Genomic DNA, 56,373 nt, shown 5'->3' with positions numbered 1-56,373 from the left:
CGAGAAGCTGGCCGACCCGGCCGGGGCTCGACTGCTCCTGATGGAGAACGATCAGGATCGGGCGCTTGTCGCGATTGACCGGCCGCTCAATCTGCATCGTCTTGCACCACGACCGCATCCGTCACGCGCGCAGCCGCTTCCTGGCGCTTTTGGATACGCTCGCGCGAGGAGACGCCGAGCAGATCAGCGATGCGCCAGATGACGTGGTCTTCCATCTCGCTGCGCTCGCCATCGGCATAGACGATGTCCCAGAGAATGCCGATCAGCTCCAGCCGCTGCTCGGTATTCAGGTGGCGCTTGAGATCCGACGTGAAGCGGTAGTAATCGACGGCGCTGCTTTCGGCTTCGAGACCGGCGGCGATGACCGCATCCAGCTGTTTGCCGTCGAGGCCATACTGCTCCTTGAGAAGCTTGCGCAGCCGCTTCTTCTCACTGTCCTTGATCTGGCCGTCGGCCTCCATGACCTGCATGCAGAGAGCGGCCACGGCGATGCGCGGGTCATCGGGGCTGAAACCCTTCCTGCCATCGTCTGCGGTGAGATTGTGGAAGAATGCCTGAAAGCGTTCGAACATACGGTTGTCGTTCCATCTCAGAAAAGGCGGAGCCGCGTCTTGGGTTCCGGGGCCGCCTTGTTGTCGCGAACGCCTGGGTCGTCAGGCATTCCATAATATGGTTTGGGTTCAAGCTGTCTGACAGGGGTAATTGCTTCCGCCGGTTTTGGAGCCGAGGCGGGCGTTGGTGCAGAAACCGGAGCCGGAGCCGGGCGCACGGCTTCGGCGATGGTTGCGGCGCGTTCCAGTTCGATGATGCGGTGGTCGTTGGCAGGTGCTTCGGCTCGCTGCTGGCGTACCGGTGGCAATGTCTTCAGGGCGGCATCGATCGACGTCACGGTGCCTTCCTCGACCGGGCCCTCAAGCTGCCCAAAGGGCGCCTTCCATTCGAAAGCATCGAGACGGCCGGTGACGGGCGAGACCGGCAGCCATTTGTCGGAGACGAAGCCGTCTGCGACCCAGGCCGGATCGCGCGGCGCCTTCAGCGCCTGGGCAAGCCAGTGGCGGACACGGCCCTGATCGCCGGTCTCGGACTCTTCGATATCGGCAAGCAGCAAGAATGCTGCCTCACGCGACTGCATGCGGGCGGCAGCCTCCGCCTTGGCTCTCGCCTTGGCAAAATCCTGAGCGGCAAGGGCGGCCTGGGCGACGACGAGAAGCGACTCGACGTTGTTCGGGCGAAGAGCCTCCAGCTTTTCGGCGCGCTTCAATCTGTCGGTGACGGAATCGCCGCTGCGTGCTTGCACATAGATGCGGCCGACATCCGGATGTGGCCGGGCCCTCCACGCCTGTTCGAGAATGGCGGCAGCCTTGCGCAGCTTATCTTCGCGAAACAGCGCCTTTGCTGCGATGGTTGCGGCAGGCTCGAAATCGGGGATCAGCTTCAGCGCCTGGAGGGCGTCGTCGCGGGCACCTGCAGGGTCTTTCTCCAGCTTGTCGTCGGCGCGCGCCGTCAGCAGTACGCCACGCAGACGCTCGCCGTCCTGCTTGTCGACGACACGGGCTGCCTTCTGCTGATCGAGCAGGCGGATGGCGTCGTCCCAGCGTCCAGCCTGGCTGCGATATTCCAGTGTTGCCTGTGCGGCCCAGGGAAGATAGGGCGCGTTATCGGCAGCCTTCTCGGCATATTGGCGGGCTGCCTCGTTGGCGCCGAGGCGCTTGGCCTCCAGGTACAGCCCCCGCAGACCGAGTTCGCGGGTCTCCGGATCGTTGGCCATGGCCTCGAACTTCGCGCGTGCCTCATCGTGGCGGCCTTCGATCAGCGCGGCCTGAGCTTCCAGAAGATTGATCAGCGGTTCTTGGTCGGCGCGGATCAGGCCGCGCGAGCGGGCAGCCATCTTACGGGCGAGAAGCGCGTTGCCGGCGCCGGCGGCGATCAGGCCGGTCGAGAGCGCCTGATAACCACGATCGCGCTTGCGGGCGCGGAAATAGCGGGTGACGGAATGCGGCGAGGTCCAGATCATCCGGACCAGCCACCAGGCGATCATGACGAGGGCGATCAAGGCGATCAGGCCGCTGGCGGCGACGATCAGCTTGGTCTGATAGAGCTGGCCTTCCCAAATGAGCGACAGGTCACCGGGCCGGTCGGCGAGCCAGGAGAAACCGTAGCCGAGAACGAGAACCACGAGCGCAAAAATGACGAGCTTGACCATCGGTTCAGCCCTCCTTGCCGGTGCCGGAGACGGCTTTGGACAGGGCTCCGCTGACAAGATCCTCGACCCGGATACGGGCCTCAAGAGATTGCTTGAAGGCTGCCGACGCCTGCTTGGCTGCCGGGGGCAGATCGTTCCATTCGTTGGCGGCGCCCGGAAGGTCGCCGTTTCGAACCTTGTTTTCCATGCGGGCAGCGATCGCCTCTACGCTTTCACCCTCGATATTGCCGACCGGACGGACGCTGACCAGCGACTTGGCGCTGTTCATCAACCGGTCCGACCAGCTCTGATCAGGGCTCGGCTGGTTCGCGGATTCGACGGCGGCGCTTGCCACATCGGAAACCTGATTGATCAGTTCGGCACGCGAGGGCACGCCGGTTTGGGCAAAGCTTCTGAGATCCTTGGCCGCCGGATCGTCAGGTGAAACGCCTGCGAATGTATCGAGTTCGGCCGTAAACGGGCCACCGCGGTCGATCGCTGCCTTCAGCGCAGCGGCGGCGATCGCCTTGGCGACGGCCACGTCCTGGCGCGGCTCGTTGAGCTTTTTCTCGGCTTCGTCGAGACGCTTGGTCAGATCGGCGCCGCTGGAGGCCTGCTGCTCGGATGTCTGTGTCATCGACGCGCGGAGCTGTTCCAGCTGTGCGGTGAGATCGGCGACCTTCTCGTTTAGGGCTTCGACTGCTGCCGGGTCGCCCGCTACGGTTTGCGACGGTGCTTTTGCCGCTGTTTCCAGGGCGGCAATCCGCTTGTCGAGGGCGTCGTCATCCGGGTTCGGCGCGGCCGCCAGATTGGCGATCGACTGCTTCAGGCCATCAAGTTCGGCAGAAAATTCCGCGCTCTGATCGGACTGGGCCTGCTGCGGCGCAGAGCCGGGGAGATATCCGGCATATTGGATGGCACCGGCACCCACGAGCGCCACAAGACCACCGAAAATGCCTGCGGCGATGAGACCCGAGGTCGAGCCGCCGCGCTGCTGCGGCGGCGGTGCGGTAAAGACCGGTTCCTCAGCGCGGTAGGGCGCTTCATCGGGCTGTGTTTCCGCGGCCGCGGGCTCTTCCTTGACGGGGATTTCGGCCGTTGCATTCAGGTCTTCGGCGGCTTGCTCCTTTGCCGCCTGAAGCGAGGCGTTCAGATCGCTGGTTGCCTGGTCGTCAGGGCTCTCAGCCGCCTGCGCAGGCTTGTCTGCTGCATCCTCCTGCTTGGCAAATTCCTGCGCCTCCAGATCGATGGTGACCGGCTGTTCGGTTCTCTTCGAATGGCGTGGCGGGTTTCCCGAAACCATGAGGTCCTCTTTTTTCCTGCATTGCAACGAAACTAGTCAGTGATGCCAGTTAAGGAAAGAGGTTAGATCAAATTTGGGCGGAGCATGCCTTCAAAGGAGCGACAAAAGGCTTTGCTCATCCGGCATCGCGGCTGTCCGGATATTTTTCCTGAGGCCGCTGGGGATAGCAGTTGCCACGGCTTCGCTAAGGCAAAGCAGCTTGGCATCTCTGATCCAGACAGATGTGGATTCGGCTGTGAAGAGCTCAAAGAATGCCAGCGCCGCCTCGCGGGAATAGAAGAGGGCGGCGTCTGCCGGCGTCCTCGCCAGCCGTTCGATCTGAGCTGGATCGATGGTGACCGGCTGCATACGATAGCAGACGGCAACATCGATCTGTAATTCGAGTTCGGCCGCCCGCTTTTCGAATGTTTCGGCGCGCGGGACGCCAGCCAGATAGGTGATGACGCCGTTTGCCTCACCAGCAATCAGAGCTGCCAGATCCCTGCCATCGCCAGTACTTGCGGAGACCGAGGTGAAGCCTGCCGCGTCTGCCGCCTCGGCGCTCGCCGCGCCAACGCAGAATACCGGCCGGGTGAGGTGGCGCGCCAGTTCGCCGGATCTTGCGGTCAGGGACCGAACGGCCTCTGCGCTGGTGATCGCGATCGGGCCATGATGGACATTCAATGCCTTGATCGCAGCATCACTGTCGTGACGCGGTTCAGAAAGAGGCAGAAGCAAGGGCTCATGGCCCATGCTGCGCAATCGCTGTGCCGTTCGCTCCCCCTGACGCTGCGGGCGGGTGACGAGCACGCGCATCTGATGTCAGTTCCAGTCGTCGAAAAATGTGGTTCCCGCACGGTCGCGGACATCCTGCCCGGCGCGGGTTCCGAGCGCCGCGGCATCACGGCGGTTGCCGTCAATGGTGATCGCGTGCTGGTGGCGTCCGTCCGGGGTGATGATCAGGCCGGAGAACTTGATCTGATCGCCCTCGCAGATCGCGTACCCGCCGATCGGCGTGCGACAGGAGCCGTCGAGGGCTCCGAGAAAGGCGCGCTCGCAGGAAACCGCATCGAAGGTCGCCGGATCGTTGATGGCGGCGAGCAAATTGTCCATCCGCTCGTCGCCGATGCGGCTTTCGATGGCGATTGCGCCCTGTGCGGGGGCTGGCGGGAACGTATCGGGGTCGAGGATATCCGTCAGCACATCGACCTTGCCGAGGCGCTTCAGACCAGCCAGAGCCAGCAGCGTCGCATCGGCCTGACCTTCGGCCAGCTTGCGCAGGCGGGTATCGACGAGGCCGCGGAAGGTGATGACATTGATATCCGGGCGCATGCGGCGGATCAGGGCCTGACGGCGCAGCGACGAGGAACCGACGGTCGCGCCGTGCGGCAGATCGATCAGCTTTGCAGCCGTGCGGCCGATCACTGCGTCGCGGATGTCTTCGCGCGGCATGAAGGCGGAGAGATAGAGCCCCTCCGGCAGCGTGGTTGCCATGTCCTTCGCCGAATGCACGGCGAAATCGAGCTCGCCGATCGCCAGCTTTTCTTCGAGTTCCTGGGTGAAAAGGCCCTTGCCGCCGATCTCGGACAGAGAACGGTCGGTGATGCGGTCGCCGGTCGTGGTCAGCACCACGATCTCGAACATTTCCTCCGGCAGGCCATGCGCGGCCATCAGCCTGTCCCGGGCTTCGTGTGCCTGGGCGAGCGCCAGCGGGCTGCCCCGCGTACCGATCCGGAAAGGTTTTGTTTGCATCCGCTTTGATCCGTTGTTACCGGAAGTCTCGTATCCGGGTTTCCGCCCCATCGCAATCAACGATCAGGTTTCATGGCTCCCTTTCTACGCATCCTCGGCATCGAAACAAGCTGCGACGAGACCGCGGCTGCGGTCGTCGAACGCGATGCGGAAGGCCGCTCGAATGTGCTTTCTGACGTCGTGCTGAGCCAGCTGGACGAACATAGCGCCTATGGCGGCGTTGTGCCGGAGATCGCGGCGCGCGCTCACGTCGAGGCGCTCGACACGCTGATCGAAGAGGCGCTGCAGCGCGCCAATGTGTCGCTGGCGGATGTCGATGCCATTGCTGCGACGTCGGGTCCGGGGCTTATCGGCGGGCTTCTGGTTGGGCTGATGACCGGCAAGGCAATCGCACGGGCGGCGGGAAAGCCGCTCTATGCCGTCAACCATCTCGAGGGGCATGCGCTGACGGCGCGGCTGACCGATGGGCTTTCCTTCCCCTATCTGATGCTGCTGGTTTCCGGCGGCCACACGCAGCTCATCCTGGTGCGCGGCATCGGCCAATACGAGCGTTGGGGCACGACGATCGACGACGCGCTCGGCGAAGCGTTCGACAAGACGGCGAAGCTCTTGGGGCTGCCCTATCCTGGCGGTCCCGAAGTGGAGAAGGCGGCGAAATCGGGCAATCCCGATCGCTTCTCGTTTCCGCGCCCGCTGGTCGGCGAAGCGCGGCTCGACTTTTCCTTTTCCGGCCTGAAGACCGCCGTTCGCCAGGCGGCAACCGAGATTGCGCCCGTCTCGACGCAGGATATTGCCGATATCTGTGCTTCCTTCCAGAAAGCGATTTCGCGCACGCTGAAGGACAGGATCGGGCGCGGCCTCCAGCGTTTCAAAACCGAGTTTCCCGACATCGAGGACCAGCAGGCGCTAGTGGTTGCGGGCGGTGTCGCGGCCAATCAGGACGTTCGCGGCACGCTCCAGGCGCTCTGCGGCACGCATGGCTTCCGCTTCATCGCGCCGCCGCTCCGGCTTTGCACCGATAATGCCGTGATGATCGCCTGGGCCGGACTGGAGCGCATGGCGATCGGCGTGGCGCCCGATGATCTCGACGTCCAGCCGCGGTCGCGCTGGCCGCTCGATTCCAACGCCGAGGCATTGGTCAATTATGGCAAACGCGGAGCCAAGGCATGAGCGAGCGGATTGCTGTCATCGGTGCCGGTGCGTTCGGAACTGCGCTTGCCGCGGTCATCGCGCTCACCGGCCGCAGCGCCGTGACGCTTGTCGGCCGGGATCCGGCACTCATGGCTGATCTGGCGGCCGAGCGGCTGCATGACGCGGCACTGCCGGGAATTGCGCTGCCGGAAGCGCTGGAGTTTTCCGCAGAGGCGGATGCCATCCGCGATGCGTCGATCGTCCTCTTCGCCATGCCCTCGCAAGCGCAGGCCGATGCCGCGCGCCAGTATGGTCCTTATCTGGCTAAGGATGCTGTCGTCGTCACCTGCGCCAAGGGCATCGAACGCGCGACCGGAGCGTTGCTGACCGACATGCTGGAACGGGAGCTTCCGGCTCATCGTGTCGCCGTGCTCTCTGGTCCCGGTTTTGCGGCCGATATCGCCAAGGGCCTGCCGACAGCGATGGCGATCGCGGCCGCGGATATGGACGTTGCCGAACGGCTGGCGCAGGCGATTTCAGGTCGCACCTTTCGGCTCTATGCGTCGGACGACCGCACCGGCGTCCAGCTCGGCGGTGCGCTGAAGAATGTTCTCGCCATTGCCTGTGGCATCGTCGAGGGCCGCGGCATCGGCGATTCCGCCCGCGCGGCGCTGATTGCCCGCGGGCTTGCGGAAATGTCGCGGCTGGTTGCCGCCAAGGGCGGACAGGCGGGCACGGTTCGCGGGCTCTCGGGGCTCGGCGATCTGGTTCTGACAGCCACCAGCCATCAATCGCGCAACCTGCGCTTCGGGATCGCGCTCGGGCGCGGCGAACAGGCCGATCCAGCGCATGGACAGCTGGTCGAGGGCGCTTTCGCCGCTGCCGTTGCCGCGCGGCTGGCCGGCGAGCTTGGCGTTGACATGCCGATTACCGACGCCGTCTCGGCGATCATCGAGGGCAAGCTCGGGATTGCCGAGGCCATTGAACAATTGATGACACGTCCGATTACCACCGAATAGGAGACTGACATGCTTTTCGCCCTTCTCTGCAAGGACAAGCCAGGCCATCTGAACGTGCGCATGGAAACGCGTCCTGTTCATGTCGAGTATCTCAACAAGCTGAATTCTGAAGGCAAGCTGGCGATTGCCGGTCCATTCCTCGATGCTGATGGCAAGCCGAACGGCAGCCTGGTCATCGTCAAGGCCGACAGCCTGGAAGCCGCCAAGGCGCTTGGCGAAGCAGACCCTTATGCCAAGGCTGGCCTTTTCGAGAGCGTCGAGGTGAAGCCCTATAACTGGGTCTTTAACAATCCGGAGGCTTGAGATGGCGCACTGGCTTTACAAGTCCGAGCCGGCTGCCTGGTCCTGGGAGCAGCAGAAGGCTGCCGGGGAGAAGGGAACGGAGTGGACGGGTGTCCGCAACTACCTCGCCCGAAACAACATGCGGGCCATGCAGATCGGCGACAAGGGCTTCTTCTACCATTCCAATGATGGGCTGGAGATCGTCGGGATCGTCGAGGTCTGCGCCCTCTCGCATCCGGATTCGTCGGCGAAGGGCGATCCCAAATGGGATTGCGTCGATATCCGCGCCGTCATGGACGTTCCGAAGCCGGTGACGCTGAAGGATGTAAAGGCAAGCGAGAAGTTGTCGAAGATGTCGCTGGTGACCTCCATGCGCCTTTCTGTGCAGCCGGTGACCGACGAAGAGTGGCTCGAAGTCTGCCGCATGGGCGGGCTCGACAATCCGCCGCGCTGATTGCCTTTGAAGACCGATCCCGAACTCTTTGTCCGCGCCAATACCAGCCTCATGGCGCCGCCGCATGTGCCGGAAATCCGGCTGCATCTGGCGAGCGAGGCCCATGAGCTGTGGCTGAAGACGGAAGAGGAGCTTGCGGAGATCGGTCTGCCGCCGCCGTTCTGGGCCTTCGCCTGGGCCGGCGGGCAGGGGCTGGCGCGCTATGTTCTCGACCATCCTGATACGGTCAGTGGCGCGCAGGTGCTTGATTTCGCAACCGGCTCGGGCCTCGTCGCGATCGCCGCGAAGATGGTGGGAGCAGCTGGCGTCACCGCCGCTGATATCGATCCCTGGGCCCGGACTGCCGTGCGGCTCAACGCGGCGGCAAACCAGGTTGAGATCGGCTTCGAAGGCTCGGACCTTGTTGGCTCCGACGTCGCTGCGAATATCGTGCTCGCAGGCGACGTGTTTTACGATCGCGGATTTGCCGATGCGCTGCTGCCGTGGTTCGAGCGGCTGGCGAAAGATGGCAAGACGGTGCTGGTCGGCGATCCCGGCCGTGCCTACCTGCCGAAAGACCGGCTGGAATTCTGCGCCGTCTACGAAGTGCCGGTCACCCGGGCGCTTGAGGATAGCGAGGTCAAGAAGACGACCGTCTGGCGCTTCAAGGCCTGATCACGCAGACATTTGCCTCGTATTCGCAAGGGTCATCTTGGATCGCGACATCGATCACTTTGGCTTTCGGCGCCAGGGTGGCGGTTCTGGGTGCAGCATAGATCGTATAGCCGCTGGCGCCGATATAGGTCCCGCCATCGACGTCATAGGCATAAGAACCAGCATAGGTGCCGTTATAGGCCGGACCGTTGTTCACCGGTGCGGCGGCGTTGCTGCCCTGAATGGTGTAGCCGTTGTAGACAGGCGAGAACTGTCGCAGTCTGACATAGCGCTGATGGCCGTCACGGCGGTCGCGATCGCCATGCCATTGATAGCCGCTGGTCCAATGGACCATACCGCGACCGTGATGCGGAAAGCGTTCGCCGGCGGCGGCAGGCAGCGCCATCAAGGCGCCGAGCATGAGCGGAATGGCTTTCGAAAAACGCGTGACCATCGGCTGTCTTCCTCGCAAAATGCGATCGTTAACAAATCGTTAACGGCAGCTTGCGTCAAAACTTCCCGTATGTCCACTTGAGCGATGAAAAATCAGGATAAAATCTGAGTACCGGAAGCCAGTTTTGCTTTGCAGCAACTTCCCGGTAACGCGAATCGATTAAATTAAAAGCGGACGGCGATTGTGCTTGTCGTCCGGGGCTTCGGTGATTAAACGTCGCCATTGATGCAACGCACACAGACAATTTTGTCATTCCTGTGGTTGCCTTGAAATGCTCCGTATTCCGGAAGCGCAGAGAAGACGCCGCGAGGTTCTGATGGCGAATGTGACAAATAACCGGCCCCTGTCGCCGCATTTGCAAATTTACAAACCAATCCCCACCATGATCATGTCGATCGTCCACCGCATTACCGGTGGCGCTCTCTATGTTGGCACGCTGCTGATCGCCTGGTGGCTGATCGCGGCTGCGACGGGACAGTCGAATTACGACTGGGCCAACTGGGTGCTCGGCAGCATCATCGGTAAGCTCGTGCTGCTCGGTTACACCTGGGCGCTGATCCATCACATGCTCGGCGGTTTCCGCCACTTCATGTGGGATCTCGGCCATGGTTTCGGGAAGGAATTCTCGACCAAGCTCGCCATCGCCAATCTGATCGGATCGCTCTGTCTGACCGTGCTGGTCTGGGTGATCGGCTTCGTCATTCGTTAAAGGTCGCTCTCATGGATATGCGTACCCCGCTCGGTAAGGTTCGCGGCCTCGGCTCCGCCAAGGAAGGCACCGATCATTTCTGGCGCCAGCGCCTCACCGCGGTCGCCAACGTGCCGCTGTTTCTGTTCTTCATCATCTTCATGCTGGTTCATGCCGGACAGCCCTATGCGGAGGTGGTTCACGCGCTGTCGAACCCGTTCGTTGCCGTCATCATGGGTCTGATGATCATCTCGGGCGTCATTCACATGAAGCTCGGCATGCAGGTCATCATCGAGGATTATGTTCACACCGAATGGCTGAAGATCATCAGCCTGATGCTGAACACCTTCTTCTCGATCCTGATCGCCGGCCTCTGTCTTTTCGCCATTCTGAAAATTGCATTCGTAGGATAACCGTATCATGGCACCCTCTTCACCCGCTCAGAATGGGAAGGCCTACAAGTACGTCGATCACTCTTATGATGTGATCGTCGTCGGCGCCGGCGGCGCCGGTCTTCGCGCCACGCTCGGCATGGCCGAACAAGGTTTCCGCACGGCCTGCATCACCAAAGTATTCCCGACCCGCTCGCACACGGTCGCGGCGCAGGGCGGCATTGCCGCCTCGCTGCAGAACATGACGCCTGATAGCTGGCAGTGGCACCTCTACGACACCGTCAAGGGCTCCGACTGGCTCGGCGACGTCGACGCCATGCAGTATCTGACCATGGAAGCGCCGAAGGCGGTCTATGAGCTCGAGCATTACGGCGTGCCGTTCTCGCGCAACGAGGAAGGCAAGATCTACCAGCGCCCGTTCGGCGGGCACATGCAGAATTTCGGCGAGGGACCGCCGGTACAGCGCACCTGCGCCGTTGCCGACCGTACCGGCCACGCCATCCTGCACACGCTCTATGGCCAGTCGCTGCGCAATAACGCCGAATTCTTCATCGAGTATTTCGCGCTCGACCTGATCATGTCCGAGGATGGCAGCCGTTGCACCGGCGTCGTTGCCTGGAACCTCGATGACGGCACGATCCATCGCTTCGCCGCCAAAATGGTGGTGCTGGCGACCGGCGGCTACGGCCGCGCCTATTTCTCGGCGACATCGGCTCATACCTGCACCGGCGACGGTGGCGGCATGGTGGCCCGCGCGGGCCTGCCGCTGCAGGACATGGAATTCGTCCAGTTCCACCCGACCGGCATCTACGGCTCCGGCTGTCTGATCACCGAAGGCGCACGCGGCGAAGGCGGTTACCTCGTGAATTCCGAGGGCGAACGCTTCATGGAACGCTACGCCCCTTCGGCGAAGGACCTTGCCTCGCGTGACGTCGTCTCGCGCTGCATGACGCTGGAAATCCGCGAAGGCCGCGGCGTCGGCAAGGCCAAGGACCATATCTTCCTGCATCTCGACCATCTGGATCCGGCGGTTCTGCACGAGCGTCTGCCGGGCATTTCCGAGAGCGCCAAGATCTTTGCCGGTGTCGATGTGACCCGCGAGCCGATCCCGGTTCTGCCGACGGTTCACTACAATATGGGCGGCATTCCGACCAACTATTGGGGCGAAGTGCTGAATGCCGATTCAAGCAATCCGGAACGTGTCATCCCCGGCCTGATGGCCGTCGGTGAAGCCGGATGCGCCTCGGTGCACGGCGCCAACCGTCTCGGTTCCAACTCGCTGATCGACCTCGTGGTCTTCGGCCGTGCCGCAGCGATCCGCGCCGGCGAGGTCATCGACCGCGCATCGCCGGTTCCGCATCTGAACGTTGCTGCCTGCGACAAGATCATGGATCGCTTCGACACGCTGCGGCACGCCAGCGGCGGCACGCCGACGGCCGTTCTGCGCGAGAAGATGCAGCGCGCCATGCAGGAAGATGCGGCCGTGTTCCGTACGCAGGAATCGCTGGAATCCGGCTGCCGCCGTATTTCGGCGATCTGGGGCGAGATGAAGGACATCAAGGTCACCGACCGCTCGATGATATGGAACTCCGACCTCGTCGAAACACTGGAGCTGCAGAATCTGATGGCAAACGCCATCACGACGATCTACGGCGCCGAAGCCCGCAAGGAGAGCCGCGGCTCGCATGCGCGCGAAGATTACACCGAAGGCGCATTCGCCGGCCGCGACGACGTCAACTGGCGCAAGCACACGCTTGCCTGGGTCAATGACGCAGGCGACGTCAAGCTCGACTACCGCCCGGTTCACACCGAGCTGATTGCAGAGGGCATCGATCCCAAGAAGATCGCGCCCAAGGCTCGTGTGTACTAAGAGGAACCGGACATGGTAGAACTCGCTCTCCCCAAGAATTCCCAGATGCGCGAAGGCAAGGTTTGGCCGAAGCCTGCCGGTGCCAAGAATACCCGCGAATTCCGCGTCTATCGCTGGATCCCGGATGATGGCCAGACGCCGTCGATCGATACGTTCTATATCGATATCGACGATTGCGGCCCGATGGTTCTCGACGGTCTGCTCTACATCAAGAACAAGATCGACCCGACGCTGACGCTGCGCCGCTCCTGCCGCGAAGGCATCTGCGGTTCCTGCGCCATGAATATCGACGGCACCAATACGCTGGCCTGCACCAAGGGTCTCGACGATATCAAGGGCACGGTGAAGATCTATCCGCTGCCGCATATGCCTGTGGTTAAGGATCTGGTTCCCGACCTCTCCAACTTCTACGCCCAGCATCGCTCGATCGAGCCCTGGCTGAAGACGGTGTCGCCGACGCCGGCCAAGGAGTGGAAACAGAGCCACGAGGACCGCCAGAAGCTCGACGGTCTCTACGAGTGCATTCTCTGCGCCTGCTGCTCGACCTCCTGTCCGAGCTACTGGTGGAACGGCGACCGTTATCTCGGTCCGGCTGTTCTGCTGCAGGCCTATCGCTGGCTGATCGACTCCAGAGATGAAGCGACGGGCGAGCGCCTCGATAACCTCGAGGACCCCTTCCGCCTCTACCGCTGCCACACGATCATGAATTGCGCGCAGACGTGCCCGAAGGGTCTGAACCCCGCCAAGGCAATCGCCGAGATCAAGAAGATGATGGTGGAGCGCCGGGTCTGATCGGCATCGTTTTTCGAACGGCGCCTTCGGGCGCCGTTTCACTCTCCAGGCAAGGCCGGAAAGTGCTTGAGAATTTGCGCTGATCACCGTGCTGACAAATTCTCCCTTCAGAAGTGCGGCCGCACGGCTTGAATTGCCTTCGTTCCGGCACAGATGCTGTCACGGGCAATTTACGGGTGTGCTCACTTGATTAACCAAAGTGAAATACGTTAATTCGAAAATTAGTCTGATGACTACTTTTGATGCGGCAAGGCGGATATTCGGGAGCCTCAAGATGCAGTTGCGATATGCGATGACGGGTGTGGCGGTTGTTCTGTCACTCGCTGGCTGCCAGCGTACGGCCTATGACAATGCGAGCTACAGCAGCCAGCCGGCACCGCTGACTGCGCAGCCTGTACCGTCGGTGCAGGGCGGACAGCTGCCTCCTCCGGGCGGCGCTTCGCAGTTTCCGGCAGCGCCGAGCGCGGCCCCTGCAGCTCCGGCAGCACCGGGCGCCATGGCCGCAAACGCTCTTGATGTCACCAAGGAATCGATGGTCGGCAGCTGGCGCGTCAACGGCGGCTGCGACATGTTCCTGACGCTGACCAATCTCGGCAGCGGTTCGCGTGGCGGCACGCGCGGTTGCACGGGCGAGCTGACGGCGATGGGCTCCTGGGAAGTGTCCGGCAAGCAGGTTTTGCTCAAGGACCGCAGCGGCAACCAGATCGGCAGCGTCTACAAGACGGCTGACAACAGCTTTTCCGGCCAGACCAATGGCGGCCAGCCTATCACTCTCAGCCGGTAATCGCGCCGGCGGTGCGTCCGCCGGTCACGCATAGGCGGATCAGCCCTCATGCAGCCAATGCCAGACTACACCCTGAGCGTCAGCGAACAGTTGAAGTCGCTGACGGCCTCGGGTTCTCTTCAGATCGATACAGCGCAGATGGATGTTGCCAGAAGCCTCGACAGGGTTCTGTCGCAGCTGAAGCAACGCCGTCCGGCCGCCAAATCGAGCGCTCTCGGCTGGCTGTTCGCCTCCAAGAAGAAGTCCGAGCCCGGGATCAAGGGGCTTTACATCCACGGCAGCGTCGGCCGCGGCAAGACGATGCTGATGGACATGTTCTTCGGCATGGCGCCCTGCAAGAAGAAGCGGCGGGCGCATTTTCACGAGTTCATGGCGGATGTGCACAATCGCATCGCCGCGCATCGCCAGAAGCTCAAGGACGGCGAGACCAAACAGGCCGATCCGATGCCGCCGGTGGCGGCTTCGCTCTATGAGGAAGCGGAACTCCTCTGCTTCGACGAGTTCACCGTCACCGATATCGCCGACGCGATGATCCTGTCGCGGCTGTTTTCGGAGCTTTTCGCCAAGGGCTGCGTGCTGATCGCAACCTCGAATGTCGAGCCGGACAATCTTTACAGGGATGGCCTCAATCGCGGACTTTTCCTGCCCTTCGTCGAGCTTCTGAAGAAGAATGTCGATGTCGTCACACTCGACTCGCCGACCGATTACCGGATGGAAAAGCTGAACAGCCAGCCGGTCTACCTGACGCCGATCGATGCGCGCACCGATATGGCCATGGATGCGTCGTGGACGCAGATGCTGCATGGGCGCAAGGCGCAGCCGGTGGAGATCCCGATGAAGGGGCGCTCTATCCATGTGCCGCTCGCCGTCGACCGGATGGCGCGCTTCAGCTTTGCCGATCTCTGCGACAAGCCGCTCGGCGCTGCGGACTTTCTGGCGATTGCAGGCCGTTTCGATACCGTTTTTGTCGATCGCATTCCGCTTCTGACGGCGGACAAGCGAAATCAGGCCAAACGCTTCATCATTCTCGTCGATACCCTATATGACCATGGCGTGCGCCTGCATGCCTCGGCGGCGGCCATGCCGGAACAGTTGCTCGCCGAGCGGCGCGGCACCGAGGGCTTCGAGTTCGATCGTACCGCGTCGCGTCTCTTCGAGATGCGCAGCGCCGAATATCTTGCGCTGCATCATCAAAAGACCGCCGCCGAGTAACAATTTGGTGACAAATTTATTTACGTTTACGTAAGAATTTTGGCATCTAAACGATTGAAAATGCTACACCAAAAATAACACATTGCCATTTTTTGGCTTTAGGTCTATGCGATTGCGGCATTGGACGACGCCGCGGCGCGCCGCCCGACCGATTATATTCGCAAAGGAAAAGCGAAATGGCGCGTAATAAGATCGCACTCATTGGTTCTGGCATGATTGGTGGCACGCTGGCGCATCTCGCCGGTCTCAAGGAACTCGGCGATATCGTTCTGTTCGACATTGCCGACGGTATCCCGCAGGGCAAGGGCCTCGATATTTCCCAGTCTTCCCCGGTCGAAGGCTTCGACGTCAATCTGACCGGTGCCAGCGATTACTCCGCCATCGAAGGTGCTGATGTCTGCATCGTCACCGCAGGCGTTGCCCGCAAGCCGGGCATGAGCCGCGACGATCTTCTCGGCATCAACCTGAAGGTCATGGAGCAGGTCGGCGCCGGCATCAAGAAGTATGCCCCGAACGCCTTCGTCATCTGCATCACCAACCCGCTCGACGCGATGGTCTGGGCCCTGCAGAAGTTCTCCGGCCTCCCGGCCAACAAGGTCGTCGGCATGGCCGGCGTTCTGGACTCGTCGCGTTTCCGTCTGTTCCTCTCCAAGGAATTCAACGTTTCCGTTCAGGACGTCACAGCCTTCGTTCTCGGCGGCCATGGCGACACGATGGTGCCGCTCGCCCGCTACTCGACCGTCGGCGGCATTCCGCTGACCGACCTGGTCACCATGGGTTGGGTCACCAAGGAACGCCTCGAAGAAATCATCCAGCGCACCCGTGACGGCGGCGCCGAAATCGTCGGCCTGCTGAAGACCGGCTCGGCTTACTACGCTCCGGCCGCCTCGGCGATCGAAATGGCTGAATCCTACCTCAAGGACAAGAAGCGCGTTCTGCCTTGCGCAGCACAGCTGACCGGCCAGTACGGCGTCAAGGACATGTATGTCGGCGTTCCCACGGTCATCGGTGCCGGTGGCGTCGAGCGCGTCATCGAGATCGATCTCAACAAGGCCGAAAAGGAAGCCTTCGACAAGTCGGTTGCCGCTGTCGCCGGTCTTTGCGAAGCCTGCATCAACATTGCGCCTGCGCTGAAGTAATTCTCGCGCACCCCCACGCAATTCAAACAGGAATAGATCCATGAATATTCATGAATACCAGGCCAAGGCTCTCTTGAAGGGCTATGGCGCGCCGGTCGCAAGCGGCGTGCCGATCCTCAAGGTCGAGGAAGCCGAGGCGGCTGCAAAGTCGCTTCCGGGCCCGCTCTACGTCGTCAAGAGCCAGATCCATGCTGGCGGCCGCGGCAAGGGCAAGTTCAAGGAACTCGGCCCCGACGCCAAGGGCGGTGTCCGCCTTGCCAAGTCGATCGACGAAGTCGTCGCTCACGCCAAGGAAATGCTCGGCAACACGCTGGTAACGGCGCAGACGGGCGAAGCCGGCAAGCAGGTCAACCGTCTCTACATCGAAGACGGCGCTGACATTGCCCGCGAACTCTACTGCTCGCTGCTCGTTGATCGCTCGGTCGGTCAGGTTGCCTTCGTCGTTTCGACCGAAGGCGGCATGGACATCGAAGCCGTTGCCCACGACACGCCTGAGAAGATCCACACGATCGCCATCGATCCGGAAGCCGGCGTCACGGCTGCCGATGTTGCCGCGATCTCCAAGGCTCTTGAGCTCGACGGCGCTGCCGCTGAAGATGCCAAGTCGCTGTTCCCGGCGCTCTACAAGGCCTTCAACGAGAAGGACATGGCTCTCCTCGAGGTCAACCCGCTGATCGTCATGAAGGACGGTCATCTGCGCGTTCTCGACGCCAAGATGTCCTTCGATGGCAACGCGCTGTTCCGCCATGACGACGTCAAGGCGCTGCGCGACGAGACCGAAGAAGACGCCAAGGAAATCGAAGCCTCCAAGTGGGACCTCGCCTACGTTGCCCTCGACGGCAATATCGGCTGCATGGTCAATGGTGCCGGCCTCGCCATGGCGACGATGGACATCATAAAGCTTTACGGCAAGGAGCCGGCAAACTTCTGCGACGTCGGCGGTGGCGCCGGCAAGGAGAAGGTCGCGGCTGCGTTCAAGATCATCACTGCCGACCCCAAGGTCGAAGGCATCCTCGTCAACATCTTCGGCGGCATCATGAAGTGCGATGTCATCGCTGAAGGCGTCGTCGCTGCCGTGCAGGAAGTCGGCCTGAAGGTTCCGCTCGTCGTTCGCCTCGAAGGCACCAATGTCGAGCTCGGCAAGAAGATCCTCAACGAATCCGGTCTCGCGATCACGGCTGCTGACGATCTTGACGATGCGGCCAAGAAGATCGTCGCGGCGATCAACGCCTAATTTGAGGACCTATACATGTCTATTCTCGTCAACAAGAATACCAAGGTTCTCGTTCAGGGCCTGACCGGCAAGACCGGCACCTTCCACACCGAACAGGCGCTTGCCTACTATGGCACGCAGATGGTCGGCGGCATTCACCCGAAGAAGGGTGGCGAAACCTGGACCGGCTCGAAGGGCGAAAGCCTGCCGATCTTCGCATCGGTTGCCGAAGCCAAGGAACGCACCGGCGCTGACGCATCGGTCATCTACGTTCCGCCAGCAGGCGCAGCAGACGCGATCATCGAGGCGATCGATGCCGAGATCCCGTTCATCACCTGCATCACCGAAGGCATCCCGGTCATGGACATGGTCCGTGTCAAGGCTCGCCTCGACAAGTCCAAGTCGCGCCTGCTCGGCCCGAACTGCCCGGGTATCCTGACGCCGGAAGAATGCAAGATCGGCATCATGCCGGGCTCGATCTTCCGCAAGGGTTCGGTCGGTATCGTTTCGCGCTCCGGCACGCTCACCTACGAAGCCGTCTTTCAGACGTCGAACGAAGGCCTCGGCCAGACGACGGCTGTCGGCATCGGCGGCGACCCGGTCAAGGGCACCGAGTTCATCGACGTGCTCGAGATGTTCCTGGCCGATCCGGCGACGACCTCGATCATCATGATCGGCGAGATCGGCGGCGCTGCTGAAGAAGATGCAGCGCAGTTCCTGATCGACGAAGCCAAGAAGGGCCGCAAGAAGCCGATGGCAGGCTTCATCGCCGGCCGTACCGCTCCGAAGGGCCGCACCATGGGCCACGCCGGTGCAGTCGTTTCCGGCGGCAAGGGCGATGCGGAATCGAAGATCGCTGCCATGGAAGCAGCCGGCATCAAGGTGTCGCCGTCCCCGGCCCGCCTCGGCAAGACGCTGGTTGAAGTCCTCAAGGGCTGAACCGACATATAGACCCGGGCGGCGGATCGCATCTGCCGCTGCCGCCCGGCTGACTTTCGAATGCAGATGTGCCGCGGACAGGCGGTAAATTGGAATGCGGCAGCCGGCGAGATGGCCGGCAAATTCATCTTAGTCAGGAGGCGGGCAGAAGCGCCCGCGTAACACCATGGCACGGCAAGAAGCCAACGAGCAGTTTCAGATCACTTCGTTTCTGGATGGCGCCAACGCTGCCTATATCGAGCAGCTCTACGCCCGTTATGAAGAAGATCCGTCGTCGGTCGACGAACAGTGGCAGGCCTTTTTCAAGGCGCTGGACGATGATCCAAGCGACGTGAAGAAGGCAGCCAAGGGTGCATCCTGGCGCAAGAAGCACTGGCCGATTCCGGCTGGTGGCGATCTCGTCTCTGCGCTCGACGGCGACTGGGGCATCGTCGAGAAGGTCATCGAGACCAAGGTCAAGGCGAAGGCCGAAGCATCGGGCAAGCCGAGCGATGGTGCCGACATCATCCAGGCGACGCGCGACTCCGTCCGCGCCATCATGATGATCCGTGCCTATCGCATGCGCGGCCATCTGCACGCCAAGCTCGATCCGCTCGGCATCGCTGCACCGGTCGAAGATTATCACGAGCTTTCGCCAGAGAATTACGGCTTTACCGCCGCCGATTACGACCGCAAGATCTTCATCGACAACGTTCTCGGCCTCGAATACGCAACGCTGCGCGAGATGATCGAGATCCTCGAGCGCACCTATTGCTCGACGCTCGGCGTCGAGTTCATGCATATCTCGAACCCGGAAGAAAAGTCCTGGATCCAGGAACGTATCGAAGGTCCGGACAAGGGTGTGGCTTTCACCCCCGAGGGCAAGAAGGCGATCCTGCAAAAGGTCATCGAAGCCGAAGGCTACGAGCAGTTCCTCGACGTCAAGTTCAAGGGCACCAAGCGTTTCGGTCTCGACGGCGGTGAATCACTGATCCCGGCACTCGAGCAGATCCTGAAGCGCGGCGGTAATCTCGGCCTCAAGGAAGCCGTGTTCGGTATGGCCCACCGCGGCCGCCTGAACGTGCTCTCCCAGGTCATGGGCAAGCCGCACCGCGCCATCTTCCACGAGTTCAAGGGCGGTTCTTACGCACCTGACGAAGTCGAAGGTTCGGGCGACGTGAAGTACCATCTCGGTGCCTCCTCCGACCGCGAATTCGACGGCAACAAGGTCCACGTTTCGCTGACGGCAAACCCGTCGCATCTCGAAATCGTCGACCCCGTCGTCATGGGCAAGGCCCGCGCCAAGCAGGATATGGGCGCCACCGTCTGGGACGGCGACACCATTCCGTTGACCGAGCGTGCCAAGGTTCTGCCGCTGCTGATCCATGGTGACGCGGCCTTCGCCGGCCAGGGCGTCATTGCCGAAATCCTCGGCCTGTCCGGTCTGCGCGGTCACCGCGTTGCCGGTACGATGCACGTCATCATCAACAACCAGATCGGCTTCACCACGAACCCGGCCTTCTCGCGTTCGTCGCCCTATCCGTCCGACGTCGCCAAGATGATCGAAGCGCCGATCCTGCACGTCAACGGTGACGATCCGGAAGCGGTTGTCTACGCAGCCAAGATCGCCATGGAATTTCGCATGAAGTTCCACAAGCCTGTCGTCCTCGACATGTTCTGCTACCGCCGCTACGGCCACAACGAAGGCGACGAGCCGTCCTTCACGCAGCCGAAGATGTACAAGGTCATCCGCGGTCACAAGACCGTGCTGCAGATCTATGCCGAGCGTCTCGTCGGCGAAGGCCTTCTGACCGAAGGCGAAGTCGAGAAGATGAAGGCCGACTGGCGCGCCCATCTCGAGCAGGAGTTCGAGGCCGGCCAGAGCTACAAGCCGAACAAGGCCGACTGGCTTGACGGTGAGTGGTCGGGCCTGCGCACGGCTGACAATGCCGACGAGCAGCGCCGCGGCAAGACCGCCGTTCCGATGAAGCAGTTGAAGGAAATCGGCCGCAAGCTGGCTGAAATTCCTGAGGGCTTCCATGCGCACCGGACGATCCAGCGCTTTATGGAAAACCGCGCCAACATGGTTCAGTCGGGTGAAAACATCGACTGGGCGATGGCCGAAGCGCTGGCTTTCGGTTCGCTGGTGACGGAAGGCCACAAGATCCGCCTCTCCGGTCAGGATTGCGAACGCGGCACCTTCTCGCAGCGTCACTCGGTTCTCTACGATCAGGAAACGGAAGAGCGCTATATCCCGCTCGCCAACCTGTCGCCGACCCAGGCCCGTTACGAAGTCATCAACTCGATGCTTTCGGAAGAGGCGGTCCTCGGCTTCGAATACGGTTACTCGCTGGCCCGTCCGAATGCGCTGACCCTGTGGGAAGCTCAGTTCGGCGACTTCGCCAACGGTGCGCAGGTCGTCTTCGACCAGTTCATCTCGTCGGGCGAACGCAAGTGGCTGCGCATGTCCGGTCTCGTCTGCCTTCTGCCGCACGGCTATGAAGGCCAGGGTCCGGAGCACTCCTCGGCTCGCCTGGAGCGCTTCCTCCAGCTCTGCGCCGAAGACAACATGCAGGTCGCCAACGTCACGACGCCGTCCAACTACTTCCACATCCTTCGCCGTCAGCTGAAGCGCGACTTCCGCAAGCCGCTCGTTCTGATGACGCCGAAGTCGCTGCTGCGCCACAAGCGCGCGGTCTCGACGCTGGCCGAAATGGCGGGTGAGTCCTCCTTCCACCGTCTCCTCTGGGACGATGCCGAGGTCATCAAGGACGGCCCGATCAAGCTGCAGAAGGATGCCAAGATCCGCCGCGTCGTGCTCTGCACCGGCAAGGTCTATTACGACCTGCTTGAAGAGCGCGAAAAGCGCGGCATCGACGACGTCTACCTGCTGCGCGTCGAACAGCTCTACCCGTTCCCGGCCAAGGCGCTCATCAACGAGCTCAGCCGCTTCCGGAACGCCGAGATGGTCTGGTGCCAGGAAGAGCCGAAGAACATGGGTGCATGGTCGTTCATCGACCCGTATCTGGAATGGGTTCTCGCCCATATCGATGCGAAGTATCAGCGCGTCCGCTACACGGGCCGCCCGGCCGCCGCTTCGCCGGCAACGGGCCTGATGTCCAAGCACCTGTCGCAGCTCGCCGCATTCCTCGAGGATGCGTTGGGCGGCTGATCCAACGAACGAACAACGATCGAAACAAACTGATCAACGGAAACCAAAATCATGGCCACAGAAATCCGCGTTCCAACTCTCGGTGAATCCGTCAGCGAGGCGACAGTCGGCACCTGGTTCAAGAAGGTCGGCGACGCCATCAAGGCGGACGAGCCGATCCTCGAGCTTGAAACCGACAAGGTGACCATCGAAGTCCCGGCGCCTGCCTCCGGCACGCTGTCCGAAATCGTTGCCCAGGCCGGCGAGACGGTCGGCCTCGGCGCGTTGCTCGGCCAGATCGCCGCAGGTGCTGCTGCAGCAGCCCCGGCTGCTGCTCCCGCCGCCGCCGCACCGGCCAAGGTTGCCGAGCCGGTTGCTGCCGCAGCCCCGGCTGCCGCTGCCGCACCGTCCTCCATGCCGCCTGCACCGGCTGCTGCCAAGATGCTTGCTGAAAACAACATCGCTGCCGAGCAGGTCGATGGTTCCGGCAAGCGCGGCCAGGTTCTGAAGGGCGATGTGATCGCTGCCGTCGCCAAGGGCATTTCCGCTCCGGCTGCTGTTGCACCGGCCGCCGCTCCGGTGGCTGCACGTGCGCCTTCGACCGTTCAGGATGCCGGCCGCGAAGAGCGCGTGAAGATGACGCGTCTGCGCCAGACGATCGCCAAGCGCCTGAAGGATGCTCAGAACACGGCTGCCATGCTGACCACCTATAACGAGGTGGACATGAAGGCGGTCATGGACCTGCGCGCCAAGTACAAGGACGTCTTCGAAAAGAAGCATGGCGTGAAGCTCGGCTTCATGGGCTTCTTCACCAAGGCCGTGACGCACGCGCTGAAGGAACTCCCGGCCGTCAACGCCGAGATCGACGGCACCGACATCATCTACAAGAACTTCTGCCACGTCGGCATGGCTGTCGGCACGGACAAGGGTCTTGTCGTTCCGGTCATCCGTGACGCGGACCAGATGTCGATTGCCGAAATCGAAAAGGACCTCGGCCGTCTTGCAAAGGCTGCCCGCGACGGTTCGCTGTCGATGGCCGACATGCAGGGTGGCACGTTCACGATCACCAATGGTGGCGTCTACGGTTCGCTGATGTCTTCGCCGATCCTCAACGCACCGCAGTCGGGTATTCTCGGCATGCACAAGATCCAGGACCGTCCGGTTGTTGTCGGCGGCCAGATCGTCATCCGTCCGATGATGTATCTCGCGCTGTCCTATGACCACCGTATCGTTGACGGCAAGGAAGCAGTCACCTTCCTCGTGCGCGTCAAGGAAAGCCTGGAAGATCCGGAACGTCTGGTTCTCGATCTCTAAGCGGAGCAAATCCGATGCGGAACCGGATCAGGCAGGCGGCATTCGCGCTCTTGAGTGCAGCCGCAGTGCATCTTCCGGTTCCGGCTTTCGCTGCCGCTTGGGATATCGCCAAGGCGAGCAGCAATTTCGACCTGGTTTCGCTGGATGACGCGGCACTTGCCGAACGCAAGATCACCATCGTCAAGATGGGCAACGTGCAGCTGACCTCCGGACATATCATCGCCGCCGATCCGCTGGCGCAGCCTGATCGGCCGGCGTTCATCCGGACCGTCCCTCCGGGCAATTATCCTGTGACCCTCTACCAAGCCTTCGGCCGCGTCGCTGCGGCCAGCATGCGCTTCGGCGAAGGCAAGCCTGCGCGCTGGGAGATGGCGGCGATCCCCGGCCAGGATCCGGCGGCGCTGAAGGACGATGAGATCCTCGGCTATCCTGTCGATGCCGGTCTCGGTTCCTACATGGATGCCGATACGCTGAAGCTTCTTGAGGAGCGGGCGGAAACGGAACAGGCGGCAAAGCCGGACGAAGATGTCAATTACTACGACGTCATCGCCCCTGAATTGAATGCCAATGGCGGCCGCTTCGCGCTGCATTCGCCTGTCGCAGGCAAGACCGGCAATGTGGCGATCTTCTGGAGCGGCTGGGGTGATGGTTTTTATCCGGTCTTCTGGGGTCTCGCCGAAGACGGTCATCCGCTGGTGATGTTGACGGACTTCTATGTGATCGAAAATTCCGATGGGCGGAAGGAGCCGGTGGCGCAATGAGCAAGAGATCGAGCCTTGCAGCACTCGTTGCAGCGTCTGTTCTGATCCTGCCCGGTTTTGCTGCGGCGGCAGACTGCCCGCTGTCGAACGCCGTCTATGCGGATCGTGACGGGACCTATCAGCTGAAATTCTCGCCGCTGAATTCCGATGCGGCTGCTGCCAGCAATCAGTTCAAGATGACGGTGAAGGACAGCAAGGCAGTGCTTGACGGCTATGTCATGCCCTCCGAAGACCCGGCCCGGACGATCGGCATGGTGATGTTCAATTGCCCCGAAGGCGATGCGACGGGGGCTGATCTCGACGCCTGCACCATCTGGCAGGGTCCGGTCTATGGCGTCGACGACAAGGGCGCGATCGACAACCTTCCAGGCGAAAAATCGAATGCTGTTGCCAGCATCGTGCTGCCTGCGATCGGTCCGGCGCTGCGCGATTCATCGATCCTTGGTGAGGGCAAGCAGGCCGTCGCGCCTTGGGACGTGTTTTCGTTCAAGGAGTGCGTGAAGTGAGCGATGCTCCCGTTCTTCTCGTCACCGGCGGAAGCCGCGGCATCGGTGCTGCAGTCTGCAGGCTTGCAGCGAGCCAGGGATGGCGCGTTGCCGTCAATTATGCTGCCAACGCTGCAGCTGCCGAAAGCGTTGTCAGCGAGATCAAAAACAAGGGCGGCGATGCCATCGCCATTCAAGGCGACGTTGGAAATGCCGCTGATATCGCCGCCATGTTTCAGGCCGTCGACCGGCATTTCGGCCGTCTCGATGGCATGGTCAACAATGCCGGCATCGTCGATCAGCCACAGCGTGTCGATGAGATGAGCGTCGAGCGCATCGAGCGCATGATGCGTATCAACATCACCGGTTCCATCCTGTGCGCTGCGGAAGCGGTGCGTCGGATGTCGACCCGGCATGGCGGCAAGGGTGGGGCGATCGTCAATATCTCGTCGATGGCGGTGATCATCGGCTCGCCGTCGCAATATGTCGATTATGCCGCCTCGAAAGCCGCGATCGATACGTTCACGATTGGTCTGGCGCGCGAAGTCGCGACTGAGGGCGTCCGGGTCAATGCGATCAGGCCCGGTATCATCGATACCGATATCCATGCATCCGGCGGTCTGCCCGACCGCGCCCGGGACATGGCCTCTTCCATCCCGATGCAGCGTCCGGGAACGGCCGCGGAAGTCGCGGATGCTGTGCTTTATCTCCTGTCTTCGAATTCATCCTATGTGACCGGCGCCATCATGAATGTGAGCGGCGGGCGATAGGCTTCCATTTCCTGACCAACGAACGAATAAAAGGAAAAGAACAATGGCTTACGATGTGATCGTTATCGGAACCGGCCCTGGCGGTTATGTCGCGGCAATCAAGGCGGCTCAGCTCGGCCTGAAGGTTGCGGTCGTCGAAAAGCGCGCGACCTATGGCGGCACCTGCCTGAACGTCGGCTGCATCCCGTCCAAGGCGCTGCTGCATGCCTCCGAGATGTTCCACCAGGCTGCCCACGGCATGGATGCGCTCGGTATCGAGGTTGCGGCGCCGAAGCTCAATCTTGAGAAGATGCTGGCGCACAAGGATGCGACGGTGAAGTCGAATGTCGATGGCGTCGCCTTCCTGTTCAAGAAGAACAAGATCGATGCCTTCCAGGGCGCCGGCAAGATCGTCTCGGCAGGCAAGGTTTCCGTCACCGCCGAAGATGGCAAGGTGCAGGAACTCGAAGCCAAGAACATCGTCATCGCCACCGGTTCCGACGTCGCGGGCATTCCGGGCGTGAAGGTTGATATCGACGAGAAGATCATCGTTTCCTCGACCGGCGCGATCGCGCTTGAGAAGGTTCCGGAGACGATGATCGTCGTCGGCGGCGGTGTCATCGGCCTCGAGCTCGGCTCGGTTTGGTCGCGCCTCGGCGCCAAGGTTACTGTCATCGAATATCTCGACAAGATCCTCGGCGCGATGGACGGCGACGTTTCCAAGCAGTTCCAGCGCATGCTCGGCAAGCAGGGCATCGACATCAATCTCAGCGCCAAGGTTACCGGCGTCGAGAAGGGTGGCAAGGGCGCGAAGGTGACGTTCGAGCCGGTCAAGGGTGGCGATGCGCAGACCGTTGAAGCCGACGTGGTGCTGATCTCCACCGGCCGCATTCCCTACACGGCTGGCCTCGGCCTCGAAGAAGCCGGCGTCAAGCTCGACAACCGCGGCCGCGTCGAAATCGACGGCCACTTCAAGACCAATGTCGAAGGCATCTATGCGATCGGCGACGTCGTGAAGGGTCCGATGCTGGCGCACAAGGCTGAAGACGAAGGCGTCGCACTCGCCGAAATCCTCGCTGGCCAGCACGGCCATGTGAACTACGACGTCATCCCGAGCGTCGTCTACACCCAGCCTGAAGTCGCCTCCGTCGGCAAGACCGAGGAAGAGCTGAAGGCTGCAGGCATCGCCTATAAGACCGGCAAGTTCCCGTTCACCGCCAACGGACGCGCCCGCGCGATGCTGGCGACCGACGGTTTCGTGAAGATCCTGTCCGACAAGGAAACCGACCGCGTCCTCGGCGGCCACATCGTCGGCTTCGGCGCTGGCGAAATGATCCACGAGATCGCCGTTCTCATGGAATTCGGCGGCTCCGCCGAAGACCTCGGCCGCACCTGCCATGCGCATCCGACGATGTCGGAAGCCGTGAAGGAAGCGGCGCTAGCGGCGTTCTTCAAGCCGATCCATATGTAAGATTGGTCATTGCTTATCAGAGAGCCGCGGTCCGCGAGGGCTGCGGCTTTTTTTGTTGGCGCGACCCACAAACTCCCTCATTCCTGTGCTTGTCACAGGAATCTAGCCACCGCGCGTCTGCGCGGTGAAAGGACTCTCTTCGGCTCAAGGACTTGGGCCGGCTGGATCCCTGTGACAAGCACAGGGATGAGGGAGTTTGTGGGTCGCGCGAAGACCTAGGTCTTCAATTCACCGCAGTAACCGCAAAGCCCTGCTTACGCAGCAGCTGGATCACGCCCTGATCCCCCGGCAGGTGCAGGGCGCCGACGGCCATGAAGACGTTGCCGTTGGCGAGGATCGGTGCGGCGCGGTCGGCCATCACCTTGTTGCGGTCGAGGATGATGCGCTGTTCGAAGGCGGCGTAGTCGCCGTCGCCACCCTCTTCGGGGGAGACGGTCTTCAGCATCGGGATTGTCATGCCGACGTCGCCCGAGAGATAGAGGTCGGTCATCGTTTCGACGACGTCGTTCATCTTCGGACCGAGCTCCAGCGTTTCGATCAGCGATTTCAGGTGGAATTCCATCGGCAGCTCGGCCATCGCCTGCAGCTGTTCGGCCAACGTTTCGAGGCCCTTGACCTGCTTGCCCTGCTTGATGGCATCGGCGGCGATCTTCTGGTCGAGGAACTGAACGCCCTTGGCCTTCCGGGTGATTTCGCAGGCGGGGAGCGCCACGGCGCTGGCGATCATCCACGGGCGCATGCGTGAGACGGCGGCGAGCGGAATGCCGCGCTGCTTCAGGCCGGCATCGAGGCGGGCATAGTCTTCGGGCGACAGAAGCTTGTCGATCGTGGTGCCATCGGTGAACATGGTGAGATCAGGGCGGGCGAGGAGGGCGGCGGCGGCCTTCTTCTCGTCGAGGATTTCGTCGGATTCGATGACGATCGTATCGGCGCTGTCATGCGCTGCCTGGGCGTAGGCAGGAAGGCTCAGCACGCGAGGATCGGTGACGTGCATGCTGCCGAGCAGCCATGAGGGTTTCAGGCCGGGTTTCTCGATCTTCCAGAAGATGCCCTTGCCGTTCGGAACGGCGTCGGCTTCCTTGACGACTTCGGCGTAGCGGGCGGGGTCACTTTGCTTCAGCTCGGCCATCAGGTCCTTGCCGGAGCAGCTGTCATCGGCGGCGGCGGGCGAAACAGAGAAGAGAACGGCGAGCAGCGCTGCGGCCAACAGCATGTGGAAGACCGCGATCAGCCAGAGCAGGATATTGCCCGGCTGCGCGATCTGCAGTCTGCGGTGGCCGATGGAAATCGTCATGATTGGTGGTTCCGCTCGCGGTGCTTGATCAGTCTCATACTCTACGCCGCCTTCGCGCATATTCCTTTAAGGGAATGCGTTAACGAATGATTACGCCCTTGGGTGGGCACGATCATAGACTTCGAGCAGCCGGGCCGAATCGACGCCGGTATAGACCTGGGTGGTGGAAAGGCTGGCGTGGCCGAGGAGTTCCTGGATGGTGCGCAGATCGCCGCCGCCTGCCAGGAGATGCGTTGCGAAGGAGTGACGCAGCGCATGCGGCGTTGCCGTCTCCGGCAGGCCGAAGGCGCTGCGCATCGTCTGCATCGTGCGCTGGATGATCGCCGGCTGCAGCTTGCCGCCGCGGGCGCCGCGGAAGAGCGGCTCGGATGGTTCAAGATGGAACGGGCAGAGAGCGCGGTATTTACCGATCGCCTCCCCGACGATGGCAAGCAGGGGGACAAGGCGTGTCTTGTTGCCCTTACCGGTGATGCGCAGTGACGTTGCGCCGGCGTGAAAATCTCCGGGTGTCAGATCGAGCGCTTCGGAGATGCGCAGGCCGCAGCCGTAAAGCAGCGTCATGACGGCGGCGTCGCGGGCGGCGATCCAGGGCTCGTCATGCATCTGCGCCTCGCCGCTGACGACGGTGACGGCCTGTCGATCTGAAAGCGGCTTCGGCAGTGATTTCGGCTGTTTGGGTGAGCGCACCGCGCTGGCACCGGCAGCGTTCACCAGGCCCTTCTTTTCGAGATAGCGAAGCAGCGAGCGCAGGCCGGCGAGATTGCGGCCAAGCGAGCGGGCGCCCGATCCTACCTTGCGGCGGGCGGCCAGGAAGGCGCGGAAATCGGCAGGGCGCAACGCCTCGATATCCTTCAGCGTCGTGGGGCCACCGAGATGGCCGGTGAGGAAGGTCAGAAACTGGCGGCTGTCGCGTTCGTATGCATCCAGCGTGTGAGCCGAAAGACGGCGCTCGCTGGCGAGGCTCATAAGCCAGGCACTGCGTTCGGCCATCAGCCGCGGATCGGCAATAATCAGAAGTTCGTTCACGGCGGCGGCCTTGATTTTGGTGTTCGCTGCCGATCTTGACCGAGGGACATTATGGAATCGCTAAGATCAGCCAAGCCAAATCGGGAGCCGCGTCCCGCCCATTCTTTTTGGCGTCGCTTTGCGTTAAAGCGATGTCATGCGCCTTCGCTCGATGTTTGCCCAGAATTACCGTTCGCTGCGTTCGATCCGTATGGATCTGGCGGATACGACGCTGTTCCTTGGCGAAAACGGTGCGGGCAAATCCAATCTCTACCGTGCGCTGCAGCTGGTACAGGCGGCGGTGCGGGGACGATTGGCGCACGAGCTTGCAGCGGAAGGCGGGATGCTCTCGGCGCTCTGGTCGGGGACGCGGCGCAAATCCGAGGGACCGGCGCGTATCAGGCTCGAAGTCGAGATCGTCGACGAGGAGCGGGCGATCACGTTCCGCTACCATGTCGAAGCCGGGCTCCGGCCTCCGAGCGCTGCGGCCGGCTTTGCGCTTGAGCCACAGGTGAAGGCCGAGGAGCTTTCGGTCGAGACCGGGCGCCGGGCGGTGGTGATGATGAAACGTGACGGTCCGGCGATTTCGGTGCGCGGCAGCGACGGCCGGATGGAGAACTATCCGGATGAGGCGCTGACCTCGGAAACGGCGATCGCGCTGCTTGGCGATGCCGGGCATTTTCCGGAGGTCGCGGCCTTCCGGCGGATCGTTAGCAACTGGCGCTTTTTCCATGGCTTCCGAACCGACCGGGCGTCGCCCCTGCGTCACCCCTGCCTCGCCGTCACCGGTCCGATGCTCGATGAGGACGGCGTCAATCTGGCCGCTGTGTTCGCGACGCTTGTCCATACCAGGCAGGATACGGTGGAACTCGACCGTATTTTGGCATCGGCGCTCGGCGGGGCGAAGCTCGTGGTTCCTGATCCGGGAGAGACGGCAGAGTTCGGGCTTATTCTGCCCGATTTTCCGCATCGGGTGTTTCAGCCCCGCGAGCTGTCGGATGGGCAGATTCGTTTTCTCGGTCTTGCGGCTGCACTTCTTTCCTATCGCCTGCCGCCATTGATCGCTCTCAACGAGCCCGAGGCGAGCCTGCATCCCGATATGCTATTGCCGCTTGCCGACATGATTGCCGAGGCTTCGAAGAGCAGTCAGGTCTGGATTGTGACGCATTCCGAAAAGCTGGCGGAAGCGGTGCGTGAGCGATGCGGCGTTCGTCCGCGCAAGGTGATCCGTGAGAACGGCGCCACCTGGATCGAAGGCATGCGGCTGACGGGCACGATTGCTGGTGACGATGACGAAGACGACTAGCCGTTTTCAGCGGGTTTCCTTTCTGTTGCGTTGCGGGCATGGTCTGCCGCGATGAGCACAGATTCGTCCGATCTCTTTGGCGCATTGTTCGAGACACCACCGGCAACCCGCACGGTTCCGGTGCTCGTTCCGCTGCCTGCGCCGCGGCCCTATTCCTACGCCGTGCCTGAGGGCATGGCGGTCGAGCCGGGTTCCGTCGTCCAGGTGCCGCTTGGGCCGCGTCAGGTCATCGGCGTCGTCTGGGATGGCGGCGAAGATGGCGTCGATCCGAAGAAGCTGCGGCCGATCACCCATGTCTTCGATTGCCCGCCGCTGACCAAGGAGATGCGTGATTTCATCGATTGGGTCGCCGCCTATACGCTCTCGCCGCCGGGTCTCGTGGCGCGCATGGCATTGCGTGCGCCCAATGCCTTCGAACCGGAGCCGATGGTGGAAGGCCTGCGCTTTGTTGGCGGTGAGCCGGAGCGGATGACGCCGGCGCGTGCCCGCGTGCTCGATACGGCTTCCGATGGCGTTTCGTGGACTCGCACGGGTCTCGCCCATGCTGCAGGTGTTTCTACAAGCGTCGTGGATGGCCTGATCAGCCAGGGGATTTTCGAAACCATCTTTCTGCCGCCACCGCCTGTCGTCGCGAAGCCCGATCCGGACTTTGCGCCGTCGCGGCTCGCCGGTCCGCAGAAGGAAGCCGCCGACGAGATTCTGGCCGAGGTGCGCAACGGCGCCTTCGCGGTGTCGCTGATCGATGGGGTAACGGGGTCCGGCAAGACCGAAGTCTATTTCGAGGCGATCGCCGAGACGCTCAGGCGTGGCAAGCAGGTGCTGATCCTGCTGCCAGAGATCGCGCTGACGGCGAGCTTCCTCGAACGCTTTCAGGATCGCTTCGGGGCCAAGCCCGCCGAATGGCATTCGGACCTCGCGCCGCGCATGCGAGAAAAGGTCTGGCGGCAGGCGGTGACCGGCGAGGTGCGCGTCGTTGCCGGTGCGCGCTCGGCGCTGTTCCTGCCCTTCGAGGATCTCGGTCTCATCATCGTCGATGAGGAGCATGACCCGGCTTACAAGCAGGAAGACAGGGTCTATTACAATGCGCGCGACATGGCCGTGGTGCGGGGCCGTATCGGTGATTTTCCAGTCGTACTGGTTTCGGCCACGCCATCGGTGGAGAGCCAGGTCAATGGTCAGAGCGGCCGCTACACGACGATTCATCTGCCAACCCGCTTCGGCGATGCGGCGATGCCTGATCTGCACCTTGTCGATATGCGGCGTCATGCGCCCGAGCGCGGCGGCTTCCTGTCGCCGGTGCTGATCCGGGCGATCGGCAAGACGGTGGAGAAGAAGGAGCAGGCGCTGCTCTTTCTCAACCGCCGTGGCTATGCACCGCTGACGCTCTGCCGTGTCTGCGGTCACCGTTTCCAATGCCCACAATGTTCGAGCTGGCTCGTCGAGCACCGGTTCCGCAGCCAGCTGCAATGCCACCAATGCGGCCATACCGAGCGCACGCCGGAAGCATGCCCGGAATGCGGCACCCTCGATCATCTCGTTGCCTGCGGCCCAGGCGTGGAGCGGATCGCCGAGGAAGTCGAGCGGCATTTCCCTGAGGCACGCACCATCGTGCTGTCGTCCGATATCACCGGCGGCGTGAAGCGGCTGCGACTGGAGCTCGATGCGATCGCCAAGGGTGAGGCCGATATCGTCATCGGCACGCAGCTCGTCGCCAAGGGTCATAACTTTCCGCTTATGACGCTGGTTGGCATTGTCGATGCCGATCTCGGGTTGGCGAATGGCGATCCGCGCGCGGCGGAGCGAACCTTCCAGCTGCTGTCGCAGGTCACCGGCCGCGCCGGGCGAACGGGCTTGAAGAGCCACGGTCTGCTGCAGACCTATCAACCCCAGCATCCCGTCATGCAGGCGATCGTCTCGGGCGATGCGGGTGCCTTCTACGAGCGCGAGATCACCGAGCGCGAGCGCGCGATTCTGCCGCCGTTCGGCCGTCTCGCCTCGATCATCGTTTCGGCGGAGACCCGCCAGGATGCGGAGGCTCATGCGCGCGGCATCCGCGGTTCCGCGCCGCAGGTCTCGGGCATTTCCGTGCTGGGACCGGCCGAGGCGCCGCTTGCGATCGTCCGCGGTCGCCATCGTTTCCGGTTGCTCGTCCACGGGCGCCGTAGCTCCGATATGCAGGCGTTTCTGAAGACCATGCTGTCGCAGGCGCCGAAAGAGCGTGGCTCCATTCAGGTCCAGCTCGACATCGATCCGCAGAGCTTCCTTTAAAAACAGCGTCTGCTGGCCGTTTTCCACCGCCTGCAATCATGCCATAAGGACTGCCAAACGCGGCATGATTTGGGGTCGATTCATGGAGTTCTATTTTCCGGAAACCTTTGGCGAGCAGCTGGCATTCTGCTGCGCGGCATTCACGGCGGCTGCCGGTTTCGTCATGATGTTCGCGCCCGGTTATGCGATGAAGCTTTTTGGGCTTGCTCCGCGCGGCGAGCGGCGGGACGGCTATGCGGAGCAGAGGTCGGTCGGCGGATTCTATCTCGGATTCGGCCTTGCGGCGATCATGCTGGCGCAGGACTTCATCTATATGGCGCTCGGCGCCGCCTTCGCCATGGCGTTTTTCGCACGCATCATTTCGCTCCTTTCAGATAAGGGGAGCACAATTATCAACTATTTACTTCTGGTTGTGCAGGCGATCCTCGCGGCTGTTCCGCTGGCCTATTCTTTCGGCTTCCTCACAACCTGAATTACCGGGCAGCGGAGCGCCTGCTCGCCTGCCCCCACGCCATTTCACGATTTTGCCGATAGAAAATCATTCGAAAGGCATATTCGGGCGTTACGCGTGTTGCGAGTCCCTGCGTCCTATGTTAGACGGACCCCGAATTTCGGAAGAAGCAAGAGGCTTCTCTTGCGATTTCTGGGGGAAATCAAAACGAATTCAAGAGCATAGGTCAGGCGCTCGCCGACGGCCGGATTCTTGAATTGAAATCAGGGAAATTTGTGCCCGTGGCAGACACGTCCCAGCTTACTTCTGGTGTTGCAGAGCGATATGCGTCCTCGCTGTTCGATCTGGCGCTTGAAGAAGGTGCCGTCGAGAGCGTCACCGCTGATCTCGACCGTTTCCAGGCGATGCTGGATGAGAGCGACGACCTGAAGCGTTTCGTCGCCAGCCCGGTATTCTCGGCTGACGATCAGCTGAAGGCTATCGTCGCCATCAGCGAGAAGGCCGGTATTTCCGGTTTCGTCGGTAACTTCCTGAAGGTCGTGGCGCGTAACCGCCGCCTGTTCGCCCTCCCGGGCATGATCAAGGCCTTCCGCATCATCGCTGCCCGTCAGCGTGGCGAAATTTCTGCCGAGGTTGCCTCGGCCCATGCGCTGACCGCAGCGCAGGAAACTGAATTGAAGGCGGCGCTGAAGAGCGCCACCGGCAAAGACGTGGCGATTGCCGTCACGGTTGATCCGTCAATTCTTGGTGGTCTGATCGTGAAGGTCGGGTCCCGTCAGATTGATACGTCGCTTCGTACCAAACTTTCTACTCTCAAGCTTGCATTGAAAGAGGTTGGCTGATGGATATCCGCGCCGCGGAAATTTCCGCAATTCTCAAAGATCAAATCAAAAACTTCGGCAAAGAAGCTGAAGTCTCGGAAGTCGGCCAGGTTCTCTCTGTCGGCGACGGTATTGCTCGCGTTTACGGTCTGGACAACGTTCAGGCCGGTGAAATGGTCGAGTTCCCCGGCGGCATCCGCGGTATGGCCCTGAACCTCGAATCCGACAATGTCGGCGTGGTTATCTTCGGCTCGGACCGTGACATCAAGGAAGGCGACACCGTCAAGCGGACCGGCGCCATCGTTGACGTTCCGGTTGGTCCGGAACTTCTCGGCCGCGTTGTCGACGCTCTCGGCAACCCGATCGACGGCAAGGGCCCGATCAACGCAACGCGCCGTTCGCGCGTTGACGTCAAGGCTCCGGGCATCATTCCGCGTAAGTCGGTTCATGAGCCGATGTCGACCGGCCTCAAGGCTATCGACGCGCTCATCCCGGTCGGCCGTGGCCAGCGCGAGCTTGTCATCGGTGACCGCCAGACCGGCAAGACCGCCATCATTCTCGACGCGATCCTGAACCAGAAGGCTATTCACGAGTCTGGTCCGGAAGGCGAAAAGCTCTTCTGCGTCTACGTCGCTGTCGGCCAGAAGCGCTCGACGGTTGCCCAGTTCGTCAAAGTTCTCGAAGAACGCGGCGCTCTGAAGTACTCGATCATCGTTGCTGCGACGGCTTCCGATCCGGCTCCGATGCAGTTCCTGGCACCGTTTGCCGGTTGCGCCATGGGCGAATACTTCCGTGACAACGGTCAGCACGCTCTCATCGGCTACGACGACCTTTCCAAGCAGGCCGTTTCCTACCGCCAGATGTCGCTCCTGCTGCGCCGCCCGCCGGGCCGCGAAGCTTATCCGGGCGACGTTTTCTACCTTCACTCGCGTCTCCTTGAGCGCGCTGCAAAGATGAGCGACGAAAAGGGCGCCGGTTCGCTGACCGCTCTGCCGGTCATCGAAACGCAGGGTAACGACGTTTCGGCGTTCATCCCGACCAACGTGATCTCGATCACCGACGGCCAGATCTTCCTCGAAACCGACCTGTTCTATCAGGGTATCCGCCCGGCTGTTAACGTCGGTCTGTCGGTTTCGCGCGTCGGTTCTGCCGCGCAGATCAAGGCGATGAAGCAGGTTGCCGGCTCGATCAAGGGCGAACTCGCCCAGTATCGCGAAATGGCCGCCTTCGCTCAGTTCGGTTCGGACCTCGATGCCTCGACGCAGCGCCTGCTGAACCGCGGCGCACGCCTGACCGAACTTCTGAAGCAGCCGCAGTTCTCGCCGCTGAAGACCGAAGAGCAGGTTGCTGTGATCTTCGCTGGCGTGAACGGCTATCTCGACAAGATTGCCGTCAACCAGATCGGCAAGTTCGAACAGGGTCTGCTTTCCTACCTCCGCTCGGAAGGTAAGGCGATCCTCGATACGATCCGCACGGAAAAGGCCATCAGCGACGATACGAAGGGCAAGCTCGTTGCTGCTCTCGACTCGTTCTCGAAGTCTTTCGCCTGATCGGGCTCAGTTAGGACGGATAACGGATGCCTTCACTTAAGGATCTGAAAAACCGGATCGCCTCCGTCAAGGCGACGCAGAAGATTACCAAGGCGATGAAAATGGTCGCCGCGGCTAAGCTTCGGCGTGCGCAGGAGGCGGCCGAGGCCGCCCGGCCTTACTCGGAGCGCATGGCGGCTGTTCTCGCGAACATCGCCCATGCGGTTACCGACGCCGACGGTGCACCGTTGCTCATGACCGGTACAGGCAAGGATCAGGTTCACCTGCTCGTCGTCTGCACCGCAGAGCGCGGTCTTTGCGGCGGTTTCAACTCGCAGATTTCGCGTTTTGCACGTGATCATGCCCGCAAGCTCATTGCTCAGGGCAAGACCGTCAAGATCTTCACCGTTGGCAAGAAGGGCTACGACAGCCTGCGCCGCGAATTCTCTTCGCTCATCACCGAGCGCAAGGAACTGCGCGACGTCAAGCGTGTCGGCTTCGAGAATGCGGACCAGATCGGCAAGCGCATCATCGAGATGTTCGAAGCTGGTGAGTTCGACGTCTGCACGTTGTTCTATTCCGAGTTCAAGTCGGTCATCAGCCAGATCCCGACTGCACAGCAGATCATCCCCGCGAAGGTGCCGGAAGGCGTCACCGAGGATGCTGCCCATGCCGGCGCTGTCTATGAATATGAGCCGGATCCGGCATCGATCCTTGAGGATCTGATTCCGCGCAACATTTCTGTCCAGATCTTCCGCGCACTGCTTGAAAACGCAGCTGGCGAGATGGGCGCGAAGATGAGCGCCATGGACAACGCGACACGTAACGCAGGTGAGATGATCAACAAGCTGACGCTCAACTACAACCGTCAGCGTCAGGCGCAGATCACCAAGGAACTCATTGAAATCATTTCGGGCGCGGAAGCGCTCTGAGGTTAGAGAAAGAGGGTATTAGAATGGCTAGGGCAGCTACCCCGAAGGCGGCAGCGAAGACCGCCGCTAAGAAGACCGCCACAGGCTCTGTCGGCAAGGTCACACAGGTTATCGGCGCCGTCGTCGACGTGGCTTTCGAAGGCGAACTGCCGGCGATTTTGAACGCGCTCGAAACCACGAACATGGGCAACCGCCTGGTTCTTGAAGTCGCGCAGCACCTCGGTGAAAACGTCGTGCGTACGATCGCCATGGACTCGTCCGAAGGTCTCGTCCGCGGCCAGGAAGTTTTCGACACCGGCGCGCCGATCTCGGTTCCGGTCGGTCCGGAAACGCTCGGCCGTATCATGAACGTCATCGGCGAGCCGGTTGACGAAGCCGGTCCGCTGGTCACCGCTTCCAAGCGCGCTATCCACCAGGATGCACCGTCTTACGTCGAACAGTCGACGGAAGCACAGATCCTGGTTACCGGCATCAAGGTCGTCGACCTTCTCGCGCCTTACGCAAAGGGCGGCAAGATCGGCCTCTTCGGCGGCGCAGGCGTCGGCAAGACCGTTCTCATCATGGAACTGATCAACAACGTCGCCAAGGCGCACGGTGGTTACTCGGTGTTCGCAGGCGTGGGTGAACGTACCCGCGAAGGCAACGACCTCTACCACGAAATGATCGAGTCCGGCGTCAACAAGCACGGCGGCGGCGAAGGCTCGAAGGCAGCCCTCGTTTACGGCCAGATGAACGAACCGCCGGGCGCCCGCGCTCGCGTCGCTCTGACGGGTCTGACGGTTGCTGAAAACTTCCGCGACCAGGGCCAGGACGTTCTGTTCTTCGTCGATAACATCTTCCGCTTCACGCAGGCAGGTTCCGAAGTGTCGGCTCTGCTCGGCCGTATTCCTTCGGCCGTTGGCTATCAGCCGACGCTCGCAACGGACATGGGTCAGATGCAGGAACGCATCACAACGACGACGACCGGTTCGATCACCTCGGTTCAGGCGATTTACGTCCCCGCCGACGACTTGACCGACCCGGCTCCGGCAACTTCGTTCGCCCACTTGGACGCAACGACCGTTCTGTCGCGTTCGATCGCTGAAAAGGGCATCTATCCGGCCGTTGACCCGCTCGACTCCACGTCGCGCATGCTCGACCCGATGGTTGTCGGCGAAGAGCACTACGAAGTGGCTCGTAAGGTTCAGTCGACGCTGCAGCGCTACAAGTCGCTGCAGGACATCATCGCCATCTTGGGTATGGACGAACTGTCTGAAGAAGACCGTCTGGCCGTTGCCCGTGCCCGCAAGATCGAGCGCTTCCTGTCCCAGCCGTTCTTCGTCGCCGAAGTCTTCACCGGTTCGCCGGGCAAGCTCGTCGCGCTCGAAGACACGATCAAGGGCTTCAAGGGCTTGGTCAACGGCGACTACGACGACATGCCGGAAGCAGCCTTCTACATGGTCGGCTCGATGGAAGAAGCCATCGAAAAGGCCAAGAAGCTCTCCGCAGCCGCTTGATGAGCGACGCGCAAGACGAGATTTTCTGCTGCGACTCCCTTCGGGTGGTCGTGGCAGATCTTCCGGAACCCGCAGCGCCCACCGTCTACAGGGCGGATAACGGTGCGCTGATGATGGTTGTCGGATTGGTTCAGGCCGAAGAAGGCCTCGGCTATCTCGATCAGGCGATACAGCACTGCCCGTTCTGCGGGACCAAACTGCAAGATGCAAAGGCCGAGAAGGTAAGTCACTGATGGCTGACAATTTCAATTTTGAACTCGTATCTCCGGAGCGTCTGCTCCTGTCGGAGATGGTGACGGAAGTTGTCATTCCGGCAACCGAGGGCGAGATGACGGTCATGGCCCACCATGCGCCGACGATGACGACCATCAAGCCCGGCATCGTCAGCGTTCGCTCGGCCTCCGGCAGCAAGCAGGACTACGTCGTGTTCGGCGGCTTCGCCGACATCCTGCCGACGGGTTGCACGCTGCTCGCCGAATCGGCCGTTCCGGTCGAGGAAATCAACAAGGACGAACTGACCCGCCGTATCGAAGCGGCGCAGAAGGATCTCGATGATGCCGAGCATCACGAGCACAAGTCCAAGCTCGAGCAGTTCATCCTCGAACTCACGCATCTGCGTGGCGTTGTCGAACAGGACTGATCGGGAATAGTCCCAAATGATCGAAAGCGGCCTTCAGGGCCGCTTTTTTCGTTCTGGGCACATGAGTGCCGATCTTACTGGCAATGAACACGGGATCTTGAGTATCTGGCAGTCGCGGGCGGCCCACTATCGGCTCTAGATTTTGGCTTCCACGCCTAATAGGGTCCCTCAACTATTCGCAATTGCTGCAGGGAGTTCCCATGAAAAATATTCAGCTTTCGACCTCGGGCGTGTCGGTATCGAGTGTCGTGCTTGGCCTGATGCGGATCAACACGCTGGATGACAGCGGAATTAAAGCCCTCTACTCGGCGGCCCGGGAAATCGGCATCAATATTTTCGATCACGCGGACATCTATGGCGGCGCGCCCCATCGCTGCGAAGCACGGTTTGGTGACGCTCTTCGCCTCACAGCCGACGAACGGGACCAGATCGTAATTCAAAGCAAATGCGGAATCCGGCCGGGATATTTCGATTTCTCCAAGGAACATATCCTCGCAAGCGTCGACCGGTCCCTCAAGGCCCTGCGGAGCGACTATCTGGACGTGCTTCTATTGCATCGGCCCGATGCGCTGGTGGAGCCGGAAGAGGTCGCAGAGGCATTCGACAAGCTCCATGCAGCAGGCAAGGTTCGCCATTTCGGTGTTTCGAACCATACGCCAGGCCAGATCGATTTGCTGAAGACAGCTGTTACCCAACCGATCATAGCCAACCAGATCCAGCTGAGCGTTGCCCACGCGCCGTCTATCGCATTCGGCGTTGCCGCCAATATGGGTGGATCTGAGCAGTCGATCGACCGGGATGGCGAGCTCGTCAACTACAGCCGGATCAATAACATCACATTGCAGGCGTGGTCGCCGTTCCAGCATGGCTTCTTTGAAGGCATCTTCCTGGGCGACCGCGAGAATTATCCGGAACTCAACAAGGTTCTGGACCAGCTCGCGGAAACTTACGGCGCGACGCCTGCTGCCATTGCTGTCGCGTGGATCGCGCGTCATCCCGCCAAAATTCAGACGGTGCTGGGAACGACGAACCCCCAACGCCTGCGTGACAGCGCGATCGGAGCTGACATCGAGTTAAGCCGCGAGGAATGGTACCGGATGTTCAAGGCGGCCGGCTATCAACTGCCGTAAAACGTGGAAGCCAACGGGAAGCGGTTGCGCCGGCTCAAAAAGACCGGCGCTGCCCCCTTGAGGACATTTAGGCGGAGAGCCTCTCAGCCTGCAGAAAGCTCTCCAGGGCCGCGGCCTCTTCCTTGCTGAGATAGAGCCCCTTCTTGCTGCGCCGCCAGAGAACATCCTCAGCGGTGAAGGCCCATTCGTTCTGCATGAGATAGCGCACCTCGGCCTCATAGAGATCCGATCCGAAATGCCTGCCGAGATCAGCCGTGGATGCGGCCTTGCCGAGCAGCACATTGGCCCTGGTGCCATAGCGGCGCGTCAGCCGCCTTGCATGGGCCGACGTTAGGAACGGGTAGGTAGCCTTCAGCTTGCCAACCTCGGCCTCATAACCCTGCACCGGAAAATCCCCGCCGGGCAGATGGCTCTTTGCCGTCCACGGACGGCCTTTGACGCCGATCGCCTCGCCGACCTTTTCCAGGGCATGTTCCGACAGCCGCCGGTAGGTCGTCAGCTTGCCGCCGAAGACATTGAGCAGCGGCGCATTTTTAGCTTCGCTGCCGTCTTTCCCCTCGAGCTTCAGCACATAGTCGCGGGTCGCCTCCTGCGCCTTCGACGCACCGTCGTCGAACAGCGGGCGAACCGCCGAATAGGTCCAGACGATATCCTCCGGCTTCACCGGCTCCTTGAAATACTCGGAGGCTGCATTGCAGAGATAGCTGGTCTCCTCTTCCGAGATCCTGACATCCTTGGGATCGTCGGTGTAATCGCGGTCCGTGGTGCCAATCAGCGTGAAGTCGGTCTCATAGGGAATGGCGAAGATGATGCGGTTGTCGGGGTTCTGGAAGAAATAGGCCTTCGGACCCTCGAACTTCTTCCTGACGATGATGTGGCTGCCCTGGACCAGCCGGACATGGCGTGCCTCGTTCTCGCCGAACGCGGCACGGATCACATGGTCGACCCAGGGACCGGCGGCATTGACCAGCATGCGGGCGTGATGCGTTGAAGCCCGGCCCGACAGCGTATCGACCGTCTCGATCGTCCACAGGCCGTTCTCCCGCCGTGCGGAGACGACTTTCGTGCGCGGCATGATCAGCGCTCCCTTGTCGGCAGCATCCCTGGCATTCAGCACCACCATGCGGGCATCGTCGACCCAGCCGTCGGAATATTCGAAGGCTTTGGCAAACAGCGCCTTCAGCGGCTTGCCGGCCGGATCGGTTCGCATGTCGAGCGTTGCCGTCGGCGGCAGAAGCTTGCGGCCACCCAAGTGATCATAGAGGAACAGCCCGAGACGGATCAGCCAGGCCGGGCGGATGCCGCCCTTGTGATAGGGCAGCACGAAGCGCATCGGCCAGATGATGTGCGGGGCCATCGCCCAGAGCACTTCGCGCTCCATCAGCGATTCCCTGACCAGCCGGAATTCGTAATGCTCGAGATAGCGCAGACCGCCATGGATGAGCTTGGTGGCACCCGACGACGTGCCCGAGGCGAAGTCGTTCATCTCGGCCAGCGCTACAGAATAGCCGCGGCCAGCCGCATCCCGGGCGATCCCGCAGCCGTTGATACCGCCGCCGATCACGAATAGGTCGAAAATCTGCCCGCTCACGCACGCTCTCCAATGATTTAGTGCTTAAAAATGAAATCTGTTAAGCGCTAAAACGAAAGAAAGTGAATGTCAAACGAACCTTTTGCGACGATGCAGATTTAATCTTTCCCGCCGTCCGTCCTGTTGGTCTCAACCAGGCTGATACCGCCCTCGGAACAGATCCGCCGCAGCGAATCCAGGGCGCATTCATCGGTGACGAAGGTGTGGACCTGCGAGAGATGGCCGATACGGACAGGCGCGGTGCGCTCGAACTTGGTGGAATCGGCGACCAGGACCACGTGCCGGGCGTTGGCCATGATTGCCTGGGCAACCTTGACTTCGCGGTAGTCGAAATCGAGCAGCGCGCCATCGGGATCGATCGCGGATGCGCCGATGACGGCATAATCCACTTTGAACTGGCGGATGAAATCCACGGCCGCCTCGCCGACGATGCCGCCATCGGAATGGCGCACGACACCGCCAGCGATCACCACCTCAATCGAGGGGAAGAGCCGCAAGCGGCTGGCGACGTTGATGTTATTGGTGATGACCATCAGCTCATGATGGTCGATCAGTGCTTCGCCAACGGCTTCGGTCGTCGTGCCGATATTGATGAACAGAGAGGCATTGTTGGGGATGAGGGCTGCGGTTGCCCGGCCGATCGCCGTCTTCTCGTTGGCGGCGATCGAGCGCCGTGCCTCGTATTTGACGTTCTCCGTGCCACCCGGAAAGATCGCGCCGCCATGGATGCGGGTCAGCACACGACTGTCGCAGAGATCGTTGAGATCCTTGCGGATGGTCTGCGGGGTCACCGAGAAACGCGCCGCCAGATCTTCTACCAGCACGCGGCCCTCGGACTTGGCGATATCGAGGATCTCGGTCTGCCGTCCGGACAGAAACATGCTGCGCCTCCCTTTCTTTCGTTTTTTGCGATCATATGTTAAAGCGAAAATTGCGCAATCGGCGAGTGAAAGCCGACGCCGGGAGGGCCATCGCGTGTTTGATCCAAAGCTTTTCGAAAACCGCAATGTTGTCGTCACCGGCGCGGGCCGCGGCATCGGCCTCGAAGTCGTCCGGCAATTTCTTGATTGCGGTGCGCGTGTTGCCGTTCATACCGGCCGGGGCACCGAACGGCAGCTGCCAGACTTCCTGACGGCTGCGGAAGCGGACGGCCGTGCGGTGCTGATCGCTGGCGATTTTACCGCTTCCGGCGGTACCGCAAAATTTGCGGATCAGGTTCTTCAGGCGTTCGGCAGCGTCCACGTGCTGGTCAACAATGCGGGCACGATGGTCGGCCGGTTTCCGGCAGGCGAGCTTACCGACAGCGAATATGAAGCGATCACCCGGCTCAATCAGACATCCGTCGTCGAGGTGACGCGTGCGCTTCTCCCGGCGTTGCGGGCCGCCAACGGCGCGGCGATCGTCAATACCGTGTCGATTTCGGCCCTGACCGGCGGGAGTCCGGGATCGGCGATCTATTCGGCTTCGAAAGCCTTCGTTTCCACCTATTCAAAGGCGTTGGCGCGCGAGCTCGCGCCCGATGCGGTCCGTGTCAATTGCGTGTCACCGGGGACGATCGAGACGGATTTCCACGAGCGCTATTCGTCGCGCGAAAAGCTGGAGCAGACCCGCAAAACCATTCCGCTGCAGCGGCTCGGAACCGCTGCGGACTGCGCCCCTGCCTATCTGTTTTTGGCTGCGCCCTCGCTCTCCGGCTACATCACCGGCCAAGTCCTGGAAATCAACGGCGGCCAGCTTATCTGCTGATTTACTTGGACTATTTTTGGTATTTTAGTAAAATTGCGCAGTATAACTGTGCGAATATGCTATCGCTTGGGCCCGTCCTAACGCGTCCATCAGAGAATCCGAATGCCTTTGCCTACAACTGCGCCGGGAACAGCTGGTCAGGAATTGAAGAAGCTTGCTGAGAAAGCTCACGAAGCAAGCAGCCTCCTCAAGGCAATGGCGCACCAGACGCGGCTCCTCATTCTCTGCATTCTTGCCGAAGAGGAAAAGACCGTCAGCGAGATCGAAGAGCTGCTCGGCGTGCAGCAGGCGATGGTCTCGCAGCAGCTGGCGCGGCTGCGGATGGAATGTCTGGTCAATACCCGCCGTGAGGGACGTCTCGTCTATTACAGCCTCGGAAACGAGAGTGTCGCCTCCTTCCTGGATTCGCTTTTCGCGCTGTTTCCTGGAGCCGCAGCGGCCCGATAGCCGCTCTTGCTAAGCGTGTGTTCTCCGGCCAAAGATGCCTGAACAGGAAGTTCGGCGGGAGACCGGATGATCGATAAACTGGAATTCTTCATAGCCCTTGCCAATGAAAAGCATTTCGGCCGCGCGGCCGAGGAATGCGGCGTTTCGCAGCCGACGCTCTCGGCGGCGATCCGCCAGCTGGAGGACCAGCTGGGCGTCATGCTGGTGCAGCGCGGTTCGCGCTTCCAGGGGCTGACACCCGAGGGACAGCGTGTGCTTGAGTGGGCGCGCCGGATCGTCGGCGATACCCGCACGATGCGCGAGGAGATGCGCACCGCCCGCAAGGGTCTTTCCGGTCATCTCCGCATCGCTTCCATTCCAACCGCGCTGGCGATGCTACCGCGGATCACCACGCCATTTCAGGAGCGGCACCCCGACGTTACCTTTTCGATCGTGTCGCGCAACTCGCTGCAGGTTCTGAGCATGCTCGAAAATCTCGAGATCGATGCCGGGATCACCTATCTGGAGAACGAACCGCTCGGGCGGGTGACGACGGTTCCGCTCTACGCGGAGCGCTACAACCTGATCACAGCTGCCGGCAGTCCGCTTTCCGATCGCGAAACTGTGACGTGGCGCGAGGTGGGTCATCTTCGGCTTTGTCTATTGACTGCGGACATGCAGAACCGCCGGATCATCAACCGGCATCTGGCCGAGGCCGGTGCGACGGCGCATCCGACTTTGGAGTCAGGGTCGATGATCGTGCTGTTCTCTCACGTGCGGACTGGCCGCTGGGCAAGCATCATGCCACGGAATGTGGCCGAATCCTTCGGTTTTCCGGCTGAAATCCGGATGATCCCGATTGTCGAGCCGGAGGCCGATCATCTTGTCGGTCTGGTCGCGACACATCGCGAGCCGTTCACGCCACTCGTCTCTGCGTTGTTGCATGAGGCAAGGATACTCGCGGAGAGCGAAGATCTTCGATAGGAAAAACCTATCAATCGACGGAACAGCTTTATTGATCGCCTGCATGTTCCCTGAGACACTTCCTGTCACAATGTCATACCAAGCTGGGGGAGGCTGGTGTGGCGGCTGAAACGGGAAGCCCTGGGAGGCCTGCCAAAATGAATGCCCATGTCGCCACCGGCGATGTTGCCGCGCGTACGCGCGCGATCGTCTCGAGCCTTCGGTCTCTCGAAGGTCCGCTTCTTCCTATCTTGCATGAAGTCCAGGATGAGTTCGGCTATGTGCCGCAGGAAGCGCTTCCTGTGATCGCTGACGAATTGAATCTGTCGCGCGCCGAAGTTCATGGCGTGATGACCTTCTACCACGACTACCGCGATCATCCGGCTGGACGCCACGTTCTGAAGCTCTGTCGTGCCGAGGCCTGTCAGTCGATGGGCGGAGACGCCATGGCTGACCGGGTCAAGTCGCTTTTGGGTATCGATTTCCATCAGACGTCGCTCGACGGCAGCGTCACGCTGGAGCCCGTCTACTGTCTCGGGCTCTGCGCCTGCGCACCGGCGGCGATGCTGGACGGCGAGCTTTACGGCCGCGTCGATGACGGGACGGTTGCCGAATTCGTTGCGGAGGTGCGGCGATGACCGTCAAGATTTTTGTTCCCCGCGATGCGGCGGCGCTTTCGCTCGGCGCCGACAAGGTTGCGAAGGAAGTGGCCGCGCAGATTGCGGCTCGCGGCCTCGATGTGAAGCTGGTGCGCAACGGCTCGCGCGGCATGCTGTGGCTGGAGCCGCTCGTCGAAGTCGAGATCGAAGGCAAGCGTATCGGCTATGGTCCTGTGAAGGCCAAGGATATCGAGGGCTTGTTCGAGGCCGGGCTGCTGTCCGGCGGCGATCACGCGCTCTGTCTTGGGGAGGTCGAAAGCCTCCCATTCCTCAAGGAACAGACCCGCCTGACCTTCGCCCGCTGCGGCATCACCGATCCGCTGTCGCTTGAGGATTATCAGGCGCATGGTGGCCTGGCGGGCCTAAAGCGTGCCGCTCAGATGGCGCCTGCGGAAATCGTCAAGGAAGTCACCGATTCCGGGCTGCGCGGGCGAGGCGGCGCCGGCTTCCCGACCGGTATCAAATGGAAAACGGTTCTCGACGCTTCGGGGCCGCGCAAATACATCGTCTGCAATGCTGACGAAGGCGATAGCGGTACCTTTGCCGACCGGATGATCATGGAAGGCGATCCCTTCGTGCTGATCGAGGGGATGGCGATTGCTGGGCTTGCGACAGGCGCCACCAAGGGCTTTGTCTATACCCGCTCGGAATATCCGCATGCGATCGCGGCGATGACGGAGGCGGTCGAGATCGCCCGAAAGGCCGGGGTGATCGGTCCGTCGGTCATGGGCTCGGGCAAGGCCTTCGATATCGAAGTGCGCATGGGCGCCGGTGCCTATGTGTGCGGCGAGGAAACGGCGCTGCTGAACAGCCTGGAAGGTAAGCGCGGTGTCGTGCGCGCCAAGCCGCCGCTGCCTGCTCACAAGGGGCTGTTTGCGTCTCCGACCGTGATCAACAACGTCATCTCGCTGGCATCGGTGCCTGTCATTCTCGACAAGGGCGCTGCCTTCTACCGTGATTTCGGCATGGGCCGTTCGCGTGGCACGATCCCGCTGCAGATCGCCGGAAACGTCAAGCATGGCGGTCTCTACGAGACGGCCTTCGGCCTGTCGCTCGGCGATATTATCGACAAGATCGGCGGCGGCACCGCGAGCGGACGCCCGGTCAAGACGGTTCAGGTCGGCGGTCCCCTTGGGGCTTATTTCCCGCGGGCGCTTTTCGATACTCCGTTCGACTATGAAGCCTTCGCCGCCAGGGACGGTTTGATCGGCCATGCGGGTATCGTCGTCTTCGACGACAGCGCCGACATGCTGAAGCAGGCGCGGTTCGCGATGGAATTCTGCGCGGTCGAGAGCTGCGGCAAGTGCACGCCCTGCCGCATCGGCTCGACCCGTGGCGTTGAGACGGCAGACAAGATTGCGCAAGGGATCGAGCCGGAGAAGAACCGGGCGCTGCTCACCGATCTCTGCAACACGATGAAATTCGGCTCGCTCTGTGCGCTGGGCGGCTTCACCCCCTATCCGGTGATGAGTGCGATGACGCATTTCCCGGAGGATTTTTCGCCGGCTCCGATGGTGGAGGCTGCGGAATGATGGAAGCCTCTATCGTTGCTTCGGCGCAAGTCGCCCCCCTCTGGCCCGCCGGCCATCTCCCCCACGGGTGGGGAGATCGGCTGGGCGCAGGCTCACCGTTTCACATTTTAAGCCGCTTCGGTTTTGCCGAAGTAGCGGTCATGCCGCTTGTGATCTCCCCACCCGTGGGGGAGATGGCCGGCAGGCCAGAGGGGGGCGAGCTTGCTCCCGCGGTTCATTCTTCCAGCCAGGAGGCACGCCATGTCCCTCGTTCATGAAATCGACTACGGAACGCCGGCCTCGAAATCCGAAGCGATGGTGACGCTGACCATCGATGGTCGCGAAATCACCGTCCCCGAGGGCACCTCGATCATGCGCGCGTCGATGGAGGCCGGGATTCAGGTTCCGAAGCTCTGCGCCACCGATATGGTCGATGCCTTCGGTTCCTGCCGCCTCTGTCTCGTCGAGATCGAAGGCCGCAACGGCACGCCGGCTTCCTGCACGACGCCGGTCGCCTCGGGTCTCGTAGTTCATACGCAGACCGGGCGGCTCAAGGATATCCGCCGCGGGGTGATGGAGCTCTACATCTCCGACCACCCGCTCGACTGTCTTACCTGCGCTGCCAATGGCGATTGCGAATTGCAGGACATGGCGGGTGCCGTCGGCCTGCGCGACGTTCGCTATGGCTATGAAGGCGATAATCACGTCAAGGCGCGCAGCAATGGCGAGATCAATCTGAAATGGATGCCGAAGGACGAGTCGAACCCGTATTTCACCTACGACCCGTCGAAATGCATCGTTTGCTCGCGCTGTGTGCGGGCCTGCGAAGAGGTGCAGGGCACCTTCGCGCTGACGATCGAAGGCCGCGGTTTCGGCTCTCGCGTCTCGCCCGGCATGCATGAACATTTCCTCGATTCCGAATGCGTGTCCTGCGGCGCCTGCGTGCAGGCCTGCCCGACGGCGACGCTGACCGAGAAGTCGGTCATCGAGATTGGCCAGCCGGAGCATTCGGCGGTCACCACCTGCGCCTATTGCGGCGTCGGCTGCTCGTTCAAGGCGGAAATGCGCGGCGAAGAGCTGGTGCGTATGGTGCCGTGGAAGGATGGTCAGGCAAACCGCGGGCATTCCTGCGTCAAGGGCCGCTTCGCCTATGGCTATTCGACCCACAAGGATCGCATCCTCAATCCGATGATCCGCGAGAAGGTCTCCGATCCCTGGCGGGAAGTCACCTGGGACGAGGCCTATGTGCATGTCGCTTCCGAGTTCAAGCGCATCCAGTATCAATATGGCCGCGAAGCGGTTGGCGGCATCACGTCGTCACGTTGCACCAACGAGGAGACCTTCCTCGTTCAGAAGCTGATCCGTGCCGGCTTCGGCAATAACAATGTCGATACCTGTGCGCGCGTCTGCCATTCGCCGACCGGCTATGGTCTGGGACAGGCTTTCGGCACCTCGGCCGGTACGCAGAATTTCGACAGCGTCGAGCATTCCGACGTCGTGGTCGTCATCGGTGCGAACCCGACCGATGGCCATCCGGTCTTCGGCTCGCGCCTCAAGAAGCGGCTGCGCCAGGGTGCCAAGCTGATCGTCATCGATCCGCGCCGCATCGATCTGGTGCGCACGCCGCATGTCGAGGCGGCCTATCATCTGCCGCTGAGACCGGGCACCAACGTTGCCGTCATGACGGCGCTGGCACATGTCATCGTCACCGAAGGTCTGTTCAACGAGAGATTCATTCGCGAGCGCTGCGACTGGTCGGAATTCGAGGATTGGGCGGCCTTCGTTTCGGAGCCGCAGCACAGCCCCGAGGAGACCGAGAAGTTCACCGGCGTTCCGGCTGCCGATCTGCGCGGTGCGGCCAGGCTTTATGCGCTCGGCGGCAATGGCGCGATCTATTACGGCCTCGGCGTTACCGAGCACAGCCAGGGTTCGACGACCGTCATGGCGATCGCCAACCTGGCAATGGTAACAGGCAATATCGGCCGCGAAGGGGTCGGCGTGAACCCGCTGCGTGGCCAGAATAACGTGCAGGGTTCGTGCGACATGGGATCGTTCCCGCACGAGTTGCCGGGCTATCGCCATATCTCCGACGACGCGACGCGCGATGTCTTCGAAAAGCTGTGGGGCGTAAAGCTCAACAACGAACCGGGCCTGCGCATTCCGAACATGCTGGATGCGGCTGTGGATGGTACTTTCAAGGGGCTCTACATCCAAGGCGAGGACATCCTGCAATCCGATCCGGATACCAAGCATGTCGCAGCCGGTCTTGCCGCGATGGAATGCGTCGTCGTCCAGGACCTCTTCCTCAACGAGACTGCAAACTATGCGCATGTCTTCCTGCCGGGCTCGACCTTCCTGGAGAAGGACGGAACCTTCACCAATGCAGAGCGGCGCATCAATCGCGTGCGCAAGGTGATGACCCCGAAGAACGGCTATGCCGACTGGGAAGTGACGCAGAAGCTCGCGCAGGCGATGGGTCTGAACTGGAACTACAAGCATCCGTCCGAGATCATGGACGAGATCGCGGCGAGTACGCCGAGCTTCGCGCTGGTGTCCTACGACTATCTGGAAAAGATGGGCTCTGTTCAGTGGCCGTGCAACGAGAAGCATCCCGAGGGATCGCCGATCATGCATGTCGATGGCTTCGTGCGCGGCAAGGGCAAGTTCATCCGCACCGAGTATGTCGCGACTGACGAACGCACCGGCCCGCGCTTCCCGCTGCTGCTCACAACCGGCCGTATTCTCAGCCAGTATAATGTGGGAGCGCAGACGCGCCGCACCGAGAACGTTGCCTGGCACGCGGAAGACCGGCTGGAAATCCATCCGCACGATGCAGAACAGCGCGGCATCCGCGATGGCGACTGGATCAAGCTGCAGAGCCGCTCCGGTGATACGACACTGCGGTCGCTGATCACCGAGCGCGTTGCGCCCGGTGTCGTCTATACGACCTTCCATCACCCGACGACGCAGGCCAACGTTATCACCACCGATTTCTCCGACTGGGCGACCAACTGCCCGGAATACAAGGTGACGGCGGTACAGGTTTCGCCCTCCAACGGGCCGACCGAGTGGCAGCTCGAATATGACGAGCAGGCCCGCCAGAGCCGCCGTATCTCCGGCAAGATGGAGGCCGCGGAGTAATGTCCGAACGGCACACACGCATCCCCGTCAGCCGCATCGCCCGCAAGGCCGGTGTGGTGAGGCCGGGCGAGCGCATCGTGCCGGAAGAGGTGCCGATCGCCTTTTCCTATGGCGGCAGTTCGCATGCCGTGATGATGGCGACGCCTGACGATCTTGAGGATTTCGCCGTGGGCTTCAGCCTGACGGAGGGGATCATCAGTTCGATGGCGCAGATTTCCTCGATCGAGGCCGTCGATAGCGAGATCGGCATCGATGTGCAGATCATGCTCGCGGATGATGTCGAAGACGCTCTGCGCGCCCGGCGCCGCAGCTTGGCAGGACCCGTCGGGTGCGGCCTTTGTGGTATCGAATCGATCGAGCAGGCCGTTCGCAAAGTGCCGGATGTTTCCGGTTCGCTCTTGGCGCTGACGCACGGCGATATTGTGCGCGCTGCAAACCTGCTCAACGAGGCGCAGCCGCTGCATCGCGAAACCCGTGCCGTCCATGGCGCAGGGTTCTATCTGCCTGGCGAAGGGCTTCTTGCCGTCCGTGAGGATGTCGGCCGACATAACGCACTGGACAAGCTTTGCGGCGCGGTGATCCGTTCCGGCCGAACTGGTGCCGCTGGCGCGGTGGTCGTTACCAGCCGCATCTCTGTCGAGATGGTGCAGAAGACGGCAATTCTCGGCGCATCGATCCTGATTGCGATTTCGGCGCCGACGGCACTCGCCATCCGCACGGCCGAGGACGCCGGGATGACGCTGGTCGCCCTGGTTCGCGGCGATGATTTCGAGATTTTCACCCATCCTCACCGCATTTCGCCGGAAAGCATCGCCGATGTCGCATGATACGCGTTCCAAGCTCGTCTATATGGCTAACCAGATCGCCACTTTTTTCAAGACCCAGCCCGCCAGCGAAGCTGTCGAGGGCGTTGCAACACATATCAATAAATTTTGGGAGCCGCGCATGCGGCGGCAGTTTTTTGAAATTCTGGAACAGGAAAACAATGGATTCGATCCCTTGGTGATCGAGGCCTCTTCCCTGATCCGCAAGCCCGAGCCGGCGGAGCCTATCCGGCACTAAACATCGTTTCGCGCGAGGGGGGACGCAGGTTGTTTTTGCCTGTTCGAGCGCGATTCATGTCAGCAAGGTCAGATCCAGGAGGAACTCATTCATGACCGCAGCGGATACATCAGGAGCAGGGGTACTGGCGGGCGCTGGCCTGCTTGATCGTGAGCGGATTATTGCGCAGCCGGGGTTCAACCGCTGGCTCGTGCCGCCGGCAGCACTCGCCATTCATCTGTGCATCGGCATGGCATACGGCTTCAGCGTGTTCTGGCTGCCGCTGTCGAAATCTCTGGGGATCAGCGCCTCGACGGCCTGCCCGGATCTGACGCTGGCTTCGGCCCTTTTCACCACGACCTGCGACTGGCGCGTTGCCGATCTCGGCTGGATCTATACGCTGTTCTTCGTGCTCCTCGGCTGCTCTGCGGCCGTCTGGGGCGGCTGGCTTGAGCGGGTCGGTCCGCGCAAGGCCGGTTTCGTTTCCGCCTGCTGCTGGTGCGGCGGTATTCTCGTCGCTGCCGTCGGTGTCATGACCCATCAGCTCTGGCTAATGTGGCTCGGTGCCGGTGTGATCGGCGGTATCGGCCTCGGCCTCGGCTATATCTCGCCGGTCTCGACGCTGATCAAGTGGTTCCCGGACCGTCGCGGCATGGCGACCGGCATGGCGATCATGGGCTTCGGCGGTGGCGCGATGATTGGTGCTCCGCTCGCAAACCTGCTGATGAATTATTTCAAGACCGACGCGTCTGTTGGCGTCTGGCAGACCTTCGTGGTCATGGCCGCCATCTACTTCGTCTTCATGATGGGTGGCGCCTTCGGCTACCGCATTCCGCCGGCCGGATGGCGTCCCGAGGGCTGGACGGCCCCTGCTGCCAAGAGCAGCATGATCACCACCAAGCACGTGCACCTCCGCGATGCGCACAAGACCAAGCAGTTCTGGCTGATCTGGGCGGTTCTCTGCCTCAACGTTTCCGCCGGTATCGGCGTCATCGGCATGGCATCGCCGATGCTGCAGGAAATCTTTGCAGGTTCACTGATCGGTCTGCCTGACGTCGGCTTCGCGCAGCTCGATGCGAGCCAGAAAGCATCGATCGCAACAATCGCGGCGGGCTTTGCCGGTCTGCTCTCGCTCTTCAATATTGGTGGACGCTTCTTCTGGGCCTCTCTGTCGGACAAGATCGGCCGCAAGAACACCTATTATACGTTCTTCCTGCTTGGCATTGTTCTCTACGCTGTGGCGCCGACGCTCGCCGACATGGGCAACAAGGCGCTGTTCGTTCTCGCCTTCGGCATTATCCTGTCGATGTATGGTGGCGGCTTCGCGACCATTCCGGCCTATCTCGCCGATATCTTCGGTACGCAGTTCGTCGGCGCCATCCATGGCCGTCTGCTGACGGCATGGGCGACTGCCGGTATCGTCGGCCCTGTGGTCGTCAACTACATCCGCGAGGCGCAGATCTCGGCGGGCGTGGCGCCTGGACCGGCTCTCTATACCGGAACGATGTATATCCTCGCCGGGATGCTGGCACTCGGCCTGATCGCCAACCTCTTCGTCCGGCCGCTTGCCGACAAGTGGTTCATGTCCGACGCGGAAGTGGCATCGCTGCAGGCCAAGTCGGCCGCTGCAAGTGCCGGGCCGAGCGTCTCCTTCGGCATCGGCCGCGGCGGTTTCGACGCCAAGGCGGCGCTTGCCTGGGCCCTGGTCGGCATTCCGCTCCTGTGGGGCGTCTGGGTAACGTTGAAGGCGACGTTTGCCTTGTTCGGCTGATCGGAACCCTGGTGAATCCAAGGAAAGGCACGCGTCTCAAACGCGTGCCTTTCTCATGAAAAAGGCGCCTCCGGGGAGAGGCGCGAATTCTGGAGTTGGGCGCTTTCACCACCAGGCCGCATCCGGCCTCTCGCGCCGGACACGGTCCCGGGGGAGGAGGTCAGCGCATCGCGATGACCATGCGGCAGAGCTTGACGAGGCTTGCCTCGTAGCCGCCCGAGCCGAGAATGTCCCGGCAGCGAAGCTTGACCTTGGCGCGCTCGGCGGCCGACATGTCATTGTAAGAGTAGACCGGCCCATTAAGACCACGAGGGCCATTGGGACCATTCGGCCCGTTCGGCCCGTTGGGACCGTTAGGGCCAGTAGGATCATCCGGATCGATACCGGGCACACCGAGGGCGATATCGACCAGCGTGTTGCCGCCCAAACCAGCTTTCGCCCTGGCGCTGACGAGGCCGCTGCCGCCGACATTGGCATTGACGTCAGCATTCAGACCTTTGCTGCCGCCGACGCTTGCTGTCGTGCCGACTCCGAGCCCCTTTGTTCCGCCGCCGATGCTCGTCTTGCTATTGATGCCGCCGGATCCGCCAACGGATGCGTTGACGCCAAGCCCACCCTTCGATGTGCCGCCGACGCTGGCATTGACGCCGCTGGAGCCGCCGATGGACGCGCTGAGGCCGCGCCCGCCATTGTTGCCGATGCTGATGCCGTTGCTACCGCCTATGCTGAGGCCGCCGCCACTGCTTTTGCTGCCGCTGCTTGTGCTCCCGCTGCTCGTACTGCTCTTGGAGCCGCCGCTGAGGGCGTTTCCGAGGCCACCGAGAAGGCCTTCGGCGCTAGCTTGGGACGGCATGATCAACGCTGCACAGCTGATGGCGAGTACAGTGATAGCCGATTTGTGATACTGCATTTCCAACCTCCAAAAGCGATTCCGCCAGGACCCCATGCCCAGGCTTGGAAATCAAAATCGGAAGCGCGCGCTTTCCGTATCGGATAGCAGCAACCAAAAGTGGTTTTCAGGTCTCCGATCGATACAGTATCAGAATATACGTAGATTCTAATATTGTGTAGGAGTTTCGCGCTAAGGTTGGTTTTGACTATTTGTACAGCTAAGAAGCTGTAAACAGAATCGGCAAGACTGCGTCCATAATATTTTCTATTGCGTAATTTCTGGAAAGTACCGAATTCTATAGTGATTGTTTTCATTGTGATTTCGGAGAATTTCCTTGCCTGAAAGCATATGTGGCTATTCTCGCAGAATAGGTGCAAAGGACGAGGCGTCAAATCGATGCTTGTCTATAATGATATTCTAATTCAATCAAAAATTAGGGGCGCCGGCTGGTTTTGGCAGCACGCCTTGCTTGCAGAGATGCGAAGAAAAACCGGCCCTGCAAACAGGACCGGAGAGCAGGTGTGCCTGAGTGGAGATTAGAATTCTTCCCAGTTGTCGGCGGCCGGTGCGGCTGAACCGTGCGCTCTGGCAACACGGGAGACAAGCTGCAGGGCAGGAGAGGTATGTCTCGCAGCTGGACGATGCTGCATCTCGTTGCCGAGGCGGAACTGGCTGAGCAGGGCTCTGAGCACCTCCGCCTCGGAGGTCAGCTTGTGGCTTGCTGCGGTGCTTTCCTCGACCATGGCGGCATTCTGTTGCGTCGCCTGGTCCATCGAATTGACGGCTTGATTGATTTCTTTGATGCCTGTCGCCTGTTCGCGTGATCCTTCGACGATGGCCGCGACATTGGTATTGATGTCGGCCACTTGGCTGACGATCTCTTCGAGCGCCCGGCCAGTCTGGCCGACGAGATCGACGCCATTCTTGACGAACTCGCTGGACTGGTTGATCAGCGCCTTGATTTCCTTGGCAGCACTTGCCGAGCGCTGGGCGAGTTCGCGCACTTCCTGGGCGACGACGGCGAAGCCCTTGCCGGCTTCCCCGGCGCGTGCGGCCTCGACACCGGCATTCAGCGCCAACAGATTGGTCTGGAAGGCGATATCGTCGATGACGCCGATGATGTTGGTGATCTCGCGGGACGACTGCTCGATCTGCCCCATCGCCGAGACTGCATTGCGCACGACGATACCGGATTGCTCGGCGCCATGCTTCGTCTTGGCCACGAGCTGACCGGCCTCGCCAGCGCGGTGGCTGGAGTCGTTGACGGTGGTGGTGATCTGCTCCAGTGCGGCGGCCGTCTCTTCAATGGACGCGGCCTGCTGCTCCGTGCGTTTCGAGAAGGAATCGGCTGCGGCACCGATCTCGTGAGACCCGGCGGCGATCGCCGCCGTGTTCTCGCCGATCGTCACCATCGTATCCCGCAGCTTTTCCAGCGCAGTGTTGAAATCGTGGCGCAATTGCTCCATCGATGGGACGAAGGCGGTATTGACCGTCTGCGTCAGGTCGCCCTCCGCGAGATGTTTCAAAGCGCTGCCGAGCTGGCTGATCGCGCTCATTCGCTCGGTCACGTCGGTGGCGAACTTGACGACCTTGTAGACACGGCCATCGGCGCCGATGATCGGGTTGTAGGCGGCCTGGATCCAGATTTCCTTGCCGCCCTTGCCATAACGAACGAACTCGTTGGCGATGAACTCGCCGCCTGCCAGACGCCGCCAGAAATTGGCATAGTCTTCGGTGCGGGCATAGGCGGGATCGCAGAACATGCTGTGATGCTTTCCAGCGATTTCGGAGAGGCTGTAGCCCAAGCCTTTACAGAAATTTTCGTTGGCCGTCAGGATCTCGCCGTTCGGTTTGAATTCGATGACGGCCTGAGACCGGGAGATCGCATTGAGCTTGCCGGCGTCGTCTATCGCCTGACGCTTGGCGGCGGTGATGTCGGTGGCAAACTTGACGACCTTGAAGGGCTTTCCGCCCTTGAGCACGGGATTATAGGTCGCCTGGATCCAGATCTCACGGCCGCCCTTTGCGAGCCGCTTGTAAGCGCCGGCATCATGTTCGCCGCGGCCAAGCCGGGTCCAGAAATCGCGGTATTCCGCGGTTGCGACCAAGGCCGGATCGCAGAACATGCTGTGATGTTTGCCGGTGATCTCATCGAGACTGTAGCCGAGCGCCCGGCAGAAGTTCTCGTTGGCCTTCAGGACATTGCCTTTCAGATCAAATTCGATAACGGCTTGAGATTTCGAAATGGCATCAAGAATGTATTTTGCATCGGAAGATAAACCCAGCATCCCCGTTCCCCAATCATGTGCCGACGCTCTCGCCAGGCAAAGTTGATGAACTTACAGCTTTTGGATTTGAGGCCGGATTAATCGCGCTATACGCGAAAATCGCAACTATCAGAAATCGTAATACTGTCAGTTCGCAACCCATGATGATGGTGTGAAGGTTAATTTAGGGTATAAAAGAGATTGCTAATAAGATTTGTTTTTACGCCAAGTTCTTATGGGTGATTTCTACTGGGCACAAAAAAGCCGCCTCGACGGCGGCTTTGATTTCGTGTGGCGCTGCCTTCCGTTAGGCGGCAACGAGTTCTTCGGCTTCGCTTTCCTTGAACATTTTCGCGAGGTTCAGGAAGCAGATCATGCCGTTTTCGGAGGCGATGATACCTTCGCAATAGGCGCGATCGAAGGAGGCGGTGACCTCAGGAACGGGCTGAACCTGGCCGGAAGAGATCGTCAGGATGTCCGAGACGCGGTCGACGAGCATGCCGATGACCATGCTGTGGACTTCCGCGACAACAATGGCGCTGCGTTCATTGGCGACCGTGCTCTTCATGCCGAGCTTGTAGGCAAGGTCGATGATCGGGATTACAGAGCCGCGCAGGTTCATCACGCCGATGACATCCGACGGTGCATGCGGGATCGGGGTGGAGGGCGCCCAGCCACGGATTTCGCGGATCGTCGTCGTCTTCACGCAGAATTCCTGATCGTGCAGCCGGAAGGCAATGATCTCGAGCGTGTCGCCACTGAAACTATTGGAATTAATGGTGCTCATTAGAAATCTTCCCAATTCTCGTAAGCCAGAGCGGCTGCGCCGCCATTGGCGCGAACATTCGTTACGCGTTGACCACGTGGCGTTGCGCGTGCGGCAGGCGCTTCTGTGGCTTTGGTGTGGAGCTTAGCGAAAGAGTGTTGCGCAAATCTAAATTGCGACAGCAGCACCCGGAGGTTTTCGGCTTCCTTCGAGAGTTTGCCGCTGGCAGCCGTGGTCTCCTCGACCATAGAGGCATTGTCCTGCGTGACCTGGTCCATGGCGTTGACAGCCTTGTTGATCTCCGTCAGCCCAGTGGACTGCTCGCGGGCAGCTGTAACGATCGCCACGACATTGCCGTCGATCTCGGTGACCTGCGAGACGATCTCTTCCAGAGCGCTGCCGGTTTCACCGACCAGCGTTACGCCGCTCTTGACGTGTTCGGACGAGGCGGTGATCAGCGTCTTGATCTCCTTTGCCGCGTTTGCCGAGCGCTGGGCCAGTTCGCGGACTTCCTGCGCGACGACGGCAAACCCCTTGCCAGCTTCGCCGGCACGGGCAGCCTCGACACCGGCATTCAAGGCCAAGAGATTGGTCTGGAA

54 protein-coding genes (2 of these 54 cut by a window edge) are annotated in these 56,373 nt (G+C 61.4%); 39 read left to right on the top strand and 15 right to left on the bottom strand.

The features are described 5' to 3' along the window. From AC1DJO_RS11270 to hemC, 6 genes are all read right to left on the bottom strand, one after another. Positions 1-97 carry the 5' portion of a glutamine amidotransferase gene (locus AC1DJO_RS11270; protein WP_112385796.1) on the bottom strand. Its footprint begins 665 nt before the window's first position, so the window shows 97 of its 762 coding nt (coding positions 1-97); it begins with the start codon at positions 95-97; its stop codon lies beyond the left edge, outside the window. Continuing rightward, positions 87-572, bottom strand: a complete 486-nt coding sequence (locus AC1DJO_RS11265) for a tellurite resistance TerB family protein (RefSeq protein WP_112385795.1) — start codon at positions 570-572, stop codon at positions 87-89. The genes AC1DJO_RS11270 and AC1DJO_RS11265 overlap by 11 nt, the downstream gene beginning before the upstream one ends. 17 nt (positions 573-589) lie before the next feature. Beyond that, positions 590-2,203 (bottom strand): heme biosynthesis HemY N-terminal domain-containing protein, encoded by a 1,614-nt coding sequence (locus tag AC1DJO_RS11260; RefSeq protein ID WP_477970518.1) that lies wholly within the window; start codon positions 2,201-2,203, stop codon positions 590-592. A gap of 4 nt (positions 2,204-2,207) precedes the next feature. After that, entirely contained in the window at positions 2,208-3,485 is a 1,278-nt protein-coding gene (locus AC1DJO_RS11255) for a COG4223 family protein (protein ID WP_477970516.1), read from the bottom strand. Between the two features lie 90 nt (positions 3,486-3,575). After that, complete coding sequence (locus tag AC1DJO_RS11250) at positions 3,576-4,280, bottom strand: uroporphyrinogen-III synthase (RefSeq protein WP_477970514.1); 705 nt, start codon at positions 4,278-4,280, stop codon at positions 3,576-3,578. Positions 4,281-4,286: 6 nt separating this feature from the next. Then, positions 4,287-5,216 (bottom strand): hydroxymethylbilane synthase, encoded by a 930-nt coding sequence (gene hemC / locus AC1DJO_RS11245; RefSeq protein ID WP_477941248.1) that lies wholly within the window; start codon positions 5,214-5,216, stop codon positions 4,287-4,289. A 72-nt stretch (positions 5,217-5,288) separates the two neighbouring features. Between hemC and tsaD the strand changes: the two genes are divergently transcribed. From tsaD to AC1DJO_RS11220, 5 genes are read left to right on the top strand one after another with little or no spacing between them, the layout of a single operon-like run. Next, positions 5,289-6,386, top strand: a complete 1,098-nt coding sequence (gene tsaD, locus AC1DJO_RS11240; protein WP_477970512.1) for a tRNA (adenosine(37)-N6)-threonylcarbamoyltransferase complex transferase subunit TsaD — start codon at positions 5,289-5,291, stop codon at positions 6,384-6,386. Beyond that, positions 6,383-7,366, top strand: coding sequence for an NAD(P)H-dependent glycerol-3-phosphate dehydrogenase (locus tag AC1DJO_RS11235; protein WP_477970510.1), 984 nt, complete (start codon positions 6,383-6,385; stop codon positions 7,364-7,366). Before tsaD ends, AC1DJO_RS11235 begins: the two co-directional genes overlap by 4 nt. A 9-nt stretch (positions 7,367-7,375) precedes the next feature. Next, positions 7,376-7,669 (top strand): YciI-like protein, encoded by a 294-nt coding sequence (locus AC1DJO_RS11230; protein ID WP_477970508.1) that lies wholly within the window; start codon positions 7,376-7,378, stop codon positions 7,667-7,669. A gap of 1 nt (position 7,670) precedes the next feature. Beyond that, the gene (locus AC1DJO_RS11225; RefSeq protein WP_112385787.1) at positions 7,671-8,102 is read left to right on the top strand and encodes an EVE domain-containing protein; all 432 of its coding nucleotides are present in this window, start codon (positions 7,671-7,673) and stop codon (positions 8,100-8,102) included. 6 nt (positions 8,103-8,108) lie between these two features. Next, positions 8,109-8,756 (top strand): class I SAM-dependent methyltransferase, encoded by a 648-nt coding sequence (locus AC1DJO_RS11220; protein ID WP_477970836.1) that lies wholly within the window; start codon positions 8,109-8,111, stop codon positions 8,754-8,756. Here AC1DJO_RS11220 and AC1DJO_RS11215 read toward each other — a convergent pair. Next, positions 8,746-9,189, bottom strand: a complete 444-nt coding sequence (locus AC1DJO_RS11215; RefSeq protein WP_477970504.1) for a hypothetical protein — start codon at positions 9,187-9,189, stop codon at positions 8,746-8,748. The two genes, AC1DJO_RS11220 and AC1DJO_RS11215, sit on opposite strands and share 11 nt — an antisense overlap. A gap of 316 nt (positions 9,190-9,505) precedes the next feature. On the opposite strand from AC1DJO_RS11215, the gene sdhC reads away from it, so the two are divergent. The 15 genes from sdhC to lpdA all read left to right on the top strand — a co-directional run bounded on the left by sdhC (position 9,506) and on the right by lpdA (position 26,128). After that, the gene (sdhC, locus tag AC1DJO_RS11210) at positions 9,506-9,898 is read left to right on the top strand and encodes a succinate dehydrogenase, cytochrome b556 subunit (RefSeq protein WP_112517952.1); all 393 of its coding nucleotides are present in this window, start codon (positions 9,506-9,508) and stop codon (positions 9,896-9,898) included. 11 nt (positions 9,899-9,909) lie between these two features. After that, positions 9,910-10,290, top strand: a complete 381-nt coding sequence (gene sdhD, locus AC1DJO_RS11205; RefSeq protein WP_477970502.1) for a succinate dehydrogenase, hydrophobic membrane anchor protein — start codon at positions 9,910-9,912, stop codon at positions 10,288-10,290. A gap of 7 nt (positions 10,291-10,297) precedes the next feature. Further along, positions 10,298-12,139 (top strand): succinate dehydrogenase flavoprotein subunit, encoded by a 1,842-nt coding sequence (gene sdhA, locus AC1DJO_RS11200; RefSeq protein ID WP_477970500.1) that lies wholly within the window; start codon positions 10,298-10,300, stop codon positions 12,137-12,139. Positions 12,140-12,151: 12 nt separating this feature from the next. Further along, positions 12,152-12,931: a succinate dehydrogenase iron-sulfur subunit gene (locus tag AC1DJO_RS11195; RefSeq protein ID WP_477970498.1), complete on the top strand. Its 780-nt coding sequence runs from the start codon at positions 12,152-12,154 to the stop codon at positions 12,929-12,931. A gap of 274 nt (positions 12,932-13,205) precedes the next feature. Further along, on the top strand, positions 13,206-13,715 hold the full coding sequence (locus AC1DJO_RS11190) for a protease inhibitor Inh/omp19 family protein (protein ID WP_112385780.1): 510 nt from the start codon (positions 13,206-13,208) through the stop codon (positions 13,713-13,715). 48 nt (positions 13,716-13,763) lie between these two features. Continuing rightward, complete coding sequence (gene zapE / locus AC1DJO_RS11185; protein ID WP_477970496.1) at positions 13,764-14,927, top strand: cell division protein ZapE; 1,164 nt, start codon at positions 13,764-13,766, stop codon at positions 14,925-14,927. Between the two features lie 176 nt (positions 14,928-15,103). Then, complete coding sequence (gene mdh, locus AC1DJO_RS11180; RefSeq protein ID WP_112385778.1) at positions 15,104-16,066, top strand: malate dehydrogenase; 963 nt, start codon at positions 15,104-15,106, stop codon at positions 16,064-16,066. 40 nt (positions 16,067-16,106) lie between these two features. Then, positions 16,107-17,300, top strand: coding sequence for an ADP-forming succinate--CoA ligase subunit beta (gene sucC, locus AC1DJO_RS11175; protein ID WP_477970494.1), 1,194 nt, complete (start codon positions 16,107-16,109; stop codon positions 17,298-17,300). Positions 17,301-17,315: 15 nt separating this feature from the next. Continuing rightward, positions 17,316-18,218 carry a succinate--CoA ligase subunit alpha gene (gene sucD / locus AC1DJO_RS11170; RefSeq protein WP_112385776.1) on the top strand — a complete coding sequence of 301 codons (903 nt, stop codon included), beginning with the start codon at positions 17,316-17,318 and terminating at the stop codon, positions 18,216-18,218. A 166-nt stretch (positions 18,219-18,384) separates the two neighbouring features. Continuing rightward, entirely contained in the window at positions 18,385-21,369 is a 2,985-nt protein-coding gene (locus AC1DJO_RS11165; RefSeq protein ID WP_112444581.1) for a 2-oxoglutarate dehydrogenase E1 component, read from the top strand. 51 nt (positions 21,370-21,420) lie between these two features. Next, positions 21,421-22,662 carry a 2-oxoglutarate dehydrogenase complex dihydrolipoyllysine-residue succinyltransferase gene (gene odhB, locus AC1DJO_RS11160; RefSeq protein ID WP_477970492.1) on the top strand — a complete coding sequence of 414 codons (1,242 nt, stop codon included), beginning with the start codon at positions 21,421-21,423 and terminating at the stop codon, positions 22,660-22,662. A gap of 14 nt (positions 22,663-22,676) precedes the next feature. Next, positions 22,677-23,423 (top strand): DUF4241 domain-containing protein, encoded by a 747-nt coding sequence (locus AC1DJO_RS11155; RefSeq protein WP_477970490.1) that lies wholly within the window; start codon positions 22,677-22,679, stop codon positions 23,421-23,423. Continuing rightward, positions 23,420-23,929, top strand: coding sequence for a hypothetical protein (locus AC1DJO_RS11150; RefSeq protein WP_112517743.1), 510 nt, complete (start codon positions 23,420-23,422; stop codon positions 23,927-23,929). The genes AC1DJO_RS11155 and AC1DJO_RS11150 overlap by 4 nt, the downstream gene beginning before the upstream one ends. After that, a complete protein-coding gene (locus AC1DJO_RS11145) occupies positions 23,926-24,678 on the top strand; it encodes an SDR family oxidoreductase (protein WP_477970488.1) in 753 nt (250 codons plus the stop codon). The genes AC1DJO_RS11150 and AC1DJO_RS11145 overlap by 4 nt, the downstream gene beginning before the upstream one ends. Before the next feature lie 43 nt (positions 24,679-24,721). Next, entirely contained in the window at positions 24,722-26,128 is a 1,407-nt protein-coding gene (gene lpdA, locus AC1DJO_RS11140; protein ID WP_477970486.1) for a dihydrolipoyl dehydrogenase, read from the top strand. Between the two features lie 223 nt (positions 26,129-26,351). Here lpdA and AC1DJO_RS11135 read toward each other — a convergent pair whose 3' ends face one another. Continuing rightward, positions 26,352-27,422: a TraB/GumN family protein gene (locus AC1DJO_RS11135; protein ID WP_477970484.1), complete on the bottom strand. Its 1,071-nt coding sequence runs from the start codon at positions 27,420-27,422 to the stop codon at positions 26,352-26,354. Between the two features lie 90 nt (positions 27,423-27,512). Further along, positions 27,513-28,448, bottom strand: a complete 936-nt coding sequence (locus tag AC1DJO_RS11130; RefSeq protein WP_477970482.1) for a tyrosine recombinase XerC — start codon at positions 28,446-28,448, stop codon at positions 27,513-27,515. 136 nt (positions 28,449-28,584) lie between these two features. Between AC1DJO_RS11130 and AC1DJO_RS11125 the strand changes: the two genes are divergently transcribed. The 10 genes from AC1DJO_RS11125 (at position 28,585) to AC1DJO_RS11080 (ending at position 39,000) form a co-directional block, all read left to right on the top strand. Continuing rightward, complete coding sequence (locus AC1DJO_RS11125) at positions 28,585-29,733, top strand: AAA family ATPase (protein ID WP_477970480.1); 1,149 nt, start codon at positions 28,585-28,587, stop codon at positions 29,731-29,733. 51 nt (positions 29,734-29,784) lie between these two features. Next, positions 29,785-32,001, top strand: a complete 2,217-nt coding sequence (locus AC1DJO_RS11120) for a primosomal protein N' (protein WP_477970478.1) — start codon at positions 29,785-29,787, stop codon at positions 31,999-32,001. Between the two features lie 82 nt (positions 32,002-32,083). Continuing rightward, complete coding sequence (locus AC1DJO_RS11115) at positions 32,084-32,473, top strand: AGROH133_08824 family phage infection protein (RefSeq protein WP_112385765.1); 390 nt, start codon at positions 32,084-32,086, stop codon at positions 32,471-32,473. Positions 32,474-32,727: 254 nt separating this feature from the next. Next, the gene (locus AC1DJO_RS11110) at positions 32,728-33,294 is read left to right on the top strand and encodes a F0F1 ATP synthase subunit delta (protein WP_112385764.1); all 567 of its coding nucleotides are present in this window, start codon (positions 32,728-32,730) and stop codon (positions 33,292-33,294) included. Beyond that, the gene (gene atpA / locus AC1DJO_RS11105; RefSeq protein ID WP_112385763.1) at positions 33,294-34,823 is read left to right on the top strand and encodes a F0F1 ATP synthase subunit alpha; all 1,530 of its coding nucleotides are present in this window, start codon (positions 33,294-33,296) and stop codon (positions 34,821-34,823) included. The genes AC1DJO_RS11110 and atpA overlap by 1 nt, the downstream gene beginning before the upstream one ends. 26 nt (positions 34,824-34,849) lie before the next feature. Then, the gene (locus AC1DJO_RS11100) at positions 34,850-35,734 is read left to right on the top strand and encodes a F0F1 ATP synthase subunit gamma (RefSeq protein ID WP_112385762.1); all 885 of its coding nucleotides are present in this window, start codon (positions 34,850-34,852) and stop codon (positions 35,732-35,734) included. A 23-nt stretch (positions 35,735-35,757) separates the two neighbouring features. Next, positions 35,758-37,230: a F0F1 ATP synthase subunit beta gene (atpD, locus tag AC1DJO_RS11095; protein ID WP_112385761.1), complete on the top strand. Its 1,473-nt coding sequence runs from the start codon at positions 35,758-35,760 to the stop codon at positions 37,228-37,230. Continuing rightward, positions 37,230-37,463 (top strand): hypothetical protein, encoded by a 234-nt coding sequence (locus AC1DJO_RS11090; protein WP_112385760.1) that lies wholly within the window; start codon positions 37,230-37,232, stop codon positions 37,461-37,463. Before atpD ends, AC1DJO_RS11090 begins: the two co-directional genes overlap by 1 nt. After that, the gene (locus AC1DJO_RS11085) at positions 37,463-37,870 is read left to right on the top strand and encodes a F0F1 ATP synthase subunit epsilon (protein WP_112385759.1); all 408 of its coding nucleotides are present in this window, start codon (positions 37,463-37,465) and stop codon (positions 37,868-37,870) included. Before AC1DJO_RS11090 ends, AC1DJO_RS11085 begins: the two co-directional genes overlap by 1 nt. A gap of 200 nt (positions 37,871-38,070) precedes the next feature. Further along, positions 38,071-39,000 carry an aldo/keto reductase gene (locus AC1DJO_RS11080; protein WP_112517738.1) on the top strand — a complete coding sequence of 310 codons (930 nt, stop codon included), beginning with the start codon at positions 38,071-38,073 and terminating at the stop codon, positions 38,998-39,000. Positions 39,001-39,067: 67 nt separating this feature from the next. On the opposite strand, the gene glpD is transcribed toward AC1DJO_RS11080, so the two are convergent. Both glpD and AC1DJO_RS11070 read right to left on the bottom strand, forming a co-directional pair. Then, complete coding sequence (gene glpD / locus AC1DJO_RS11075) at positions 39,068-40,591, bottom strand: glycerol-3-phosphate dehydrogenase (protein WP_477970475.1); 1,524 nt, start codon at positions 40,589-40,591, stop codon at positions 39,068-39,070. 98 nt (positions 40,592-40,689) lie between these two features. Then, positions 40,690-41,472, bottom strand: a complete 783-nt coding sequence (locus tag AC1DJO_RS11070) for a DeoR/GlpR family DNA-binding transcription regulator (RefSeq protein ID WP_477970473.1) — start codon at positions 41,470-41,472, stop codon at positions 40,690-40,692. Between the two features lie 94 nt (positions 41,473-41,566). Between AC1DJO_RS11070 and AC1DJO_RS11065 the strand changes: the two genes are divergently transcribed. The 9 genes from AC1DJO_RS11065 to AC1DJO_RS11025 all read left to right on the top strand — a co-directional run bounded on the left by AC1DJO_RS11065 (position 41,567) and on the right by AC1DJO_RS11025 (position 51,849). After that, positions 41,567-42,337: an SDR family NAD(P)-dependent oxidoreductase gene (locus tag AC1DJO_RS11065; RefSeq protein WP_477970471.1), complete on the top strand. Its 771-nt coding sequence runs from the start codon at positions 41,567-41,569 to the stop codon at positions 42,335-42,337. Positions 42,338-42,439: 102 nt separating this feature from the next. Continuing rightward, the gene (locus AC1DJO_RS11060; protein WP_477970469.1) at positions 42,440-42,784 is read left to right on the top strand and encodes an ArsR/SmtB family transcription factor; all 345 of its coding nucleotides are present in this window, start codon (positions 42,440-42,442) and stop codon (positions 42,782-42,784) included. Between the two features lie 66 nt (positions 42,785-42,850). Continuing rightward, positions 42,851-43,747 carry a LysR family transcriptional regulator gene (locus AC1DJO_RS11055; protein ID WP_112385753.1) on the top strand — a complete coding sequence of 299 codons (897 nt, stop codon included), beginning with the start codon at positions 42,851-42,853 and terminating at the stop codon, positions 43,745-43,747. A gap of 137 nt (positions 43,748-43,884) precedes the next feature. Further along, positions 43,885-44,364 (top strand): formate dehydrogenase subunit gamma, encoded by a 480-nt coding sequence (locus AC1DJO_RS11050; protein WP_477970467.1) that lies wholly within the window; start codon positions 43,885-43,887, stop codon positions 44,362-44,364. Then, the gene (locus AC1DJO_RS11045) at positions 44,361-45,917 is read left to right on the top strand and encodes a formate dehydrogenase beta subunit (RefSeq protein ID WP_477970465.1); all 1,557 of its coding nucleotides are present in this window, start codon (positions 44,361-44,363) and stop codon (positions 45,915-45,917) included. The genes AC1DJO_RS11050 and AC1DJO_RS11045 overlap by 4 nt, the downstream gene beginning before the upstream one ends. Before the next feature lie 240 nt (positions 45,918-46,157). Beyond that, the gene (gene fdhF / locus AC1DJO_RS11040; protein WP_477970463.1) at positions 46,158-49,037 is read left to right on the top strand and encodes a formate dehydrogenase subunit alpha; all 2,880 of its coding nucleotides are present in this window, start codon (positions 46,158-46,160) and stop codon (positions 49,035-49,037) included. After that, the gene (gene fdhD, locus AC1DJO_RS11035; protein WP_477970461.1) at positions 49,037-49,864 is read left to right on the top strand and encodes a formate dehydrogenase accessory sulfurtransferase FdhD; all 828 of its coding nucleotides are present in this window, start codon (positions 49,037-49,039) and stop codon (positions 49,862-49,864) included. The genes fdhF and fdhD overlap by 1 nt, the downstream gene beginning before the upstream one ends. Further along, positions 49,854-50,099, top strand: a complete 246-nt coding sequence (locus AC1DJO_RS11030) for a formate dehydrogenase subunit delta (protein WP_112517730.1) — start codon at positions 49,854-49,856, stop codon at positions 50,097-50,099. The genes fdhD and AC1DJO_RS11030 overlap by 11 nt, the downstream gene beginning before the upstream one ends. Positions 50,100-50,190: 91 nt before the next feature. Next, positions 50,191-51,849, top strand: coding sequence for an OFA family MFS transporter (locus tag AC1DJO_RS11025; protein ID WP_477970459.1), 1,659 nt, complete (start codon positions 50,191-50,193; stop codon positions 51,847-51,849). 160 nt (positions 51,850-52,009) lie between these two features. Here the strand turns inward: AC1DJO_RS11025 and AC1DJO_RS11020 are convergent, their stop codons facing one another. From AC1DJO_RS11020 to AC1DJO_RS11005, 4 genes are all read right to left on the bottom strand, one after another. Then, the gene (locus AC1DJO_RS11020; protein WP_477970457.1) at positions 52,010-52,759 is read right to left on the bottom strand and encodes a hypothetical protein; all 750 of its coding nucleotides are present in this window, start codon (positions 52,757-52,759) and stop codon (positions 52,010-52,012) included. Between the two features lie 518 nt (positions 52,760-53,277). After that, the gene (locus AC1DJO_RS11015) at positions 53,278-55,029 is read right to left on the bottom strand and encodes a methyl-accepting chemotaxis protein (RefSeq protein WP_477970455.1); all 1,752 of its coding nucleotides are present in this window, start codon (positions 55,027-55,029) and stop codon (positions 53,278-53,280) included. Positions 55,030-55,315: 286 nt separating this feature from the next. Then, positions 55,316-55,795 carry a chemotaxis protein CheW gene (locus tag AC1DJO_RS11010; protein WP_112385744.1) on the bottom strand — a complete coding sequence of 160 codons (480 nt, stop codon included), beginning with the start codon at positions 55,793-55,795 and terminating at the stop codon, positions 55,316-55,318. Continuing rightward, positions 55,795-56,373, bottom strand: partial view of a methyl-accepting chemotaxis protein gene (locus tag AC1DJO_RS11005; protein WP_477970453.1) — the 3' portion only. Its footprint extends 1,206 nt past the window's final position; only the last 579 of its 1,785 coding nucleotides appear in the window; its start codon lies beyond the right edge, outside the window — the gene reads right to left on this strand; the stop codon is at positions 55,795-55,797. Before AC1DJO_RS11005 ends, AC1DJO_RS11010 begins: the two co-directional genes overlap by 1 nt.

The organism is Rhizobium sp. 05N430 (assembly GCF_056396985.1).
The sequence above is the reverse complement of the archived record's forward strand: the minus strand, read 5'-3'. Positions and strand labels throughout refer to the sequence as shown.

Excerpts from the sequence above, each read along its gene's own strand:
- AC1DJO_RS11265 (WP_112385795.1), bottom strand. The coding sequence starts at position 572 with ATGTTCGAACGCTTTCAGGCATTCTTCCACAATCTCACCGCAGACGAT.
- AC1DJO_RS11260 (WP_477970518.1), bottom strand. The coding sequence starts at position 2,203 with ATGGTCAAGCTCGTCATTTTTGCGCTCGTGGTTCTCGTTCTCGGCTAC.
- AC1DJO_RS11255 (WP_477970516.1), bottom strand. The coding sequence starts at position 3,485 with ATGGTTTCGGGAAACCCGCCACGCCATTCGAAGAGAACCGAACAGCCG.
- AC1DJO_RS11250 (WP_477970514.1), bottom strand. The coding sequence starts at position 4,280 with ATGCGCGTGCTCGTCACCCGCCCGCAGCGTCAGGGGGAGCGAACGGCA.
- hemC (WP_477941248.1), bottom strand. The coding sequence starts at position 5,216 with ATGCAAACAAAACCTTTCCGGATCGGTACGCGGGGCAGCCCGCTGGCG.
- tsaD (WP_477970512.1), top strand. The coding sequence starts at position 5,289 with ATGGCTCCCTTTCTACGCATCCTCGGCATCGAAACAAGCTGCGACGAG.
- AC1DJO_RS11235 (WP_477970510.1), top strand. The coding sequence starts at position 6,383 with ATGAGCGAGCGGATTGCTGTCATCGGTGCCGGTGCGTTCGGAACTGCG.
- AC1DJO_RS11230 (WP_477970508.1), top strand. The coding sequence starts at position 7,376 with ATGCTTTTCGCCCTTCTCTGCAAGGACAAGCCAGGCCATCTGAACGTG.
- AC1DJO_RS11225 (WP_112385787.1), top strand. The coding sequence starts at position 7,671 with ATGGCGCACTGGCTTTACAAGTCCGAGCCGGCTGCCTGGTCCTGGGAG.
- AC1DJO_RS11215 (WP_477970504.1), bottom strand. The coding sequence starts at position 9,189 with ATGGTCACGCGTTTTTCGAAAGCCATTCCGCTCATGCTCGGCGCCTTG.
- sdhC (WP_112517952.1), top strand. The coding sequence starts at position 9,506 with ATGGCGAATGTGACAAATAACCGGCCCCTGTCGCCGCATTTGCAAATT.
- sdhD (WP_477970502.1), top strand. The coding sequence starts at position 9,910 with ATGGATATGCGTACCCCGCTCGGTAAGGTTCGCGGCCTCGGCTCCGCC.
- sdhA (WP_477970500.1), top strand. The coding sequence starts at position 10,298 with ATGGCACCCTCTTCACCCGCTCAGAATGGGAAGGCCTACAAGTACGTC.
- AC1DJO_RS11195 (WP_477970498.1), top strand. The coding sequence starts at position 12,152 with ATGGTAGAACTCGCTCTCCCCAAGAATTCCCAGATGCGCGAAGGCAAG.
- AC1DJO_RS11190 (WP_112385780.1), top strand. The coding sequence starts at position 13,206 with ATGCAGTTGCGATATGCGATGACGGGTGTGGCGGTTGTTCTGTCACTC.
- zapE (WP_477970496.1), top strand. The coding sequence starts at position 13,764 with ATGCAGCCAATGCCAGACTACACCCTGAGCGTCAGCGAACAGTTGAAG.
- mdh (WP_112385778.1), top strand. The coding sequence starts at position 15,104 with ATGGCGCGTAATAAGATCGCACTCATTGGTTCTGGCATGATTGGTGGC.
- sucC (WP_477970494.1), top strand. The coding sequence starts at position 16,107 with ATGAATATTCATGAATACCAGGCCAAGGCTCTCTTGAAGGGCTATGGC.
- sucD (WP_112385776.1), top strand. The coding sequence starts at position 17,316 with ATGTCTATTCTCGTCAACAAGAATACCAAGGTTCTCGTTCAGGGCCTG.
- AC1DJO_RS11165 (WP_112444581.1), top strand. The coding sequence starts at position 18,385 with ATGGCACGGCAAGAAGCCAACGAGCAGTTTCAGATCACTTCGTTTCTG.
- odhB (WP_477970492.1), top strand. The coding sequence starts at position 21,421 with ATGGCCACAGAAATCCGCGTTCCAACTCTCGGTGAATCCGTCAGCGAG.
- AC1DJO_RS11155 (WP_477970490.1), top strand. The coding sequence starts at position 22,677 with ATGCGGAACCGGATCAGGCAGGCGGCATTCGCGCTCTTGAGTGCAGCC.
- AC1DJO_RS11150 (WP_112517743.1), top strand. The coding sequence starts at position 23,420 with ATGAGCAAGAGATCGAGCCTTGCAGCACTCGTTGCAGCGTCTGTTCTG.
- lpdA (WP_477970486.1), top strand. The coding sequence starts at position 24,722 with ATGGCTTACGATGTGATCGTTATCGGAACCGGCCCTGGCGGTTATGTC.
- AC1DJO_RS11135 (WP_477970484.1), bottom strand. The coding sequence starts at position 27,422 with ATGACGATTTCCATCGGCCACCGCAGACTGCAGATCGCGCAGCCGGGC.
- AC1DJO_RS11125 (WP_477970480.1), top strand. The coding sequence starts at position 28,585 with ATGCGCCTTCGCTCGATGTTTGCCCAGAATTACCGTTCGCTGCGTTCG.
- AC1DJO_RS11120 (WP_477970478.1), top strand. The coding sequence starts at position 29,785 with ATGAGCACAGATTCGTCCGATCTCTTTGGCGCATTGTTCGAGACACCA.
- AC1DJO_RS11115 (WP_112385765.1), top strand. The coding sequence starts at position 32,084 with ATGGAGTTCTATTTTCCGGAAACCTTTGGCGAGCAGCTGGCATTCTGC.
- atpA (WP_112385763.1), top strand. The coding sequence starts at position 33,294 with ATGGATATCCGCGCCGCGGAAATTTCCGCAATTCTCAAAGATCAAATC.
- AC1DJO_RS11100 (WP_112385762.1), top strand. The coding sequence starts at position 34,850 with ATGCCTTCACTTAAGGATCTGAAAAACCGGATCGCCTCCGTCAAGGCG.
- atpD (WP_112385761.1), top strand. The coding sequence starts at position 35,758 with ATGGCTAGGGCAGCTACCCCGAAGGCGGCAGCGAAGACCGCCGCTAAG.
- AC1DJO_RS11090 (WP_112385760.1), top strand. The coding sequence starts at position 37,230 with ATGAGCGACGCGCAAGACGAGATTTTCTGCTGCGACTCCCTTCGGGTG.
- AC1DJO_RS11085 (WP_112385759.1), top strand. The coding sequence starts at position 37,463 with ATGGCTGACAATTTCAATTTTGAACTCGTATCTCCGGAGCGTCTGCTC.
- AC1DJO_RS11080 (WP_112517738.1), top strand. The coding sequence starts at position 38,071 with ATGAAAAATATTCAGCTTTCGACCTCGGGCGTGTCGGTATCGAGTGTC.
- AC1DJO_RS11070 (WP_477970473.1), bottom strand. The coding sequence starts at position 41,472 with ATGTTTCTGTCCGGACGGCAGACCGAGATCCTCGATATCGCCAAGTCC.
- AC1DJO_RS11060 (WP_477970469.1), top strand. The coding sequence starts at position 42,440 with ATGCCTTTGCCTACAACTGCGCCGGGAACAGCTGGTCAGGAATTGAAG.
- AC1DJO_RS11055 (WP_112385753.1), top strand. The coding sequence starts at position 42,851 with ATGATCGATAAACTGGAATTCTTCATAGCCCTTGCCAATGAAAAGCAT.
- AC1DJO_RS11050 (WP_477970467.1), top strand. The coding sequence starts at position 43,885 with ATGAATGCCCATGTCGCCACCGGCGATGTTGCCGCGCGTACGCGCGCG.
- AC1DJO_RS11045 (WP_477970465.1), top strand. The coding sequence starts at position 44,361 with ATGACCGTCAAGATTTTTGTTCCCCGCGATGCGGCGGCGCTTTCGCTC.
- fdhF (WP_477970463.1), top strand. The coding sequence starts at position 46,158 with ATGTCCCTCGTTCATGAAATCGACTACGGAACGCCGGCCTCGAAATCC.
- fdhD (WP_477970461.1), top strand. The coding sequence starts at position 49,037 with ATGTCCGAACGGCACACACGCATCCCCGTCAGCCGCATCGCCCGCAAG.
- AC1DJO_RS11030 (WP_112517730.1), top strand. The coding sequence starts at position 49,854 with ATGTCGCATGATACGCGTTCCAAGCTCGTCTATATGGCTAACCAGATC.
- AC1DJO_RS11025 (WP_477970459.1), top strand. The coding sequence starts at position 50,191 with ATGACCGCAGCGGATACATCAGGAGCAGGGGTACTGGCGGGCGCTGGC.
- AC1DJO_RS11020 (WP_477970457.1), bottom strand. The coding sequence starts at position 52,759 with ATGCAGTATCACAAATCGGCTATCACTGTACTCGCCATCAGCTGTGCA.
- AC1DJO_RS11015 (WP_477970455.1), bottom strand. The coding sequence starts at position 55,029 with ATGCTGGGTTTATCTTCCGATGCAAAATACATTCTTGATGCCATTTCG.
- AC1DJO_RS11010 (WP_112385744.1), bottom strand. The coding sequence starts at position 55,795 with ATGAGCACCATTAATTCCAATAGTTTCAGTGGCGACACGCTCGAGATC.